This is a genomic window from Anaerophaga thermohalophila str. Valhall, from assembly GCF_000250735.1.
In the GTDB taxonomy this organism is placed as follows: domain Bacteria; phylum Bacteroidota; class Bacteroidia; order Bacteroidales; family Marinilabiliaceae; genus Anaerophaga; species Anaerophaga thermohalophila_A.
The window spans coordinates 1-45,091 of record NZ_AHZV01000168.1 but is presented as its reverse complement, the minus strand read 5'-3'; the positions used below and the strand labels follow the sequence as shown (position 1 = coordinate 45,091).

General features: G+C 40.9%; 31 protein-coding genes and 3 tRNA genes. 23 read left to right on the top strand and 11 right to left on the bottom strand.

Features of this window, described 5'->3' with window-relative positions; genetic code table 11:
- A partial coding sequence (locus tag OQ5_RS22465) for an ATP-binding protein (protein WP_304362430.1) occupies positions 1 to 145 on the bottom strand: 145 nt, incomplete at its 3' end.
- Positions 146 to 407: 262 nt separating this feature from the next.
- Here OQ5_RS22465 and OQ5_RS0109080 point away from each other — a divergent pair.
- Both OQ5_RS0109080 and OQ5_RS0109075 read left to right on the top strand, forming a co-directional pair.
- Positions 408 to 716, top strand: coding sequence for a hypothetical protein (locus tag OQ5_RS0109080; protein ID WP_016777186.1), 309 nt, complete (start codon positions 408 to 410; stop codon positions 714 to 716).
- Positions 717 to 849: 133 nt separating this feature from the next.
- Entirely contained in the window at positions 850 to 1,491 is a 642-nt protein-coding gene (locus OQ5_RS0109075) for a hypothetical protein (RefSeq protein ID WP_016777185.1), read from the top strand.
- Positions 1,492 to 1,973: 482 nt separating this feature from the next.
- On the opposite strand, the gene OQ5_RS0109070 is transcribed toward OQ5_RS0109075, so the two are convergent.
- A tRNA-Met gene (locus OQ5_RS0109070) sits at positions 1,974 to 2,050 on the bottom strand.
- A 214-nt stretch (positions 2,051 to 2,264) separates the two neighbouring features.
- On the bottom strand, positions 2,265 to 3,245 hold the full coding sequence (locus OQ5_RS0109065; RefSeq protein ID WP_016777184.1) for a J domain-containing protein: 981 nt from the start codon (positions 3,243 to 3,245) through the stop codon (positions 2,265 to 2,267).
- Between the two features lie 229 nt (positions 3,246 to 3,474).
- On the opposite strand from OQ5_RS0109065, the gene OQ5_RS0109060 reads away from it, so the two are divergent.
- Positions 3,475 to 5,946 (top strand): ATP-binding protein, encoded by a 2,472-nt coding sequence (locus OQ5_RS0109060; RefSeq protein ID WP_016777183.1) that lies wholly within the window; start codon positions 3,475 to 3,477, stop codon positions 5,944 to 5,946.
- 110 nt (positions 5,947 to 6,056) lie between these two features.
- Here the strand turns inward: OQ5_RS0109060 and OQ5_RS0109055 are convergent, their stop codons facing one another.
- Both OQ5_RS0109055 and OQ5_RS0109050 read right to left on the bottom strand, forming a co-directional pair.
- Positions 6,057 to 7,373 (bottom strand): sigma-54-dependent transcriptional regulator, encoded by a 1,317-nt coding sequence (locus tag OQ5_RS0109055; RefSeq protein WP_016777182.1) that lies wholly within the window; start codon positions 7,371 to 7,373, stop codon positions 6,057 to 6,059.
- 258 nt (positions 7,374 to 7,631) lie between these two features.
- On the bottom strand, positions 7,632 to 7,958 hold the full coding sequence (locus OQ5_RS0109050; protein ID WP_016777181.1) for a hypothetical protein: 327 nt from the start codon (positions 7,956 to 7,958) through the stop codon (positions 7,632 to 7,634).
- A 649-nt stretch (positions 7,959 to 8,607) separates the two neighbouring features.
- Here OQ5_RS0109050 and OQ5_RS0109045 point away from each other — a divergent pair.
- Both OQ5_RS0109045 and OQ5_RS0109040 read left to right on the top strand, forming a co-directional pair.
- On the top strand, positions 8,608 to 9,087 hold the full coding sequence (locus OQ5_RS0109045; protein WP_016777180.1) for a low molecular weight protein-tyrosine-phosphatase: 480 nt from the start codon (positions 8,608 to 8,610) through the stop codon (positions 9,085 to 9,087).
- A gap of 62 nt (positions 9,088 to 9,149) precedes the next feature.
- The gene (locus OQ5_RS0109040; RefSeq protein ID WP_016777179.1) at positions 9,150 to 10,004 is read left to right on the top strand and encodes a fructosamine kinase family protein; all 855 of its coding nucleotides are present in this window, start codon (positions 9,150 to 9,152) and stop codon (positions 10,002 to 10,004) included.
- Positions 10,005 to 10,077: 73 nt separating this feature from the next.
- Here the strand turns inward: OQ5_RS0109040 and OQ5_RS0109035 are convergent, their stop codons facing one another.
- A complete protein-coding gene (locus OQ5_RS0109035; protein ID WP_016777178.1) occupies positions 10,078 to 10,785 on the bottom strand; it encodes an AAA family ATPase in 708 nt (235 codons plus the stop codon).
- A 631-nt stretch (positions 10,786 to 11,416) separates the two neighbouring features.
- Here OQ5_RS0109035 and OQ5_RS0109030 point away from each other — a divergent pair.
- The gene (locus OQ5_RS0109030; RefSeq protein ID WP_016777177.1) at positions 11,417 to 11,614 is read left to right on the top strand and encodes a hypothetical protein; all 198 of its coding nucleotides are present in this window, start codon (positions 11,417 to 11,419) and stop codon (positions 11,612 to 11,614) included.
- A 750-nt stretch (positions 11,615 to 12,364) separates the two neighbouring features.
- Here OQ5_RS0109030 and OQ5_RS0109025 read toward each other — a convergent pair.
- Positions 12,365 to 12,724: a DUF6249 domain-containing protein gene (locus tag OQ5_RS0109025; protein ID WP_016777176.1), complete on the bottom strand. Its 360-nt coding sequence runs from the start codon at positions 12,722 to 12,724 to the stop codon at positions 12,365 to 12,367.
- Between the two features lie 326 nt (positions 12,725 to 13,050).
- Between OQ5_RS0109025 and OQ5_RS0109015 the strand changes: the two genes are divergently transcribed.
- The 5 genes from OQ5_RS0109015 to OQ5_RS0108995 all read left to right on the top strand — a co-directional run bounded on the left by OQ5_RS0109015 (position 13,051) and on the right by OQ5_RS0108995 (position 25,019).
- A complete protein-coding gene (locus tag OQ5_RS0109015) occupies positions 13,051 to 13,629 on the top strand; it encodes an RNA polymerase sigma factor (protein ID WP_016777174.1) in 579 nt (192 codons plus the stop codon).
- Between the two features lie 13 nt (positions 13,630 to 13,642).
- Positions 13,643 to 14,050 (top strand): hypothetical protein, encoded by a 408-nt coding sequence (locus OQ5_RS0109010; RefSeq protein ID WP_026055195.1) that lies wholly within the window; start codon positions 13,643 to 13,645, stop codon positions 14,048 to 14,050.
- A gap of 139 nt (positions 14,051 to 14,189) precedes the next feature.
- Positions 14,190 to 16,856: an endonuclease MutS2 gene (locus OQ5_RS0109005; RefSeq protein WP_016777172.1), complete on the top strand. Its 2,667-nt coding sequence runs from the start codon at positions 14,190 to 14,192 to the stop codon at positions 16,854 to 16,856.
- A gap of 97 nt (positions 16,857 to 16,953) precedes the next feature.
- Complete coding sequence (locus tag OQ5_RS0109000; protein WP_141638866.1) at positions 16,954 to 20,421, top strand: sensor histidine kinase; 3,468 nt, start codon at positions 16,954 to 16,956, stop codon at positions 20,419 to 20,421.
- Positions 20,422 to 20,606: 185 nt separating this feature from the next.
- Entirely contained in the window at positions 20,607 to 25,019 is a 4,413-nt protein-coding gene (locus OQ5_RS0108995; RefSeq protein WP_016777170.1) for a M6 family metalloprotease domain-containing protein, read from the top strand.
- A gap of 78 nt (positions 25,020 to 25,097) precedes the next feature.
- On the opposite strand, the gene OQ5_RS0108990 is transcribed toward OQ5_RS0108995, so the two are convergent.
- The 3 genes from OQ5_RS0108990 to OQ5_RS0108980 form a co-directional block, all read right to left on the bottom strand.
- A tRNA-Thr gene (locus OQ5_RS0108990) sits at positions 25,098 to 25,169 on the bottom strand.
- 63 nt (positions 25,170 to 25,232) lie between these two features.
- A tRNA-Gly gene (locus tag OQ5_RS0108985) sits at positions 25,233 to 25,305 on the bottom strand.
- A 195-nt stretch (positions 25,306 to 25,500) separates the two neighbouring features.
- Positions 25,501 to 26,763 carry a DUF6051 family protein gene (locus tag OQ5_RS0108980; RefSeq protein WP_255297458.1) on the bottom strand — a complete coding sequence of 421 codons (1,263 nt, stop codon included), beginning with the start codon at positions 26,761 to 26,763 and terminating at the stop codon, positions 25,501 to 25,503.
- 908 nt (positions 26,764 to 27,671) lie between these two features.
- On the opposite strand from OQ5_RS0108980, the gene OQ5_RS0108975 reads away from it, so the two are divergent.
- The 12 genes from OQ5_RS0108975 (at position 27,672) to fmt (ending at position 44,305) form a co-directional block, all read left to right on the top strand.
- Positions 27,672 to 28,547, top strand: coding sequence for a LytTR family DNA-binding domain-containing protein (locus OQ5_RS0108975; protein WP_255297457.1), 876 nt, complete (start codon positions 27,672 to 27,674; stop codon positions 28,545 to 28,547).
- 498 nt (positions 28,548 to 29,045) lie between these two features.
- Positions 29,046 to 29,786 (top strand): LytR/AlgR family response regulator transcription factor, encoded by a 741-nt coding sequence (locus OQ5_RS0108965; RefSeq protein ID WP_016777166.1) that lies wholly within the window; start codon positions 29,046 to 29,048, stop codon positions 29,784 to 29,786.
- Between the two features lie 1,593 nt (positions 29,787 to 31,379).
- Positions 31,380 to 32,390 carry a glutamate--cysteine ligase gene (locus tag OQ5_RS0108955; protein WP_016777164.1) on the top strand — a complete coding sequence of 337 codons (1,011 nt, stop codon included), beginning with the start codon at positions 31,380 to 31,382 and terminating at the stop codon, positions 32,388 to 32,390.
- 209 nt (positions 32,391 to 32,599) lie between these two features.
- On the top strand, positions 32,600 to 33,958 hold the full coding sequence (locus OQ5_RS0108950) for a glutamate--cysteine ligase (RefSeq protein ID WP_016777163.1): 1,359 nt from the start codon (positions 32,600 to 32,602) through the stop codon (positions 33,956 to 33,958).
- Between the two features lie 235 nt (positions 33,959 to 34,193).
- Entirely contained in the window at positions 34,194 to 35,933 is a 1,740-nt protein-coding gene (locus OQ5_RS0108945) for an ABC transporter ATP-binding protein (RefSeq protein WP_016777162.1), read from the top strand.
- Between the two features lie 249 nt (positions 35,934 to 36,182).
- Positions 36,183 to 37,958, top strand: coding sequence for an ABC transporter ATP-binding protein (locus OQ5_RS0108940; protein ID WP_016777161.1), 1,776 nt, complete (start codon positions 36,183 to 36,185; stop codon positions 37,956 to 37,958).
- A gap of 461 nt (positions 37,959 to 38,419) precedes the next feature.
- The gene (locus tag OQ5_RS0108935; protein ID WP_016777160.1) at positions 38,420 to 38,824 is read left to right on the top strand and encodes a nucleotidyltransferase substrate binding protein; all 405 of its coding nucleotides are present in this window, start codon (positions 38,420 to 38,422) and stop codon (positions 38,822 to 38,824) included.
- On the top strand, positions 38,821 to 39,129 hold the full coding sequence (locus tag OQ5_RS0108930) for a nucleotidyltransferase domain-containing protein (protein ID WP_016777159.1): 309 nt from the start codon (positions 38,821 to 38,823) through the stop codon (positions 39,127 to 39,129). The genes OQ5_RS0108935 and OQ5_RS0108930 overlap by 4 nt, the downstream gene beginning before the upstream one ends.
- 374 nt (positions 39,130 to 39,503) lie before the next feature.
- Positions 39,504 to 39,893 (top strand): START-like domain-containing protein, encoded by a 390-nt coding sequence (locus OQ5_RS0108920; protein WP_016777157.1) that lies wholly within the window; start codon positions 39,504 to 39,506, stop codon positions 39,891 to 39,893.
- Positions 39,894 to 40,024: 131 nt separating this feature from the next.
- Positions 40,025 to 41,500, top strand: coding sequence for an LptF/LptG family permease (locus OQ5_RS0108915; protein WP_016777156.1), 1,476 nt, complete (start codon positions 40,025 to 40,027; stop codon positions 41,498 to 41,500).
- Positions 41,501 to 41,580: 80 nt separating this feature from the next.
- Positions 41,581 to 42,843 carry a bifunctional 3,4-dihydroxy-2-butanone-4-phosphate synthase/GTP cyclohydrolase II gene (locus OQ5_RS0108910; RefSeq protein ID WP_016777155.1) on the top strand — a complete coding sequence of 421 codons (1,263 nt, stop codon included), beginning with the start codon at positions 41,581 to 41,583 and terminating at the stop codon, positions 42,841 to 42,843.
- Between the two features lie 508 nt (positions 42,844 to 43,351).
- Complete coding sequence (gene fmt / locus OQ5_RS0108905; protein WP_016777154.1) at positions 43,352 to 44,305, top strand: methionyl-tRNA formyltransferase; 954 nt, start codon at positions 43,352 to 43,354, stop codon at positions 44,303 to 44,305.
- A gap of 48 nt (positions 44,306 to 44,353) precedes the next feature.
- On the opposite strand, the gene OQ5_RS0108900 is transcribed toward fmt, so the two are convergent.
- A complete protein-coding gene (locus OQ5_RS0108900; RefSeq protein ID WP_100221905.1) occupies positions 44,354 to 44,767 on the bottom strand; it encodes a PAS domain-containing protein in 414 nt (137 codons plus the stop codon).
- Between the last annotated feature and the right edge of the window lie 324 nt (positions 44,768 to 45,091).

Sequence of the window (45,091 nt, the reverse complement as noted above, 5' to 3'; positions counted from 1 at the left end):
TTAAACTTTCACCTCTCAATTCGATTCTATAAGAAGTATGGACTAATCTATCTAAAATAGCATCCGCAATCGTCTCTTCACCAATGATATCGTACCAATTTTCAATAGGTAATTTCCGTGTTCTTAACTTGAAGGGGGTCAGCATCCGCCGGAATCACATGCTTTTTGTCTTTAAAAAATGGCGGATTTTTTTGCCGGATTAGGGGGGGCAGCTTACTCCGGATTATCCAGATGCCATAACGTGGAACGCCCTCTTTTTTCTTTTCGTACAAAAATCGTATGCCCTTTTTGCCCTTACATTTGGATTGCCCTTTTACATAACAAACTACCTCACAAAAAGAAACAAAAAACCTGCTTATTCGTATCTGTTTTAAAATCCGAAGAATAAATTCAAAAATTTTGTTACCATGATGCCTTTCAGACCAATCCCCGCAAAACAACCTAATTTTTTTCAACATCTTTTCAATCTTCAGTCAAAAGAGAATGTTATTATCGAAGTCAACAATCTCCTGGCGAAGGCTGAAAACATCAGCGATATCGAAACCGATCAGATTATCGGCATAGCAGATGGCTATAAAATCAACCTCGAAAAACAATTTACAGAAGAACGTAAAGATATGTTTCGCAAGCTGGTTCGACATGTAATTAACGATGATAACATTAGCAACGAAGAAGCCATGCAACTGAACCATCTGAGAGATCTTCTTTTTCTTTAAACAACAGGAGGTTGAAAAAATCCTTAAAGAGGAAACACAAAGAAGATATGGCGAACATATCGATGAAGCCCTGCAAGACAACAGGGTTTCAAAAGCAGAGAAAGAGAGACTCGAACAACTTCGAAAGAACCTGATGATTGACGAAGCAGTTGCCAAACAGCTTTATGCAGGACGGGCCAAAGCCAATCTTCAGAAATTTATTGAAGATGCTGTCTCGGATGAACGGTTGTCACCCGACGAAGAAAAAGAAATGAATGAAATAGCAAAAAGCCTTGGTATTGAACTCAGCTTTGACGATAACTCACAAAAAGCCCTGGAACGATTTCGACTGTACTGGCAAATTGAAAATGGCGACCTTCCCGAATTAAAACCCGACATCAACCTCTTCAAAGGGGAAAAATTACACTTCAAAACGGCTGCCGATTGGGTTGAACACAATCAGGTGACGCGTCGCATTAACTATGGTGGCCCCACTGCACGAATCAGGCTTGCCAAAGGCATCTATTACAAAGCGGGCAGCATGGGTGTGAACCGCACCACGGAAGATGTTTGGCAACGTCTTGATTCCGGATTGATTTATTTAACCGATCGCCGGATTATTTTCATGGGAAGCAGGGGCAATAAAAACATCCGGCTTAACAAAATTCTCACATTCGAACCTTACAACAACGGTGTGGACATACAAAAATCGGCCGGTAAAAGCCCGTTTCTCGAATTTTCCGTCAATGTGGATATCTTTTCAATGATATTGGGAAGACTGCTGTTTGTGGAGTAAGCAAGTTTGATAGTATTTCTGAGATGCAACATTATTTACTAATGAAATGAGCATAGCAAGGTTTGCTATATTAGATTATTATTAGATAATTAGATCAAGGGAAAAGTTGAAACTGATGTTTGCATCATTGAATCAGAAACATTTCAATAAGGTAATAAGGTTTTCATTCAGGGTAATTTTCTGCTAGTTACTAAGGTTGGGAGAAGAAAAATAAGGTTTTGGGAAAATAAATTTACTACGACTTATGAATGATTTGGAACGAAAAAAACCTTATTTTCATTCCTTACCTTAGTAACAAGGCGTTTTTAAATGTTTGTACCAGAGTTAACTCATTGTTAATGAGGATGCAAAAATTTAAAACAACACAAAGTTTGCCAGTAAAGATGCTTTTTAGACCGGGCTCAAGGATGTAAAACAAAATATAGCATAGATTTGGATATAAAAAAAACAGGATTAACCTTTTAAAAGTTTAACCCTGTTACTGGTAGCGAGAGGCGGGCTTGAACCGCCGACCTCATGATTATGAATCATGCGCTCTAACCAACTGAGCTACCTCGCCATTAATACCTTCTCTGGCACTTAACATCCCGATTGTAATTTGAACGTTTCAAAATTTTCAAATTTTCGGAAATCACAGTGTCAGCCTGTTAACAATTTCATTTTTGCGGTTGCAAATGTAGGCGTTTTGAAGGTATTCTCCAATTTTATGAGGCAGAAAAATAGCACTTTTTTCACTTCTGCTATGTAATCTACTAAATTTCCGACGCTTGAAATTACTGTCTCCCCTCATTCATTTCCTTCAACTCTTTAAATAATTTTTCCTCTTTAGCCGACAGATTTTCAGGGATACTAACTTTCAGGCGAAGCAGCAAATCTCCATATTTGCCGGGTTGATTATGCCAGGGCATACCTTTGCCGCGGAGTCTTAACATTTTGCCGGGTTGTGTTCCTTTAGGAACCGTAACGTTGATTACCCCACTCAGAGTATTTACCCGTATCTTACCACCCAGAACGGCCGTATAGAGGTCTACCGCCACTTCCTTAATGATATCATGTCCTTCGATCTGATATTCCTGATCGGGCCGAACCTTTATTTTCAGATAAATATCACCACTGGGGCCACCCCCCGAACCTTTACCACCTTTGCCTTTAATACGCAGTTCCTGACCATCGTAAGCGCCAGGTTTAGTATTTATTCTCAACTTTTGTCCATCAACATTCAGTATCCTTGAGGTGCCGTGATAGGCTTCATATACCGAAAGTTCAATTTCAGCCTGCAGGTCTTGTCCTTTGGAGGCCCGGCGACTATGGCTGTCAAAACCCTGAGCGGCAGAACTGCCCATTCCTCCCATTCCGCCAAAAAACATATTAAAGAAATCGGAGAAACCACTTCCCGTCTCACCAAAAAGGTCATCCATGTCACCTTCAAAATGATAGGTACGACCGCTTCCCGGCCGGCCACCAAACTGCGACCAGTCGAAACCACCAAATCCGGAGCCCTGACCGCCGCTGAAACCGGCATTCTCATACTGTTTCCAGTTGGCCCCTAACTGATCATATTTTTTCCGCTTCTCAGGATCCTTGAGCACTTCATAAGCCTCGTTTATATCCTTGAACCGGTTCTCTTTCTCTTTGTCGTTAGGGTTTTTATCGGGATGGTACTTCACGGCCAGCTTGCGGTAGGCTTTCTTAATTTCGTCCTGACTGGCGTTTTTCGAAACCCCCAATATTTTATAGTAATCTTTATATTGCATCGCTGACTTGATTTTTCTTTGATAAAATACAAAGTACAGACCAAAACCATATTGAAGTATCACTGACGACAAAATGACTTAAACAACACATAAACAGTTGTTTTTAATTGTCAATTTGACACCACTCTCTCAGCAGCAGATGACATCGGGAAAAATTCATATCCTGTATCGGCAATAAAAGAACGGGAGAAATGTTATTAACAAAAGCAGTTAGTCAGCTACCCCGACGATGGAAACAAATTTGCCGGAAAAATATATAAACACAAAGGTAACAGCAGGCTTTTTCCTGCTGTTAATAGTAGCCGTCCTTGCTTTCGGCTTTAATTATTTCAGTGTCGTCAAACATTTAATAAATCAGCCTTCGGACGACCCGTTAGGGGTACGCCTCGTTCTTTTGAATGAACTTGTATTCAAAATTCAGGAGGCCGACAGAGCTGCACGAATTTACACACTTACGGGTCTGCAAAGCGACTACAGAAAGCATGAGGCTTACAACGATTCTATCAACACCATTTTTAACCGTCTTGAAGATGTCTTCTCCGACAGTCTCTTCATAAAAAAGATTGATACCCTGAGAGTGCTGTATGATCAAAAAAAGCAACAGACCCGTCAACTTTTTGATTTAAGTGAAATTAACCGGTATCGTCAGCGTTATGGGGAGGTATTGTCCATTTTGCCGGACAGCCTGAATTATCAGATCAGCCAGATTACCTATTCAAGGCTCAATATTGATTCGATAAGCAACACAGATTCTCCGGAAACCGATAACCAGCTTACGTTTTTCGGCCGCATAGCACGGTTCCTCACTGGTTCAGGAACTAAAGAAGAAGCGCCTGAAGTAACCCCAAAATCACCCAGAATATCACAAATTATTGATTCATCACTCATTACAAGAAAAAGAAAAGACCCTGCACTCGAAAAAATAAGAGAACAGCTAAAGGTCATTGAAGAGCAGGACAAGCGCTTTTTCAACCTTTTGCTTGCAAGAGAGCAAAGCCTGATCAGTCTTGGCGATAAACTCACCGGAACCATCCGTCAGATAATTCTTCAGCTTCAGGAAGAAGCCGTAATTGAATCGTCTCGTTACCAGAAAAGTTTAATCGGCATGCGCCACGATCTGATCAACAAACTGGTGTTTCTCGGTTTATCGGCTCTCATCATAATTACCGTCTTCGTGTTGTGGATAAACCGTGATCTGCGAAAAAGCCGGAGACTTAAAGAGCAGCTGGTTCAGTCAAGAGAAAAGATAGAATCCCTTATGAAAGTAAAAGAGCGTTTCCTGGCCGATATGAGTCATGAAATCAGAACGCCGCTTACCTCTATAATAGGATTTTCGGAATTGCTAAAGCCGGATAGTCACTCCGCGCAAATCATTCACTCATCGGCGCATCATTTGTTGACGCTTGTCAATGACATACTCGACATGTCCCGGCTGAACGAGGGCAAGCTTAACCTTCATAATGAATCCATTATCCCGGAGCATCTCATTCGGGAAGTATGGGAGAGTTTTAAACAAAAGGCCAACCAAAAGGGATTGACCTTCACCTATGCCGTAGACGAAAACGTGCCGGTTTTTATGGGCGACAAAACCCGGTTGCGACAAATTCTTTTCAACCTTGTCGGAAATGCCGTCAAATTTACCGAAGAAGGAAAAGTATGCATTTCACTCGAGAAAGATAATGATGAGATTCTATGTAAAGTAACAGACACTGGGCCAGGTATTTCAGACACCAACCCGGCAACAATATTTGAAGAGTTTTCGCGCCTTGAACCCGCCTCACAAAAGGAAACATCAGGTACCGGTTTAGGTCTGGCCATCAGCAAAAAGCTTGTTGAAGCCATGAACGGAACCATTGATTTCAGAAATAACCAGGATAAAGGATGCACCTTTTGGTTTCGGATACCATTGATTCCTGCACAAAACACCGGTAAAAACACAGAAACGGAGCATATTGTTCCACGCCAAAGCATCAACATTCTGGTGGTTGACGACGATCCGCTCATTGTGCAGTTGTTGCAGGGATTTATGCAGGACAGTGCTCAGATAAAAGGGGCCGACAACCCGGAAAAAGCCCTCAAAATCATAGAAAAAGACAAGTTCGACCTCATCATCACCGATTACAGAATGCCGACTGCCAACGGTATTGAATTCATTAAAGAAATACGAAAGAAATCCGCTGTTCCCGTTATATTGCTCTCGGCGGCTGCCAACCAACAGGTTATTGACGAAACCGGCCGGTTTGAAAATGTCACATTCCTGCCAAAACCATTTTCAAGAAACGATCTTTTAAACTCGATAGAAAATCTGAAAAAAACAGAAATAACAGCTCCGAAAAATACCGGCCCCAGAATCGATCCGGCCCCTTCCCTTTTTGACCTGACAGAGATTCGGAGCTTTACCGGCGACGACAAAGATTTTTTTTCATCTGTGGTGTCTACCTTTTTAAACGACACCAACAAAAACATCAAAATCCTCACCGCTCTGATCAGAAAAAAGGAATACGGAAATATTTCGGAGCATGCCCACAAAATGCTCACAGGCTTTCGTCAGTTTGGAATAAAGGAAGGGATAACCATCCTGAAAGGCATTGAGATCATGGGAAAGAAGCAAGGTTATGCATCCCAGCTCAAAATAGCACTGAAAAGATTGAAAAAACTTTGGAGACAGGTTGAGCATCAAATGAAGGAACTTCAAGAATGAGTCCACTCTTAATTGTCTTATTTTGCCAATCTCTATGCTACTGAAAATTATTAAATATTGACTAACAATTGGTTAGCAGCATATTGGAAAAGTTTAACAGACTATATACCTCAATAATCAATTTTAAATTTTTGAAGCTTGTTATACAGCGTTTTTCTGTCGATGCCGAGCAACCAGGCAGCCTTAGTCTTATTGTTTTTTACTTTGCGCAGAGCTTCCTCTATCATTTGTTTTTCTGCCATGTCTTTAGCCTCGGAAAAACGATTCACATTGTCCGTGTTTTTACTCTGCTCAATTATTTCGGGTGGTATCACGCTGCTTTCTATAATATTGTTTTTGCTCAACAATACAGCACGTCGGATGACATTTCTTAATTCCCGCAAATTTCCGGGCCAGTCATAATACTCGAAAATTTTGAGGACTTCATCAGAGAAACCGTTGATTTGTTTTTCAAATTCATGCGCTGCCTGTTGACAAAAATGGTTCGCAAAAACGATCAACTCATCGCTTCTTTCACGCAGAGGAGGAACCGAAACAGTAAATTCGTTAAGCCTGTGATACAAATCTTCCCTGAATTCCCCATTCATTGCTTTTTGCCTTAAATCATCGTTCGAGGCGGCTATAATACGCGCTTCGATCGCAAACGGGGAATTCCCGCCTACCTTGTGTGCACGGCGCTCCTGTAGTGCTCTGAGTAACTTCATCTGAACATCGTAGCTCAGATTCCCCACCTCATCAAGAAAAATGGTTCCTTTCCCAACACTTTCAAAATGGCCCGTTTTATCTTCAAAAGCCCCGGTAAAACTGCCTTTAACATGGCCAAACAATTCACTGGAAGCAATCTCGGGCGTAAGGGCGCCGCAATCGACAGCAACAAACGGGCCATTTTTATGCCTGCTGAGTTCGTGGATACGACGCGCCACATATTCTTTGCCTGTCCCGCTTTCACCCTGGATGAGAACCGCCACTTCGGTGGGAGCAACCAACTGAATGTGTTCGTTCATTTCCCTGGTATTTTCACCATCTCCGACAATATAGTCATGAGATAAGCTACTCCTGTGGTCGCCGCTCTTTAAGGCCCCCTGAATAACATGGATCAATTCCCTGGCATTTACAGGTTTGGTAATATATTCACAGGCACCTTCTTTAATCGCATTTACTGCAACTCGTATATCGGAATAAGCGGTAATCAGGACTACCGGAACAAAAAAAGATTTGTTTTTCGCATACCTCAGAACTTCCAGTCCGTTTCCGTCCGGCAAACGGTAGTCCGACAAAATTAAATCGTAATCCTCTTTTGAAATAACCGTCCTGGCTTTGCTGAATGATCCAACCAACGTGGTTTCCATATCATTTTTTTTCAGGTAACCACTCACCATTAAGCCAAAAGAAGTATCGTCATCAATGATCAGTACTTTTTTCTTCATGCCCTGTGAATATTTTGGTCGGATAAATATAGCAATAGATGGTTAGATTTTTAGTCTGTTCTATTCATAATCGTCCGTTAAAAAAAGCCTAAATGCTGAGATACTGTGACACTGTGACGCAAAGTTTTTATAATGAGAGGTTCAAACATCACGAAATACAAGTGTCCTCAATAAATGGCACTTTATGGACAGACACGAAATAAAAAAGGACTGCCAAAACCTGGCAGTCCCGCTCAAAAGGATGAGGAAGTTAACAATTCAGGAATTAGGCGTATAGTTTGATCCGTCGCTGTTGTAAAGGGCGATTACTTCTTCCCCATCTGCATTTTTCAAAACAAGTTTGTAAATTTTCTCGCCGGCCACTGTTGCTTCCCTGGCTTCTGTAATTTCAGTGTCGGGGTGTTCTTTCTTTGCGGCCTTAAGGACAGCCTCTGGCACATCCTTGACCTCAATTTCATTGAAAGTCAATTCATCCTGGCTGGTCATCACTGTCTCAGATTTTTCGTCATTAACAGCATAACTCAGGGGCATGGCAGCAATAAAAAGCACCAATGCGGTCAATACAAACAAAAATTTCCGTTTCATAGCAGTACATTTTAGGTTAAACATATATTTATTAGATTGTTAAATTTTAGATTATTAGATTTTTAGATATTATTTTATGGTTATTACCTGTCAACAATATTTCTAAAATTTTCTGCTGTAAATCTGCCTGCCGACCAGCGGCAGACAGATTTAAGAACCTCAACACCTCTATTTTTCATGGCCCTCCTGGAACTGCGTCAGAAAACCGAAGTTCCTAATTAGTGTCTGTCCAGAAAGTGCCATTTCCCCGTTACGCTCGTCCGAAAATTACTCATTTACGATGAGTAAACTCCGTATTTTCGGAATTCGCAAGCCTTGTAAATGACACTTTCTGAACAGACACATGATAAGCAAAGAACTATTTCAACTTTACAGACAGGCACCAATTAGTGTCTTTCCATAATTGCCATTTTCTTCTGAAAAGAACATGCCAGTCTTTTAACAGGTGGTCTTAATAAAGTCACATTTATTTGATTATCAGTCTAAAACAAAATTTATTCAAGGCATTCAAAAACTTTTCTGCACGACTAATTGTGTAATGTTCGCCACACATTGTGGAAAAATCACCAGTTCCATTCACAATCCCTTCAATTTTTCCGGTCACTCCGGTTAAACTCTTATATTTGCACCAAAATATGGAAAAGAGAACATGGAGAAAAAAAAGATACTATTTGTCTGCCTCGGAAATATTTGCCGCTCCCCGAGTGCCGAGGCTGTTTTCAGGGGAATGGTCGAAAAGGAAGGACTGACCGACCGGATTGAGATTGATTCGGCCGGATTGACCGATTATCATGCAGGAGAACCGGCCGATGAAAGAATGCAAAAACATGCTCAGAAACGAGGTTATCATCTTACCAGCATAAGTCGCCCGGTCGATCCTGACGTGGATTTTGATCACTACGACATGATAATCGCCATGGACAATCAAAACATACGAGACCTTGAACGTTTGGCTGAAGGGACACCTGCTGTTAACAGAATCTTCAAGATGACCGACTTTTGCAGCGAATGTCAGTACGACGAAGTCCCCGATCCATATTATGGCGGCGATGAAGGCTTTGAACTGGTACTCGATCTGTTGGAGCAGGCATGTGGCGGACTCATCAACTTTTTAAAGGAACAGGTCTGAGTTTTTGCAGTCGAGACTGTCAGAAATAACCCGAAAAATATCAAATTAAAAAGTCGTGCGATATGAACAAACAACAACTGGAACAATTACTGGGAGAAGACCTTACCGGAATGTCATCTGTTGGTGGAGGTTGCATCGCCGACTCACAAGTGATAACCACAAGGTCGGGCAGAAAATTTTTCCTGAAACAGGGATTCTCGAACGGAATGTTCAGAAAAGAGGCCAACGGACTTAAAGAACTGGCAAGACCTGGCGTAATAAAAGTGCCGGATGTCATCGATTGTGGTGATGATTACCTGATATTGGAACACATCGAACAAGGCTCAAAAAAGAAAGATTTCTTCGAGGATTTAGGGCATAAATTGGCGCTCCTTCATCGGTTCGAAGGAGAGCATTTCGGCTTTTTTGAAGATAATTTTATCGGTTCAACCCCCCAGGAAAACATTCCCTCGGAGGACGAAGCTCATAACTGGCCTTTGTTTTACTGGAACAAACGTTTGATGTTCCAGTTCAGGCTGGCCGAAAAAAACGGATATGCCGACAATACCATGCAGCATTTATTTGCATTACTTGAGAAAGTCTATGAAAAAATTCTTGAAGGCAGCGAAGAAGCGCCTTCACTGATGCATGGAGACCTTTGGGGAGGCAATTACATGTCCGACATCAAAGGCAATCCTGTTTTGATTGACCCGGCCGTTTATTACGGACACCGTGAGGCCGACCTTGCAATGACTAAGCTTTTTGGAGGTTTTTCGGCCGCATTCTACCGGGCCTATGAAGAAACATGGCCGTTACAGGAAGGAGCTTCCGAACGGGAATCAATATACCTTCTTTATCACGTAATGAACCACCTGAATCTTTTTGGAACAGGTTACTATTCTCAGGCAATAAGATTACTCGAAAAGCTCATTCGATAAAAAGGAAGAAAATACAAATTGCCGCACCGGCATTGCAGGAAGCGCGAATTAAAATTACTGAAGCACTCAATTGTCAAACAACAAACCCTCTCGACTCGGCGAGTATAACGATACTTTCAATTATTTCTTCGTCGGAAAGCGTCGCGCAATTATAAAAAATATCAAAATAGTCGATGTCCGGACGCTCTTTCTCGAAATAATTCCTGAATGCAGCTCGCCTGTGATCCATTTCCAGTGCTTCACGGCGGGCTTCCTGGATGGTCATCCCCTGAGCATCGGCCACTTTGCGAGCCCGCCATTCAAGAGGTGCTTTCAGTTTAATATGCAGTGAATTGACAAAATTTTTGGTAATGGCTTCCGCAGCACGTCCTACAATGACCACATTCCCCTCAACAGAAGCATTGTAGATAAATTTGGCAATGGTGTTTTTAATTTTTACATCGCTGGGATAATATTCATCAGAAAAAAAGAGGGCAAGATTTTCAAAGAAACTACGCTCCTTGTATTCCGAAAGGTCTTGCATTAAAGATGGCGACAATTTCAATTCACGGGCCGACTCTTCTATGATCTCTTTACTGATCCACCTCCACTCCCGGTTATTACCACGGGCTTTGTTTTTTTGGGTTAGTGTTTCAGCCAGCTGTCTGGCGATCCTCCTGCCCGGACATCCATATTCTCTGGAAATAGTAATAACAGGCCCCGGCGATTCAAATGTCGGTCCTTCCGGACTTTTTTTACGCCCGGTGCGTTCACGCATATATTTCAGAAAAAGATTGTCCATATTTATGTTTATTAAAAACAACTGATAATCAATTTGCAAACGAAATAACGATATATTTATTCTGTTCAGGCCGGGCTGGAGCAGCTTCGTGAATTACTAAATCTGAGAAAGTTGATTCATTTAACTGCTAAAGTGGTACTATTCTGAAGTTAGGTATGTGTTAAAAATACGATTTTTTCTACAAATACAAAATAAAAAAGGGCAGAAAACTCTGCCCTTTCCCTTTAAATCAGCATTTGCTAACCAAATCCAAGTCTATGAAAAAAATCTACACTGCAAAGATGCGGAATTTTCTTTTTAAGAAGACTAAAACTGGCTTAAAGCTTGTTAATTAGGATCTGCTGAATAACGCTTAAATAATTAATAATAAATTATTTACATCGCATAATTCCATTTAAGGTGCAAGGTTATTCATGCAAATTTTTAAAAATGTTTGCACCTGTAAATCAATAGATCGTGAGATTTTTAGATATAAGATGTAAGATGATTTTTACAACATTAATATACTGCATTTAAATAAACAAACCTCTTTAGGCTCAAACAATTGACCTACAGCATATTACAAAATTTAACGAAGTGTTGTGTAAATGTTAATTGTCAACATATCACTATTCAAAAGAATGTCGTAATAATGAACGACTTTATCTATTTAAAAGGCGCGGTGGCCTGTCCGCTTTCCGGGCCGGCGGATGGCGGGAAGCCAAAATGGGCGACGTTCATGGCCTTGCGCAATGGCCGGAAATTTTGGCTTTCGCGGGGAGCCAGGTTTAAGCGGACCAGACCTTTTTGGTTCTTTTTGGGGCAATGCCAAAAAGAACATTTGAAATAGATTGCTGACTTTTTCAGAAGCCTCTAATTAGTGTTCGTCTATAAACTTGAAAAAATTTTCACAATATGCGTGTCTGTTCAGAAAGCGCCAGTTGCAAGGCTTGCGAAGTCCGAAAATACGGAGTTTACTCATCGTAAATGAGTAATTTTCGGACGAGCGTAACACAGCAAATGGTACTTTATGGACAGACACTAATTAGTGTCAGTCCAAACAGTTAATAGATCAGTTAAAAATAACCTAAACGCAGAGACGCAATGACGCAAAGTTATTATTATGAGAGAGTTGTGGTTCGTGTCATTAATTGTACAAACAATTAATGACCAGACGTTTGTAAAAGTTTAACGCGGTATTGTAAAATAATAGTTGTTGCGTTAGCCTTGTAAATGGAACTTTATGGACAGACACTCCACCTAAAAACACAAAAAAAGGACAGTTACTTTTTAGTACTGCCCTTTTCCCTTAAATCAGCTTTGTTAACCAAATCCAAATCTATGAAAAAAAATCTGTTACAAATATAGGTTGATTATCAATTAAAAAGACGTAACACTGGTTAAATCTGGTTAAAACAACTGGAAAAAAGAACCCGGACCGTTAAATCCTGAAGTTCCTTTAACCAGTCATTTTTAAATCCAAGTTTTATGAAAAAATCCCAAGTACAAATATGACTAATAAAGTGTAAAAATGACAACTCTGTAAGTTAATAATTGTTAATGTTTTGGATAAGAAAATAATTTTCCGCTCATCGGATTGCTATTCTCCCGATCCGGAAATATTCTTGTTCTTTCTTGCCAGAAGATAAAACACCAGCAAAGCCAATCCGCCAAACAATAACACCATAGCAATATAGGCAATGCCTTCACTCATAACAGCCCTGACAGCCAATGCATCACCCACTATAAAACCAATGGCAATGCCGACCAGGAATATGCCGTACTTCAGCGAATTAATCCAGCTCTTTTTATCCTCCTCTTTGAAAATAGATGCATCTTTCCCGGATGCTATAAGGGCTGTGCGTTCCATTCGCTTGTTTCGGTAATAACTAACTAAAACAACAATTCCGAAAATCATTCCGAAAAACGCGACCGGTACAATTACTTCTACGTGATTCATAACTATTTATTTTAAATTATTAAAACTTGTCGTGATCGTTTCTCTGTTTGTTTGCCCGTTGGACGCTTATTTTTTTTTCGGGTTACAAAAACTTCCATAAAATTAAAAATGATATTAACTTGTAACCATAAAACACCATCGTGCGTCATATCTTTAGTGTCTGTCCATAAAGTACCATTTGCTGTGTTACGCTCGCCGCCAAAATCCTCATTTACGATTAGTAAACTCCGGTTTTGGCGGCTTCGCAAGCCTTGCAACTGGTACTTTCTGAACAGACACACATATTGCAAAAATTTTTGCGAGTTTATGGACACGCACTCTTTAGAATGGTAAAAGAAGACGATAAACACATTATAAAGCAGGTACGCAAAGGTGACGTTGCCGCCTATTCGATGCTTATAGAGAAGTATCGTCACATGGTTTTTACCCTTGCTCTGCAATTGACAAAGAATGAAGCCGATGCCGAAGAGGTTGCACAGGATGCATTCCTGAAAGCATTCAGGGCACTGGATTCCTTCGAAGGCAGATCAGCATTCTCAACATGGATTTATCGCATCACTTACCATCAGGCCATCTCAAAAATGAGGGGAAACAAAAGGAAGCAAACCGATTATGATGAAGATACCTTCAGCAACGACGATAACCTTACCGTGGGAAATCTTTCATCGGAAATATTGGAAAGTGAGGACAGAACACGCTATCTCAAAGAGGCTCTGGCACGCTTGAAAGGAGAAGAATCTACTGTTTTGACCTTATATTATTTTGAAGAGTTTAAAGTAGATGAGATTTCGGAAATTACGGGACTCTCGGAATCAAATGTGAAAGTAAAACTGCTCAGGGGGCGACGGAACCTTCTCCGTGAATTGAAAGCAATACTCAAATCGGAAGCAGGTTCTCTTTTATAAATTGGAAGGCATTATGGCAAAACACGAGATAAACAATGAAGATTTGATGCTGAAACAATTTTTTAAAAACAGTTTTCAGCCCGATGAAACACCATCTCCCGATTTCAACAAAAAGGTGATGGACCAGGTGTTAAACGAATGGGTGTCGCAATCGAACTATTATGAAAACCTTGTAGACACCCGAAACCGCTGGTGGATCATCCCGGGGGTTTTACTACTTTTCCTGGCCGGCTTTTTGTTTGATGTTGGTCAGCTTAGCCGGAATGCTGAAGAATACTCGTGGCTAAAAGACCTCTCCGGTGCTTTTCAATCGCTTTACTCCTGGATAGAGCCCATCCATATGCTGGTGATCGGCGCTTCTTTGGCCATCGGTCTCCTGCTCGCACTGGACCATTTTTTTAAGAAACTTTCCAACATATGAGCTGATGAGCTGATGAGCTGATGAGCTGATGAGCTGATGAGCTGATGAGTTCTGAACCTGTCGCCTGTTACCATTTTACTCTTTCACCACTTCCGGTATCGACGACCACTAAAAGGCTTCATCCCGTGCTGCACGCCCCATGCCCTATGCTTCACATCGTTTTACCTCTCTACCCTTTCACCCTCCAGGCCTGCATAAGCCACCTGAAAGGTTTTATTCCGGGCCAAAGTTTGAGGAGTATGAGAAACCGCAACTCCATACTCTTTTCACCAATCTTTTGGTTAATTTTGACAAAAAAAAGAAAGTGATATACCCGGAAACATTCGAAACCAAGCTATATTTTCATAAAATCAGGGAATACATCAGCGAAGGCTGCTTAAGCCCTATGGGCAAAGAGCGGGCAATGCAAATGTCATTTTCCACCCAATTTAACAGTGTAGTGACCTGGCTTAGGCAAACTCACGAAATGCTTCATATAGGAGATGATGGTCAGGATATGCCGGCAGCGAACTTTTTTGATCTTCGAGACCCGCTTAAAAAGCTAAGGGTGGAAGGTCTTTTCATGGAGGCCCATGAATTATTTGACCTTAGACGCGCACTCGGGAGTATTCGGGATATTGTCAGATTCATCCGGTCGAAAGATGAATCACAATATCCTGCCCTGCATGAACTGGCAGCCCCGGTAAAAGTCTTTCCTGCAGTGCTCGATAAAATCGATACCATCATCAACAAACAGGGTGAAATAAAAGACAATGCAAGCCATGAGCTAATGCGAATAAGACGTGAGATGCGGGCAAAACAAAGCAGTATTTCGGGGCGGATGTCAGCCATAATGAAAAAAGCACGGCAAGCCGGAATAGTTGACGCTGATGCCACCGTTTCTATTCGCGACGGCAGAGCGGTTATTCCGGTAAGCTCGGCCAACAAAAGAAAAATTCCGGGCATTGTTCAGGATGAGTCGGCAACAGGGAAAACCGCCTATATCGAACCCGCCGAAATTGTTGAAATAAACAATGAAATAAGAGAACTCGGCTATGCCGAAAGAAGAGAAATTTCCAAAATTCTCCTTGAATTGTCGGCTTTTTTGCGCCCGTATCTTGAAGATATGCTATTTGCCTTCCGGTTTTTGGGTATCATCGATTTCATAAGGGCAAAAGCACGATTTGCAAAAAGAATAAACGGCATAGTTCCGACAATACGCAATGAGACAGATTTTCACTGGGAAAAAGCTGTTCACCCTCTGCTTTTTCTTCAACATCAGGCTTCCGGGAAAAACGTTGTTCCCCTCGACATAGAACTTAACCGGCAAAACAGAATATTGCTAATATCGGGCCCCAATGCAGGTGGCAAATCGGTATGCCTGCAAACAGTGGGACTACTACAATATATGCTGCAATGCGGAATCCCGGTCCCTGTAGGTCATAATTCGCAGATGGGCTTTTTCGACCATATCTTCATGGACATTGGAGATGAACAATCCATTGAAAACGACCTGAGTACTTACAGCTCCCACCTGGTAAATATGAAGTTTTTTCTTCGTCACTGTAACAACCGGTCGTTACTGCTTATCGACGAATTCGGCACAGGAACCGAGCCCATGCTTGGAGGCGCCATCGCCGAAGCCGTCCTGGAGCAATTAAACAAACAGGAAGTTTACGGAGTCATCACAACCCACTATACCAATCTCAAACACTTTGCATCGGAACACGTAGGCATTATAAACGGGGCTATGCTTTTTGATACCCATAAAATTGAACCGCTTTTTAAACTGGAAACGGGACAACCAGGAAGTTCTTTTGCTTTTGAAATAGCCCGAAAAACCGGGCTCCCCGAAGAAATACTTCAAAAAGCCAGAAACCGGCTTGGCGAAGGCCACATAAACTTTGACAAGCATTTGCGTGAAATCATCCGAGACAAACGTTACTGGGAGAAAAAAAGGGAATCGGTGCGTGAGCAGGACAAAAAGATGGAACGTACCATCGAAAAATATGAAACAGAGCTCGAAAAACTAAAAAATGAAAGAGCCCGGATTATTGAATCGGCTCGTCAGGAAGCCAATAATCTGTTGGCGTCGGTAAACAAAAAAATTGAAAACACAATTCGTGAAATAAAAGAGGCTCAAGCCGAAAAGGAGAAAACACGGTCGTTACGCAAAGATATTGAACAACTCAAAGAAGAAATCAACCGACCGGCATATGACGAAAAATTCCAGAAACAACTGGAAAAGAAGATCAAAAAACTGCAGGAAAAGCAGGAGAAAAAGAAAAATAAAAAGTCAGATCAGACTCCGAATCTTCAAAAAACAGAAACATCAGAAAATAATGAAGACAAAAACCGCCCGCTTGAACCCGGCGATGCAGTTCAACTCGAAGGTCAGGATGTGCCCGGCGAAATCATCGAAATTAATGACAAATCGGCTGTTGTTGCTTTCGGACAGTTGATTACGACTGTAAAAACCGTTCGACTAACCCGAATCAGCAAAAACGAATACAAAAAAGCATTTCGTCAAAAAAACACCGTCAGCAGCAATTTTGCAGATCGTGTTCGCAGTAAAAAATTATCGTTCACGCCCGACATCGACGTTCGGGGTATGAGAGCTGATGAAGCCATCTCCAAAGTACTGGAACACCTGGATGAAGCACTTCTCTGCGGAGCCAGTACCATTAAAATTCTACACGGCAAAGGAAACGGCATTCTACGGGAACAGATTCGTCAACATCTTGCAACCTTACCCTATGTATCACGTTATCACGATGAACACGTTCAATATGGAGGAGCAGGCATTACTGTTGTTGAAATGGACTAAAATATTTCCATAAACCTTATTTTTTTGTAACTTAAAAATCCGTGACAGACTTTTTAACCTGTTTTATTAATGAACTGTTTTTCTAAGCTGGTTACTCTTGGATATATTTAACTACACCCGGATTAAGATAATCTTTATCAGAGGCTTGAACCTTGGGCTCTTGCTGTGCTTTGCATCATCCTCCCTCAGCGCACAGAACAACCGGCACTATTCTATTCAGTTCAACAACTTCAGCCGCGGAAACGGACTTATACAATCCAACATCAGGGCTGTTGAAAAAGACAAAAAAGGGTTTATCTGGCTTGGTTCATCAGATGGTTTATACAAATGGGACGGTCAGTCACTATCGGTTTACCAACATTCGCCGGATGACTCCCTCTCTCTCAGCGATAATAATATCAGTGCCTTGTATCATGACCCGTCAAATAACCTGCTGTGGGTGGGCACTGTTTTCGGGGGGCTTAATTATCTTGACCTGTCAACAGGAGATTTCAGACATTGGCTACCTAAGCTGAAAAGTCGACAGGGTGAACGCTATTTAAACAATATAAAAAGTATATGCCGGGTTAACGACAGCACCATGCTGGTAGGAACAAATTCACAGGGCCTTCTTAAAATGATTTTTAAGGGAAAAAATCCGGCTTCTTCCAAACGAATTGACGATGCAACAGGAAACCATGATTACAGAGTCTTCAATATAAAAAAAATCGATAACAGAATTTATGCAGGAACCTCCAGCGGATTGTTCGTTTTTTCGGAAAACGGAGAAGCTTTGCATCAATTGAATAAGTCGTTAAACAAAACACTGAGGAACGACGTGGTAATTGACGCAACAGTAATCCCAGGTGGAAACATTATTCTTGCATCGATTAACGGTTTATGGAAGTTGAAACCGGATCAAAACAATGCTGTTCCGGTATTTCAGGATATCAATATTCGGGAAATTACCGATATAACATACGATCAGGACGGAAACTTATGGACAGGGACATTAAACAACGGACTTTTTACGATCAATCTCGAAACCGGGCATTATAGCCATTTTCGTACACATTTTCGTACACATAACCGGAAAACAAACAACGAAAGCCTGATAAACAACCAGATAAACGACCTTCTTTTTTATCAACACCAACCCATCCTTATTGCTGCTACTCCCGAGGGTATTTCTGTTATTGACCTTAAGGGAAAATTATTCGAAGGGTTTGACGTTGGTACATGGCCGGAAACAGGAAACTCATCTGTTTTCTTCGTTATGAAAGATTCTTTGAAAAGATACTGGTTCTGGACACTGGACGGATTATATAAACAAAAGGGTTTTGACCAGACTTTTGAAAAAATCCTGTCGTCCGAATTAGGAAAAAGGAAAAACGTGATAAAAGATGGTCTTCAAAAAAACGGTAGCTTATGGCTTGCGGCTTCCAACGGAATGCTCGAAATTGATCTTAATGATGATGACCAAAAAAAGTGGCACACCTTTGACCATCCTGACATTTCCCATTCTGTAATCAACGATTTCAGCGCGATTAAATCAGATACAGGAAATCAGTTGTGGCTTGCATCAAGAGGAGGAATTGTTGTTTTCAACATCCATGACAAAAAGTATGTGGTCTATCCTTTCCCGTTAAACGAGTGGAAAAAGTTATCGGTTCCGGTTACCGACATCTTACTAACCGACAGCAATAATTGCTGGATAGGTACAAAAGAATCAACCTTAATACATTTCAACTCCGCGACCAAATCGTTTAACCGCATTTCTACCGTCCAGCAAAACGGCAAAAATAATCTCAGACCGGAAAACTATATCCTTTCTATGACGAACAGCCCAAACGGCAGGCTTTGGCTGGCTACATTCGGTAATGGTTTGCTTTATCTCGACAAGAGGACAATGACCATACATGAGGATTATGCCAGGAGAACACTGAGCGGAAACACGTATGCAGCAGAATATGCTAAAGACAATAATTTATGGGTATCCACCGATTACGGCATTTGTCGCGTAAATCCGGAAAACGGAGAAATTTATGAATTCGGTTTGGATGACGGTACATTCTGCCAGGAATTCAATGAAAAATCCATATATCAGACCCCCGAAGGAGAAATAATAATGGGCGGTACCAACGGTTTCGTCTCCTTTTTCCCCGAAAACATCAGTATTAACCATTACATTCCTCCCGTATATTTATCCACTTATTACATTGGTTATCAAAACATCCCTGTGGGAGACCAGAATTTAAGGGATGCGAATGAAATTCTTGGCAAAGAAGTAACAATCGACTATGGTCGCAATGTGATTTCCTTTGAGGTTTCGGTGCTTAACTTCAGCGATCCGCATAAGAACCGGATTGCCTGGAAACTGGAAGGATTCGACAAAAAATGGTCAAAATCCTGGTCCGATCATATCATTACTTATTCCAACCTTCCTCCAGGCAAATACCGTTTAAAAGTTAAAGGCGCCAACAATCACAATATCTGGAATGAAGCGGGCGATTTCATCGACATCGCGGTAAAAGCCCCGGTATATCAGAAACCATGGTTTTCGTGGGCACTTGGCGGCTTTGTCATTATTCTTATCTTTTTGATTTTCTGGTTGCGCACAAGACTTTTAAACCGACAGAAGTTTCTATTATCAAAAATGGTTAGAGAACGAACCAGAGACCTCAGAAAAGCATATCAGGAACTCAAAGAAAGTCAGATAAAGATCATCTCGCAAAACAAAGAACTGGAATTACACAGGCACGATCTGGAAAAACTTGTAAAAGAAAGAACTGAAGACCTTGAAAAAGCCAAGAGAAAAGCAGAAGAATCAGACAAGCTTAAAACTGCTTTTCTGGCCAATTTATCTCACGAAATCCGAACACCAATGAATGCCATCGTAGGCTTTTCCACTTTGCTGAGCACTATGGATTTATCGGATGAAGAAAAAGCCGACTTTATTAAAATGATTCAAAAATCGGGTGACAATCTCCTTGCGCTTATTAATGATATAATTGACATCAGCCGGATTGAGACCGGGCAAATGGTGCTACATCCGGGATTTTTCAAAACAGGACCTTTCCTTGAGAACATTATTAAAACACTTTCGTTTGATCCGCACAAGTCAGGCAACGTGGAGATTCGCCTGGATGTACCGCCAGACCTTTGGAATTTCACAATTTTTACTGATGAACACAGACTCAGGCAAGTCATCACCAACCTGCTGGGAAATGCGCTGAAATTTACATCCGAAGGATACGTCAAATTATCGGTCGAACGCTTTTCCGGGCAGGATATGCTTAACTTCATACCCTGGTTTGAAGTACGGGATGTCCCTGAAAAAACGGTTGTTTTCATTGTGGAAGATACCGGCATCGGCATACCGGAAAAATACAGACAAAAGATTTTTGAACCGTTCAGAAAAATAGAGACACAGGGAAATTCAATATATGCCGGCATGGGGCTTGGACTAAGTATTGTTAAAAACCTGCTTCACGTTCTTGAAGGAGATATTACGCTCAAATCATATCCGGGTCAGGGAACTACCTTTTATTTCTATATTCCTGAAAAGTGCACCGGAAGAGAATAATCTGCCCCATTGTTAATGCCCTTCAATGCCGTTACCTAACAGAGAAATACTTACCACACTAAGGAAAAATTTTTGAAAACTTTTTTTGCCCTGTTTCGTTTACAAAGGTATATCTTTGCCATTTGTGAATCCGAACCATAACTTCCAACTTATCACTCCCCAGGGAACGAAACAAATTAACAACTATGAGTGATTTTACCTCGCACAGAAAAAAACACTGGACAACCTTATTTTGGAGTTTGGTTTTTGTTATAGTCTCGCTGCAACCGGCAAGCGCGGTTGGCGCATTTCCTTATCCGCAAAAGATGATCCAGCCCGACGGCTCGATGATCACCATTCGTATTCACGGCGACGAATGGTACAATTGGACCACCACTGTGGACGGATACCGGATATTAAAAAACAAAGACGGCTTTTTTGAATATGCCACACAACTTAAATCAGGTGAGATTTCCGGGTCAGGCATCATAGCATCCGATCCCGGGCAACGTACTGTAGCGGAAGAGAATTTTTTATCATCAACGCCCAAAAGCATAGGGATTTCTAAAAAAGATTTTCTCGAAAAACGCCGGGAAAAATATACCGATTTGTTGAAAAGCTCTTTGATGACCACCTACTTTCCTTCGGAAGGAGAAGCATCGTTGCTGGTTATCCTCGCCAATTTTCAGGATACAGACCCCACGTATCCGACCTCGGATTTTGAAGCTTTCATGAATCAAAAAGATTACAACAGCACCGGAAGCTTCAGAGACTACTACCAGGAAGTAAGTGGTGGTTTGCTGACCATAAACTCAAGCGTTACACAATGGCTTTCAGTACCGGCCGATCATGATTATTACGGACCCGAAAGTAAATGGAAAGAATTTGCCCTTCACGCGGTTCAGGCTGCAGCCGATGCCGGGGTAGACTTTTCGGCTTTCGACAATGACGGAGACGGAGTTGTGGAGGGCGTGGCCATCATTCACCAGGGTGCAGGTCAGGAAGTCACCTCCGATCCTGACGACATCTGGTCGCATTCCTATTCCTTCTCTTCATGGGGCGTACCCGAATCTGAAAGAACTTTTAACGGGGTTGTGGTAGATCAATATACCATTCAGCCTGAGTGGCGAAGTTCTGCCGGCGATATGAACACTATAGGGGTAATTTCCCACGAATTCGGTCATAACCTCGGGCTTCCCGATTTTTATGATGTCGATGAAGAAGAAAACGGCCAATTTTACGGAACAGGTGACTGGGACATCATGGCCAGCGGAACCTACAACGGCTCACCAAGCGGTTCGTCCCCAGCTCACCATAATCCTTTCTCCAAAGCCGAACTCGGATGGGTAGATGTTTCGATTATTGACCAACCCGATTTAATATCTCTTGATCCGGTTTATTCTTCGAAACAGGTACTTCGTATCAACAGTCCGGTAGAAAACGAATATTTGTTGCTTGAAAACAGGCAAAGAACCGGATTTGACGCATTTATCCCGGGAAACGGCCTCGTGGTTTATCACACCGATGGAAATCTCATAGAGGAACGACGTTCGTCTAATACCATCAACATCGATAGTCATCAGGGTTTTTATCCCCTTGCTGCCAACGACACCATTAACGATCCCTCCTGCCCTTTCCCGGGAACAAAAAATGTTACAGAACTTACTGATACCAGCTCGCCTGCCATGCAGACCTGGGATGGTCAGGGGTTTAACCGCAGCATGACAGATATTACCCTTGCCGATACCACCATAACCTTCGATTATATGTTTCTGCAGGACGGCACACCACTCGATTTTGATGCCGTTACCATTGACGAACAATCGGTAGAACTGAGCTGGACGCCTTCATCAGATGACTATCCCGTGTTGGTTGCATGGAGTCCGGACGGTGTTTTCGGCGACCCTGTTGACAAACATATTTACGCTCCCGGTGAGACCATTGACGGCGGAGGAACCGTTTTATATTACGGCGATGCGGACACTACAAGCACACACTCCGGCCTCTCCCCTTCCACAAAATATTATTACTCTGCCTGGAGTGATAAAGGAGATATGTACTCTCAAAACCTGAAAGATGAAGCCATTACACGGCCCTCGCCCATTGCGGAATTCCCATGGGCTGACGGGTTCGAAGATCAATTGAATGTCTGGGTAGAAGAATATGTTTCAGGGGAAACATCGTGGTCAACACAGAAACTGTATGTCAATGAAACTCTGGTGGAGCCATGGTCAGGTTCTGAGTATGCAACTTTCTTTGCACAAACTTATTCGGTACCGGTAACACGACTTGTCTCACCCAAACTGGAATTGAAAAGCAGCAAAACTTATCACCTCAGGTTTCGGCATATTCAGCCCGAATGGGAAGGCGACCAGGACGAATTAAAAGTATTGGTTAGAACAGAATCAGCTGGTAACTGGGAAGAAATAACCCGCTATGAGACTCATACGCCCGAATGGACGGAACGACTAATTGAGATACCTTATTCCGAGCCACTTGAAATAGCTTTTGAAGCGACCGGCAATTACGGTTATGGAATCGGGATTGACAGTGTAGAGGTTTATGTTACTTCAGCGTGCGAGGTAAAACCCGACATTTCAGCTTCCGGATTTTCGGCCACCAATATAACAAAAACATCCATGGATTTGTCGTGGGGCCGTGGCAATGGCGATGCCCTTCTCATATTGGCCAGAAAAGACCAGGCTATTACTGAAATACCTGAAAATGGAGTTTCGTACACCGCCGACAGTAATTTTGGCAGTGGCGATGCTCTCCCCAACAACACATACGTTGTTTACAATGGCACCGGCACATCAATGACTCTTTCAGGCCTGGAGCACACCTCGGAATACCATCTGGCCTTTTTCGAATATTACAATACCAACATTTGTTACGAAACAGAAGGTGCTGCCGCATCATTTAGCACCGAACCCAATATTTATGACATAACGGTTGCAGTTACCGATACTGACGGCAATCCGCTAGAAAACGCCATGGTGCGGTTTAAAGAAGACACGCTATATACCGATGCTGCAGGTGAAGCCACTTTCCAGACCATACACAGTGACGATCAGTATGAACATTTTGATGTGTCAAAAGATACCTATTCGGCAGGCTCCGATCGGTTTGTACCTAAATCATCGAAAACCATCAATATTTCGTTATGGAATTTTGATCCTCTTCCACCTCACAATCTTACAGGCAACAAAGATTACAAAACCATTGAACTGGAATGGAGCCCGGTGATCAATGAAAATTTCGACCACTATGTTACCTATTCCACAGAGATTGAAGGATGGACATTTCTTGACAAAGACGGCGCAGACACTTATGGCATCAGAACGATAACCTGGCCGGGAGAAAACGATCCCATGGCCTACATGGTATTCGATGTTTATGCCGATGAAGTGCTTCAGATGGAATACCCCATTTCGGCGTGGTCGGGTGACAAAGTTTTGATTTCTTTTGCAGCACAGGATGTGCAGAGCAACGATTGGATAATCTCACCTTCGACCAACATTAAAGAAGGCGATTTCTTCTCATTTATGGCCCGCTCATTGGATGACACCTGGGGAAAAGAAGTGCTCAATGTGAAAGTACGTCCGGAAGGAGAAGTTGAATGGACTACTTTGTGGCAGGGAGTTGAAGTTCCTGAAGCCTGGACCAGGTACGAATTTCAGCTGGACACCGCCTATCTCGGACAAAACGTGGAAGTTGCCGTACAACACGTTAGCGACCAAACATTTGCCCTCCTTCTTGACGATATCAGGATAGGTCCGGAATTAGGTCCGGTAAGTTCAGAACCTTTATTCCCGTCGCCCAAATCAAACCTCAAAACAGCAAAGAGGGAAAGCCGGACATCACCTGGACTGGTTAAACCGGCCGGAAAAGAGCATCTAAGTCCCTCAAGAAGCGCCCCGTCTCTTTATGCCGGAAATGTAGAATATGCAATTTACAGAGACGGCACAGAAATATACCGGAATTACGGCTTTTCAGGTAATACATTTACCGATGATGTGTCGGATTGCAACGAATATCAGTACACCGTAAAAGCTGTGTATGCTGATGTAAATATGGAATCGTCACCAGCCGAATCTTTACTTGTGGAATCGTGTTACACTGTTCTTTTCACAATCACGGATTCAGAGAATACGCCCATAGAAGGGGCGGAGATAACCTTTAACAATGAAGTTAAAATAACGGACAGCAATGGTGAGGCTGTCTTCACCACTGTTGATTCGGGAAGCAGTCAGGAGTATTCCGTTACTGCCGAAGGATACAGTGACTTACAGGATGATGCAAATATCAATGCCGATACTTCAATCGATGTGGCAATGCAGTTGGCTAATACAAGCATTAGTACGAATTGGAACAACAGGGTTTCATTTATTCCAAATCCCGTCGAGACCAAAGCAACAATCGAAGGGCTTCCCCCCGGAACCTTCAGGGTTGTGCTTTACGACATCACCGGCAAGCAGGTAAACGAGAAAAATATAACCGGCGGTCATACTGTAACAATGGATTTTTCATCGATGCGACCAGGCATATATATGCTGCTGATCGAAGCAGATAAAGGAGAAACTCACCGGCTTAAAATCATCAAAAGGAAGAGTCTTTAGAGTTTTCGGAGTACCGTCCCAAGACTGGGGAATCAGGAATTAAAAAAAGGCTCTGAAAATAATCAGAGCCTTTGGGTGAGCCAATGACGGGAGTTGAACCCGTGACCTCTTCCTTACCAAGGAAGCGCTCTACCACTGAGCTACATCGGCAATTTAAAAACGAAAAAATGTAAATTTCGAGGGATTGAGATTAAATTAATTGTCTTTTCTCAGAGCGGAAAACGGGACTCGAACCCGCGACCCCGACCTTGGCAAGGTCGTGCTCTACCAACTGAGCTATTTCCGCATAAATCTGCTTGCCATCTATTAAGAGGCTTTACATCTGACAAGCGCTGCAAAAGTATAAAAAAAATGGTTTCGACAAAACCCTTTTTGTCAAATTTCACCTGAAAACGGAAAAGCCGCTGCAAACGTTTTTGCAACGACTTTTGCCTATGGAGAGCAGAAATAATGATTAACAAGAAATTATGAATAAAGCAGATTAAAGTGCTTCAGGCCTTTTACTGCTGCCAGGAGATAAAAATTCTGATGCCTCCCTGAAAAGGCTTTTAAAAGCGCTGTCGACCTTCTCCTGAACTGAGGAATCGGATAAAGGGAAAGGCGCTTCGTGACTATATTTAAAATCAAAGTCAGTAACCCTGACATTCTGATTACCGCCAATGCATAGCGTTTTACATATTGCATCGCCCGGAATTACATGATCCACTTTTAATCCCACTGCCTTAATTTTCTTTATCATCTCCAATGTATTATTCTGCATTTTCCTGAATTGATCGATCGAAATAAGAGAAGTAAAAACCTCCCAGACACGGTTACTAAAAGGAATCAGACAATCAGGAAATTTCCATCGGTCTGTGGATGTTTCCCGTTCGCTGATGAACCGCCGTAAAGTTTCAAAAGCCCTGTTATCCAATATACTCCTTGATCGTCCATCCATCTGGTCAAAAGTTGAACCACCGCAAAAGAAAAACGCCTTACTGGAAGAAAACAAATCAAAAGGATTTGACAGTAGCAATATTTCAGTAACAAAAGCACCTATTGAATAAGCGAAAAAGTCTACCGAAGCACCGGTTTTAAACAACGGATGATATCCTGATTTAATATGCCGGGTAAGTTCCACAATGTCGGCAATACTCTGAATCCCAGACGAAATAAAGACGCCGGGCGATAAATCGATTCTCTGACTAAGAGCAGCATTGGCAAAAGAGCTGTTCCCGATTTTTCCATAACTTTTTTCACGACTTCCAACCACTTTATTCATTTGCCTCGGAAAACTCCATGCAGAAGGAGACCTGTTTATATGGTTGGCCAAAGGAAACAGAATGACAGGTACCCCTGTATTCAATGCAAGAACATAGGCCCATGACAGATACTTTTCCCAGGAACGTTCATTCAAACCATGTAACAAAATGATGGCTTTTCGCTGTTCGGCTCTATTCACCGGTTCAAAAACGGCATACCGGAAAAACCTGTTTTTCTCATTGCTTTCGGAAAGTATGTTATCAACCGACTTTTCATGGTTACCGCCTGGAGACGTTATGCCCAATTCCCGGATAACACATGATTCGAAAGAAAATGTATGCATCGAAACCCAATCATCCAACTGATGATAAGGTCGTTCCAAATCAAACTGCTGTTTAAGCCGGTTCTGTAATTCTTTAAGGAAAGTCATATTTCCAAGAGGGTTAATATTTTTATCTGCTAATAATTCGTCCAGATTACCCGGAACTTGTTTCAATTGCAAAGAAGCAATAATTCAGTGAAACAATCAGCTTAAATGTAGAGTATAGCAATAATTTGGGACGAATGAATATGTCGTTGGGACGAATGAAATTATTATGGGGTGAATGAAATTGCAAGGAATTTTGTAATATTGAGTGCGGCATACAAAGGATATTTTTGTCAAACTCATGGCATTTTAAATTTTTGCGCCGGATTTAAATCGTTGTTAATGAGGATGCAAAAAATCAAAGTAACAATGAGTTTGGCAACAAAGATGATTTTTAAACGAGGTTCAATATTGAATCTGCTTTTACGAGAGGTGCTTTTGTCAAGGTGAAAGTATAGGGTATTTTTGAAACATAGTTAACGACCAATTGATGAGAACAGAAAAAGCAAGACCTCCCAAAACAGACTTTCAGACTTGAACTTAATACCGAATGGAAATCGACACAAAGGTTGGTGTAATAAACACAATTTGATTATTGGTTTCTGACAATTATCATTATTTTTGAACTCAACAATTATCCTGATTTGTACATAAATTATTAGTAATGAGAATTTAAAATATTAAGCAATACAGGCAACCCCAAATAGAACCGGAGAAATAGATAAGTTGACCGTTTTCGAATCGGTTTTATCGAACAATAGTCTGTTAAACTTTTGCAAGATGTTGCAACCTAACTGCTGGTGATTACAAGGCTTTGTTTGTTAAAATAAAATATATCAATATTATAGGAATCATCTAAAATCTTATATCTAAAAATCTAACGATCTATTAATTGAACAGACCAGGTTAACCTGCATTATTCATAAATTATCTATTACGATGCTCAACTATCGGAAAAACACAAGCGTCCTCATCAAATTTGTCTGCGGTTGCTTGCGTTTTTTGATATTTGAACATCTCATGACGAAAACTTATGAATAAAGATGGTTAAATCAACATCGCAATATATATCAATGGGAAAAGCGAGGCGACAAATACCGGATTATTTTGTGACAAAGAAAAATACGATACTGCAGGTCGTATTTGCAACCTTGTTTGCTTATATTTTTATTAATATTTACCGGCCGTTTGGATCGGGAGAGTGGTATAATGTAACATGGTGGGAATTTTCATTTTACTCAGGATTGCTTGTCATTGCGGGGATGCTTATCGTTTTCATCAGTCGCATTTTCCTGATGTTTCTGATAAAAAAGGAGCAGCCCGTCACCATAAGATACTACGTACTGATGGTTTTAGGCGAGATATTGTTCATGGCAGCAATGTTTGCTTTCCTTCAGAAAACGGTAATGGATGACAGACGTAATTTCTTGTATCTCCAATATCTGGCCCTCCACAATACGGCTCTTATCCTGCTCATTCCTTATGTGATCAGTCTGCTTTTCTTTGCATGGAAAGCCAAATCGATCAGTTTTAACAATCTGCTGCAGCAAATAAGAAGCAGCTCCAGCTTTATCTCATTTCATGATGAAAAGGGTATATTAAGAATATCTCTGAAAACAAACGACTTACTCTATCTGGAATCTTCAGATAATTATGTATCCATAAAATATCTTCAGAATAACCGCCCTAAATCGGTACTGATTCGTAACACGTTAAAGAACCTGGAAAAAGAATTCGAAAATTCGTTCCTGCTCAGATGCCATCGTTCATATATGGTAAATGTAAACAAAGCAAGCATGGTAAAAAGAGAAGGAAACAACATGAAATTGCAAATTGAAAGCCCGGACAATATTTTTATACCTGTATCGAGGGGATATGCTCCCGTTGTAAAAAAATTTTTTGAAGGAGGAATGAATTAATACAGCCAATGACCATTATATTATCATTGACATAGTAGCAAGCAAAATAGACTGTTAGATTAATTGCAAACAATAGGTTTACAATATATTGAAGGTACTACCCTTATTTAGTGGTTAAATATTTGTTGAAATATAGTTATAAATGTGGTTTAAATATTGTTGAAAAAAATAAAATACAACATATAAGCTACGTTAAACTATATTTTAACTACATAATGCTTGTCTATAAACTTGCAAAAATTTTCACAATATGTGTGTCTGTTCAGAAAATACCAGTTGCAAGGCTTGCGAAGCCGCCAAAACCGGAGTTTACTAATCGTAAATGAGGATTTTGGAGGCGAGCGTAACACAGCAAGTGGTACTTTATGACCAGACACTACATATAAACAAATTGCAAGTTGTTATTAAATTCGTGGTAGAACCATATTTTGCAAAAGTTTAACGGACTATTGAAGCACAAAAAGAAAAAAATATCGCATTACATAAAATCGTTCAGAAATGTACAGAGTTGTTATAGTAGACGATGAGCCCGGTGCTCTCTCGGTCCTAAGCAAAATGCTCAACAACTATTTTGATTTCGAAGTAGTTGGAACATTTTCAACCACCGATAATCTCATCGAAAATATTGCCGGTATCAGGCCACACGTTCTTTTTCTGGACATTCATCTTGGAGAAAAATCCGGTCTCGACATTGCACGTGAATTATACCATAACCGCTGTAATACTAAGATAGTATTTGTATCAGCATTTGATAAATATGCCATTCAGGCATTTGAATACAATATTATTGACTACATGCTCAAGCCGGTTAGTAATGAAAGGCTTCGTAAATGCATTCAAAAAATTGAAGCAAGTCTTTCATCTGAAAACAAAAGCCCCATACAGCAAGCTCAGAAATCCGGGGTTTCAGACTCTTCACAGATAAGATTCAATACGCAGAACGGATTCATTCTCATCGATCCGTCAGAAATTGTTTACATGGAAGCAGACCATGTATATACCAAAATAGCAATGACACATCAAACTTCGCATTATGTTGCCCAAAACATTGGCAAAATCCTTCCCCTGATCGACAGTGTCAATTTCCTGCGAATTTCAAGATCTGTCGTCATTAACGCCAAATATTTGAGAGAAGTTAATCGTACCCAAAGACAATGCACAATTTTCGACGGAGACAAAGAATTTGTACTGGAAATTACTAAGCCGGGGCTTAAAATGTTAGACGATCACTTTAATTAGTGCCTTTCCATAAAGTGCCATTTACTGTGTTACACTCCTCCGAAAATTGCTCATTTACAATTAGTAAACTCCGTATTTTCGGACTTCGCAAGCCTGGTAAATGACACTTTCTGAACAGACACACATATTCTAAAAATTTTTTGCGAGTTTATAGACAGGCACTAATTAGTTTCTGTTGGTAAACTCAGCAGCCGGTTTAAAAATACTAAACGCAATGACGCAAAGCTTTCAATGTGAGAAAGTTGTTGTTTATCCCCTGAATTTTACAAACGGTTGATTACCATTTGTTTGTAAAAGTACAATGAAGTATTGTAAAGTCCCGTTTGTTGCGTTACGATAGCAATTGGTACTTTATGGACAGTAATTAATTATTTATAAAATCAGAAGAAATAATCATACCTCTCTCATAATAAAAATCTTGCATCTTAGCGCCTTTGCGTTTAGATTTTGTTTAACGATCTATTGGCATAAAAATCCGTTTTAAAATTACAAAACTCCCTTTCGTTAACTGAAGTCCATGATTCAGAAAATGAAGTCCACGTTTCAGAAAACCATCTGTTTTTTACTTTTTCCATTCAATTTAATCTTGCATCTTTGAAACGTGTAATAACAAACCCAACCTTTGGAAATTCGGGCAATCAACTCCTTTTTTCTATCCGCATCCTAATGAGGATTTTTGGGGAACATGGTCTTAAAGGGAGAAAAGTTGCCCGAATTTTTTTTGCTGCTATGTCCTCCCAATCAACAGATCGTCAAAATTAATTAGTGTCTGTCCATAAAGCGCCATTAACTGTGTTACGCGCACCGCCAAAATACCATTTACGAAAAGTAAACTCCGTTTTTGGCGGCTTCCTAAGCCTTACAACTGGCACTTTCTGAGCAGACACACATATTGTGAAAAATTTTGCAAATTTATAGACACACACAAACTACAGGACAAAACAATTTTTGAAAAACTGTTTTGAAAAAATTCGCTTCGTTGTCTGAAGTGCACGATTCAGAAAAAAACTCCCGCGGTTCAGAAAACCATTCAAAAAATACTTTTTTTCAAAACTGATTAATGCCATCTTTGAACCATTGTGTAATGCGAAGCCTAACCCTTTGCAATGCCGGGTAATCTTTTGTGATTCTCTCCTCCTCAATAAATTAGCACATGGTCTTAAAGGAAAACACAAAAGATTCCCGGCTTTTCTTTTCCCGCTTTATCAACACCATCAACAAAATCCAATACCTTTGCATCAAAAAGACATTAAGTAGTGTCTGTCCATAAAGTGCCATTTACTACGTTACGCTCGTCCGAAAATTACTCATTTACGATGAGTAAACTCCGTATTTTCGGACTTCGCAAGCCTGGTAAATGACACTTTCTGAACAGACACATGATAAGTAGGAATCTTTTCCTACTTTATAGACGAGCACTAAGTAGTGTCTGTCCATAAAGTACCATTTGCTGTGTTACGCTCGCCGCCAAAATACTCATTTACGAAAAGTAAACTGCGTTTTTGCCGGCTTCGCAAGCCTTGCAACTGGCACTTTCTGAACAGACACATAACAAGAAACAACTTTTGCGTAATTTATAGACGGACATTAAGTATGGCTGCATCTCCTCTTTCCTCCTATCAGTTTAAGCCCTTACAAGGTTACGAGCATTTCGAGGCAACCACGCAAATCATTATTGCCGAAATACTCAAAAGAAACCTGCCTTTTGAGATCATCGACGCCAAAAATAATCTGATAGCCGTTACCTGTAACAACAAAGAATTCATCATACACGAAGGTACTATTTCCGATGCCAATAGCCTGATCGCATATTGGATATCCAATGACAAGTGGATGACCAAACAATTTCTTTCCCGGAAAGGGATCAATCACGCTAAAGGAATGTTACTTACCGGTAATTTTAGCAAAAATGACCTCAACAATATATCGTTTCCTGTTGTTGTAAAGCCAGTGGATACCGATCATGGTATCGCTGTCAGTACCAATATAACCGGAAAAGCCGATCTTCTCAATGCCATTCAAAACGCATTCAAACACGCCGATAAGGTTATTGTCGAAGAATATCACGAAGGCAGAGAATACCGCTTTCTGGTGGTTGATGACCAGGTTCGTGCCATTGCCTACCGGGAACCAGCTAACATTACAGGTGATGGCAAACATACCATAGAACAGTTAATTGAAGAAAAAAACAAAAACCGTGGCGATGATTACACACACCCTCTTTTAAAAATCAAGATTGATGATGAAGTAAAAAGACATCTCAGTGCGCATTCCTTCTCCCTTCAAACCGTTTTAAAAAATGGAGAAAAGGTGTTTCTGAGAAAAAACTCTAACCTTAGTACGGGTGGCGATAGTATTGATGTAACCGATGATATGCCAGATTTTTACAAGAAAGTTGCAGTTGAAGCAGCAAGAGCTTCCGGACTTAAAATTGCAGGAATAGATATCATAATAAAAACCCTGAAAACATCACCCACTCATGATAATTACATTGTAGTCGAACTAAATGCACCCGCTATGTTGTCGATGCACGATTTTCCCTATATTGGCAAAAACCGGCACGTTGAAAAATATGTGCTGGATTGTATTCTTAATTCTAAATAGTTTAAATAGTTTAGAGACAAGTACTAAATAGAGCTTATCTATAAACTCGCAAAAAATTTTTACAATATGTGTGTCTGTTCAGAAAGTGCCAGTTGTAAGGCTTAGGAAGCCGCCAAAAACGGAGTTTACTTTTCGTAAATGAGTATTTTGGCAGCAAGCGTAACACAACAAATGGTACTTTATGAACAGACACTAAATAGTGCCTCGAAATGACTCATACAGATAACCTCACTGAATTACAACACAAATCACAGCTAATCGAATACTTCGAAAAAGGAAACAAGCCCCCTGAAAAATGGGGCATAGGAACAGAACACGAAAAATTTCTTTACCGCAAAGACAATTTGCAGCGGTTGGGACATAGCACCACTCCGGGCATAAGCCAAATATTGCAACGAATGGTCGAAAGTGGATGGGATCCAATTGTTGAAAAAGAAAACATCATCGGTCTGACCCGCGATGGTGCATCCATTACGATTGAACCGGGTGGACAGTTTGAATTATCCGGGAAAAATTTCAAAAATATTCATCAAACTTTCGAAGAAACAAGAAAACACTTTGAAGACTTGAGAAATATCTGCAAAGAACTTGATGTCATCACCCTGGCCCTGGGCTTCGACCCGATTTGCAGCCCCGGGCAAATGCCATGGATGCCCAAGGAACGGTATCGCATAATGAAGGCCTATATGCCAACGAAGGGCAAACTGGGACATGACATGATGACACGCACGGCAACCATACAGGTAAATCTTGATTACAGTAATGAAACCGATATGATCCGGAAAATGCGTGTTGCCCAGGCACTACAACCGGTTGTAACGGCCTTGTTTGCCAACTCCCCTTTCAGTGAAGGAAAACCCAACGGGTATTTGAGCTACAGAGCTCATGTCTGGGATGACACAGACCCCGACAGATGCGGCTTTCTGCCTTTTCTTTTTGAAGATAATTTTGGGTTTGAAAAATGGGTAGATTATTTACTCGACATCCCCATGTATTTCATTATTCGAAACGGGAAGTTTATTGACAGCCACAACATTACTTTCCGTTCATTCCTTACCGGGAAACATGAGCTAAAGCCTACTCTGGAGGACTGGGACAACCACGTCTCGACAGTTTTTCCCGATGTCAGACTGAAAAGATTCATTGAAATGAGGGGTGCCGATGCCAGTTGCGTTTCACACATTGCCGCATTATCGGCATTTTGGGTAGGACTGTTATACAATCAGGATGCTCTTGACGAAGCTTATTCAATCATTAGAAAATGGGATTTTTCAGACCTGCAAGCGTTGCGTGCCAATGTACCAAAACATGCTCTGCACGCAACTTCAGGCCGACTTAACGCACAAGAAATTGCCCGGAAAATGCTAAAAATATCGGCTAAAGGACTTTCCGAACGTTCCAAACAATTAGGAATTGAAGATGAAGGACAATACCTTTGGCCCGTCATCGAAATAGCAAAATCAGGAATAACACAGGCCGAAAAGCATCTGCACAAATACCATACAGAATGGCAGGGCGATATCACAAAACTTATGCAATGCTGGCCACAGGCGGAGCCGATCAGGTAAGGTTTCAGGCAGAAGAAGGGCCAGAGGGCATGGAGCAGAAAGTAAGAAATTAACCTTGTAGAACGGGCAATCCCCCCTTTCAGTGCACTTAACCCTGGAAGTAGGTAACAGTTAACCGACAGGCAGGAGGTTGACAGGCAGAAGGCAGAAGTAATAAATTTTTTGGAATATCTTAGCCTGTTAAAAATCAAACAATCTGTTGTCCGGAAATAGTAGTTTTTGTTAAAAGAACAGCATGCTTTCGAAACTCAGGTTTTTATTACGATACACACACAGGTACAGATGGTGGTACACCGGTGGATTCATCTTTCTGGGGCTTACCATCTGGACATCTGTAACCATTCCCGAATATATCCAAAAAAGTATTGACACCATATCGCAAGGAGTTCCTGAAGCCAGAAATGAGTTTTACGATTTCATTCTTATTATTCTCGGCCTTGCCATCGTTCTTATCATTGTTCGCACGTTTTCCCGAATTTTGATATTCGTCCCGGGCCGTTTGATTGAAAAACAGCTTAAAGGTGAAATGTTCAGAAAATTATCAACCTTTGGTAAAGATTATTATGACCAGAACAGTTCGGGCTCCATTATTTCAAGAATCAATAACGACATAAACGGTGTCAGGATGATTACCGGTTTCGGACTTTTACAAACCGGTAATATTCTCTTTTCGCTGTCGGTTACTCCTTATAAAATGTGGAACCTCTCTCCAACTCTTACTTTATACTGCATCATCCCTATGGTGGTCATTTTCATCATTGTCAGGGTCGGACTGGTGATTATGGTCAAAAACACGCACAGCCGGATGGATGCCTTGCAAAAATTGTCCGGAAAAACCATTTCATTCCTATCGGGCAACAGTGTAATAAAAAGTTACAATATACATGCATGGGCCGAAAACGAAGTTGAAAAAGAGAATGTAAATCTTTTTAACTATACACTGAAAATTACCTGGGTACGGTCGTTCATCATACCATTGCTGGCCAACCTGGAACAGGTTCTGAAAATAGTGATTCTTTTTGCCGGCGGCTTATATGTCATTGAAGGAGACTTTACCCTTGGCCAGCTTACAGAATACATAGCTTATTCGGCGCTCCTGACACAACCTGTAATGGGACTGGGGTGGGTGCTGACTATTTTTCAGCAGGGATTTGTTGGCATTTCGAGCCTGCAAACAATAATGGGCCGAAAAGGTATTGACGATGATAAAAAATCATTGCCCCCTGAAAAACAGAAAAATCTTTTCGACAAAGGAATTTCCCTGAAAAATCTTACATATACCTATCATAACGGCAACCGACCAATCTTGAAAAACATCTCATTTTCGATTAAACCGGGAAAGATTATAGGTATCACCGGGAAAGTGGGTTCCGGAAAAACCACACTTATCAATATTCTGAACGGTTATTTACGTCCTTCCCCAGGACAGGTGTTTTTTGGGGAGAAAGATGCTGCCAGGCTGACCGGTAACGATATTCGAACGGTTGTTAAAACTGTTACCCAGGAAGTTTTCCTGTTTTCCGATACCATTGAGAACAACATTCGTTTTGGTGCGCAAAGAGCCAGGGTAACAAATTCGGTCGACGATGTCATTTACAAAAGTGCATTTTCAGAAGAAGTGGCACGATTCCCAAAACAGGAACAGACCCTTGTCGGGGAAAAAGGAATTATGCTCTCGGGTGGCCAAAAACAACGTATCAGTCTGGCTCGTGCTCTTTATACACCCTGCAGATTGTTAATACTTGACGATGTTTTCTCGGCTGTTGATACTGATACAGAGCGTTTTCTGATAAAACAGATATACGAAAACCATCCGGCCGAAAGCATGATCATTGTTTCAAACCGTATCAGTGTACTGGAAAAAACAGATTTTACTGTGGTATTGGATAACGGCTCTATTGAAGCTATGGGTACGCATGAAGAATTATTGAGAAAATCAGAATTCTACAGGGAAACATGGGAGCTTCAGAAGTAAACGCCGGAGGCTGAGGTTGAGGTTGAGAATACACCATATAAGACATATTAGAACACAAAAGATAAAGTTGCATCATAGATGACACAGATTAGCATAATTTGAAAAAGCATTTCAAAATTATAGGTCCCCTGGGGGATTAGGGGGCCCGGAACTCAAAACACGGAACACCAAATACGACATCAAAGCAAATTGAGGCTGAGGCTGAAGCTGGAGTAAAACGTTTTTTTAAGGAATATTTGGAAGACATATATGCCCAAACTACTGACAAATAAAGATTGGACGCTGATAAAAAGGTTCGGACGCTACTTCATTCCGCACAAGAAGTGGCTCATCATAAGCTTATCGTCAATCCCTGTTACTACAACAGCAGGAATAGCCTTTTTATGGCTGGTGGAACGCATCATCGACGATTACATTGTTCCCGGTGATGTTACGGGATTAAAGTGGCATGCCGTCTTTCTGGCAGGTGTGCTGTTACTGAATCTGTTGTTCGACGGGCTTTACAGCTATTCCTTTTCAAAAGCAGGCGGGCTGGCCATTGTTGATATGCGGCGCGAATTATTTGGTAAAACAATTCGTTTTCCAATGAGCTATTATGACAAACATCCCATAGGCGTAACATTGAGTCGTCTCACCAGTGACATGGAGTCCATCAGTGAATCTTTTGCTGCAGGTATATTAGGTCTTCTTTCAGAAAGTATTAAAACCACAGCGTTGGTGGGATACCTTTTTTATCTGAACTGGCGACTCACGCTGGTACTTCTTTTGGTGGTTCCGTTAATAATCGTTGTAATGCGTTATCTGAGGCGAAAAATAAGGGCTGCTTACAATGATTCAAGAACTTCACTGGCTAAGTCTGCAGCTTACCTTCAGGAGTCGTTGAACGGAATGAAAACCATACAACTATACAATGCTGAGGATGAAGCCTGGGACAAATACAACCGGCTCAATAAAGAATACTGTAACGCTCAGAACCGCTCCAATGTTTACGATTCGGCACTTTATTCAATTGTCGAGGGCATAACATCAATAGCCACGGCACTTGTTTTATGGTATGGCGCCATACAAATATGGGATTACGGTTATACCATGGGAGTATTGGTTGTTTTTGTAACTACCCTGGGCCGTTTATTCATCCCGGTGCGGCAGTTTGCACAGCAAATCTCCACCATACAGCGGGCTTTATCGGCACTGGAGCATATCAGTCATCTTTTCGGACAGGATACAGAAGAGGAGGAACAGATCGAAGACACCCCCTCCAAAAAGCACTTTTCGCTCAGAGATATAGAATTCAACAACGTCTCGTTTCGCTATACACCCGATGGTCAGGATGTTCTGAAAGATGTCTCGTTTCGCTTAAAAAAAGGAGACAGGATTGCACTGGTGGGCACCACAGGTTCGGGAAAATCGACTATCATCCGGTTATTGACCAAAACTTACACTGGTTATCGTGGTTCTATAAAAATAAATGGTCAGGAGCTTCGTGATATCCCATTGTCGGCCATTAGGGAAACGATGTCGCTCATGCAGCAGGATATATTCATGTTTAACGATACCATCCGGTTCAATATTTCACTCGGAAGAAAAGGCATCTCCGATAAAGATGTTGAAAAAGCTGCCAATTTTGTTTATGCCGACCGATTCATTGAACAATTGCCCGGGAAATACGATTACGTGGTGCAGGACAACGGCGACAACCTTTCAAAAGGTCAGGCTCAGCTAATTTCTTTTGCCAGAGCCATCAGCGGAAACAGCGAGCTCATTATCCTCGACGAGGCAACCAGCGCTGTTGATTCGCTTACGGAACAATACATACAGAAAGCCATCGAAAATATTTTCTCGGCGCGTACCGTTATTGCAGTGGCACACCGCTTAAGCACCATTAAACATTCTGATCTTATTCTTGTGCTGGAAAACGGAAAAATTATTGAACGCGGAAATCATGACGAACTGGTAAGACAAGAAGGGAAATATGCACACCTTGTAGAAGCCTGGGAAGAAAAAGCAGAAGAGAAAAAGCAATGAGTCGGCTCCCAAAAGAGTTATTTTTGTCAGGCTTAAGGCGTTTAGGATGTGTAATAAATGAGTGCGATCTTTGTTGTTTTAAACTTTTGCATCCTCTTTAACACAATAGATCGTCAGATTTTTAGATACAAGATGTAAGATAATTCATCAGTATAAATTATATATAAGTTATTGGTCTGATGGAACTCGCATGCAAGCATTTATACATATTCTTGTTGGGAAACCGTGCCATGCTCGTTTCGTAAAATATTGATACACTGCATCTTAATAAACAAACATTGATAGACATAAACAATTGGTTTGCAGTGTATTGTAAAAGTTTAACGCAGTATTGTATCAATGAGTTAAAATTTTAACACAAAATGAGATTGGCAAAAAGAGACTTTTAGCAGTGAGCTCAGCAATAGATTTTTTATATTAGCGGTATTTCAAAGAAATAAGATAAATTTCAGCATAAAGTAATGGAAAAAGAGATTCGTTGGAAACAGCGCTTCGATAATTTCAGAAAAGCGCTTTCTAAGCTAATCGAAGCTACTGAAGAATTTGGACCGGATTCTTCCGACATTGTAAAAGAAGGCATTATTCAACGATTTGAATTTACTCATGAGTTGGCCTGGAAGGTAATGAAAGACTATTTGGAGTACGAAGGTTTTCAAAACATAACCGGATCAAGGAGTGCTACAAGAGAAGCATTTAATAAAGGACTGATCGATAACGGACAAGCATGGATGAACATGATAGAAAGCAGAAATACTACAGTACATACATACGACGAAGATGTATTGGAAGAGGAATTCATTAAAATTCAAAACTTATATACTCCTCTATTTAAAGATTTTTACAAGAAAATGGAAGCGCTCTTATGATGTTTGGTCTGAATAAAGAAACCATTGAGAAGATAAACGCTGTTTTTCAGAAGCATCCCGAAGTTGAAGAAGTAATCATCTATGGTTCGCGGGCAAAGGGAAACCATCGTGCAGGTTCCGATATTGACATAACACTTAAGGGAAAATATCTTGATGAGAAAATCCGTTCCACCATTAGTCTTGAAATAGACGATTTAAATACCCCCTATCTGTTTGATATCTCTATTCTTGAAAAAATCAACAACCCCGAACTCCTCTCACACATAAAACAATATGGTCGAATCTTTTTCAAAAAGCAACATTAACATTTGTGAGTGCGGTCTAAAAAGTGCTCGTCTATAAAGTCGCAAAAGATTTTTACAATATGTGTGTCTGTTCAGAAAGTACCAGTTGCAAGGCTTGCGAAGCCGCCAAAACCGGAGTTTACTTTTCGTAAATGAGGATTTTGGCGGCGAGCGTAACACAGCAAATGGTACTTTATGGACAGACACTAAAAAGCATCTTTATTGCCAAACTCTTTGTTGTTTTAAACTTTTGCATCCTTATTAACAACGGTAAATTACTCTAAATTAACTCATTACACTTCAACTCAAAGATTTCGACAAGTCAGATAAACTGAAATTTTTTTTTATGGATAAATCCACTATATTGTAACCCGAAAACAAAAATGGAATATGCAATGGCAGACAATTTAGAAAAAATTGAGCTTGAGTATCTACTCAACACCTCGCCGGCCATCCTTTTCAACAGGCTGGCGACGCCCAGTGGCCTTTCAGAGTGGTTTGCCGATAATGTAAATGTTAAAGGAAATATTTACACATTTATCTGGGAAGGAAGTGAACAACAAGCCGAACAAACCCAACGCAAAGAAAACAAAATGGTTCGCTACCAGTGGCTCGATGAAGGAATGGAGGATGCATGGTTTCAGTTCGAGATTAATGTTGACGAACTGACTGGCGATGTAGCCCTTTTCATTACCGATCATGTCGACCCCGACGAAAAAGAGGACACTATAGAATTGTGGGACCAGCAGGTTGAAGTACTAAAACACGGGCTGGGTTCCTCCTGATTTTTTTTGAAGGTTTATAACAACGTTTAACTACCTTTGCATTCAAAATGTGGTACATATTTTGAATGCTTTTTTTATGCCTTTTTGATTCTGATCTGGCCAAACATTAAGGCAATACCAATCTGTTTTCAATGAAGAAAGTCCATATATTCATATTAAAAAGTTATGTGGGACCGTTGCTGATGACCTTTTTCATCTCCATGTTCATCCTTGTTATGCAATTCTTGTGGCGCTATGTTGATGATTTGGTGGGAAAAGGTCTTGAATGGCACGTTCTTTCAGAATTACTGTTTTATGCGTCACTTCAGGTTGTTCCGATGGCCCTTCCTTTGGCTATTTTGCTTGCCAGTTTGATGACCTTCGGGAATCTTGGAGAAAACTATGAGCTTACAGCACTGAAATCGGCCGGGATTTCGCTGCCCAAGATAATGATGCCCCTGATTATTTTGACGATATTAACTTCAATCGGAGCTTACAAATTTTCAAACAATGTACTTCCTGTGGCCAATCTTAAGCTGGTATCTATATTGCATGGCATAAAGGAAACCAGGCTGGAACTCGATATCAAAGAAAACGTTTTTTATCAGGGAGTCGATGATTTCAGCATCAAGGTGAAAGAAAAAGACCCCGATAAAAATATGCTTTACGATGTAATGATTTATGACCATCGCGACCGTTATGCACGAAACAGCAATGTAACCCTTGCAGACTCAGGAAAGCTGATGATGTCGGAAGACAAGAAATTTCTGCAGCTCACGCTCTATAACGGCATTCGGTACGACGAAAAAATCGGAATGGAAAGTCAGCGCAGGAACAATGAAGAACACATGTTCCGTACCGATCATTTCAAAAAGCAAACCGCCATTATTCCTCTAAAAGGATTTGATTTTTCGAAGACCGATGAAAACCTGTTTAAGCATAGCGACCGGATGAAAAATCTCGACCAGATTCAACACGATCTGGACTCACTCAATGGTGAAAAAACAAAATTTGTTGACAATCTGAGAGACCGTTCTAAATCTTTTTTCTTTTCCAAAATCAATTACAACAGAAGAAGAAGCACCAATGTCCAGAAAAATCAACAAAATATCTATCAGATAGATTCGAGTAGGATTGTAAATACAGACAGTATTTTTAATACCATGTCCAACACACAAAAACAAATGGTCCTGGATATGGCTATGCGACAGGCCCGCAACACCAAACAAACCATTGATGAGCGCCTGAAATTTATAGAACAAAAGGACGGTGTTATCCGGCGTCATAAAATGGAGATGCACCGAAAATTCACGCTCCCGTTTGCCTGCCTTATCTTCTTTTTCATCGGTGCCCCGCTGGGTGCCATCATCCGGAAAGGCGGTCTGGGTATGCCGGTGGTTATCTCAGTGCTTTTTTTCGTAGCTTATTACATTATCGATACCATGGGGGCAAAAATGGCTCGTGAGGGGGTATGGCTGGTATACCAGGGAATATGGTTATCCTCAGCCATTTTACTACCGCTGGGAATATTCCTCACTTACAAATCGGCCACCGATTCGGCCATTATGAATGCAGATGCCTATACTATTTTCATAGAAAAATTACTTTCTAAATTCAAAAAAAGGTAAAAAAATTACAGAACATCAGTCATTGCTACTGAATATTATTTGTGTAATTTTGCAATCTTTAAATGACAATCATATAGATCATGGGCAGCAACTCCGATTTTCAATTAAATACAATAGATGAAGCCATTGAAGCCTTCCGCAAAGGAGAACTTGTTATAGTTGTTGATGATGAAGATCGCGAAAATGAAGGCGATTTTATTACTTCAGCGGAATTGATCACTCCCGAGAAAGTCAATTTTATGACCAAATACGGCCGGGGACTTATCTGTGCACCTCTGGTTGAAGAACGCTGCGATGAGTTGGAACTGGACCTGATGGTAGGCAAAAATACATCACTTCATGCCACTCCATTTACTGTATCGGTTGATTTACTGGGACACGGTTGTACAACAGGAATTTCTGCATCCGACCGGGCCAAGACCATAAAAGCCCTGAGCGATCCGGCCACAAAACCTGAAGATTTAGGACGTCCGGGGCACATATTTCCGCTTAAAGCCAAAGAAAAGGGTGTTTTACGACGCGCAGGTCACACCGAAGCTACTGTTGATCTGGCAAGACTGGCAGGTCAACAGCCGGCAGGCGTTCTTGTTGAAATCATGAACGACGACGGGTCCATGGCGCGTCTGCCGCACTTAATGGAAATTGCCCGAAAATTTAATCTTAAAATCATCTCAATAAAAGACCTGATTGCTTACCGTTTGCAAAAAGAAAGCTTAATTATAAAAGGTGTACAGGTACATTTGCCCACAGCCTACGGTGATTTTCAGTTTATCCCTTTCAAACAGAAATCGAATGGTCTTGAGCACATGGCTCTTATCAAAGGAACCTGGGAGAAAGACGAACCCATATTGGTCAGAGTACATTCATCCTGTGCAACCGGCGATATTTTCGGTTCTTTACGCTGCGAGTGTGGTGAACAACTGCACAAGGCAATGGAAACCATTGAAAAAGAAGGAAAAGGAGTAATCGTTTATATGAACCAGGAGGGACGCGGGATTGGTCTGATGAACAAAATCAAAGCTTACAAACTCCAGGAAGAAGGACGTGACACCGTTGATGCCAATACTGATCTCGGTTTCGAAGCCGATGAACGCGATTACGGCGTAGGCGCCCAAATATTACGTGAACTTGGCGTTACAAAAATGCGATTGATGACCAATAATCCCATTAAACGCATAGGCCTGGAAGGTTACGGTCTTAAAATCGTTGAAAACGTGCCCATCGAAGTAGAACCAAATCCTTACAACGAGTTCTACATGCATACCAAGAAAGAAAGAATGGGGCATAACCTGAAATTCTTCAAATACATGGACACTCCGGCAAATTTTAAGAAAGAAGACTAATTTCTTCAATAGATCGTTAGATTTTTAGATGCAAGATGTAAGATAATTCGTAAGGTACTGACACATTGCATCTTAGCAAACAAACATTGATGGGTATAAACAATTGGTTTGCAGTGCCTTGCAAAAGTTTAGCGGAGTATTGATCTTATATCTAACAAAAAACACAAATCGCTCAAAACATGTTATTTATGCACTTTTGTTAGCTTCTTTAATATGTCAGTACCTCTAAAACATTGCTACTGACTATTGACTATTGACTATTGACTATTGACTATTGACTACTGACTATTGACTATTGACTATTGACTACTGACTATTGACTAAAACTACTGACTAAATTACTTATATCTAAAAATCTAACGATCTACTGATTTGATATATTTCAGCTTCTGCAGTAAAGCAATTCTGTAAGAAAAGGAAAACACCCCGATAGCAAAAGCGTTGTTCCATAACGTCCCGAAGTTTTAATAGCATCATTTTTCTTATATTTGTTAAAAACAAAACTGCTATGCAAGACCTGAAGATCGTTTTCATGGGTACCCCGGAATTTGCTGTAGAAAGCTTAAAAGCCCTTATTGAAGCAGGAACCAATATAGTTGGTGTTGTAACAACGCCAGATAAACCAGCAGGAAGAGGCAGAAAACTCACGCCCTCTCCGGTAAAAAAATACGCCTCGGAAAAAAGTCTGAAAGTCTTGCAACCGGAAAAACTAAAAGACCCTGAATTTCTCAGGCAGCTGGAATCGTTGCAGGCAGATATTCAGGTAGTAGTTGCATTCAGAATGCTGCCCGAAGTTGTCTGGAATATGCCTCCCCGGGGCACCTTTAATCTTCATGCTTCCCTCCTTCCGGAGTACCGCGGAGCGGCTCCAATCAACTGGGCCATTATCAACGGTGAAGAAAAAACCGGAGTAACGACCTTCTTTCTTAAACATGAAATTGATACCGGAGACATCATTTTCCAGGAAGAAATTCCCATTCTCCCCGATGATAATGCCGGAAGCGTTCACGACAAGCTAATGGTACTCGGTGCAAAACTGGTTGTTAAAACTGTTAATGCAATTGCAAATCAAAATATCTCACCAAAACCTCAACCACACAAACAAGGTAAACCGGCCCCAAAAATCTTTAAAGAAGACTGCAAAATTGACTGGTACAGAGATTGCGAGACCGTTCACAATAAAATCAGAGGACTAAGTCCTTATCCCGCAGCATGGACAGAGCTCTCTGCTCCCGATGAAGAAGAAAACAAAATTCTGAAAATTTTCAAAACTGAAAAGTCCGGATCTTCGGGATTAAACCCGGGGGACATATATTGTGACGGGAAAAAAATAATTCTTGCCGGCACCCGTGATGGTGATTTGAAAATAAAAGAGCTTCAACTGGCCGGAAAAAAAAGGATGACTACAGAAGAATTTCTGAAAGGGCATAATATACCTGATGGATCTTATTTTATTTCATAATTTGGGGAAGGCATGTTGATTATTCAACACACCTTCCTTCAATAAAAATTATTCATCGTCGTGATAGACGAAAGTTACTTTGTGTCCCTTCCCCCTATTGTTACATATATTGTTGAAAAAAGCTGCTGCAGCTTGTATTTTTATGGTTTCTCCCTTCTTATTTACTACATCCCAATATCTTACTATTTCATACTCATTCTTTATAAACATGTCATGCGCTGTTTGTAAACGCTGATGCATCTCTTTAGGAACAACAGTAGTAAAGTGTTTGCCGGTAAGTTCGCCCGGATCGTACCCGTATATCTGATTATACCTGTTGTTCACATGTACATAGTATCCATTTTCGTCAGTTACACAGATGCCTAGTTCCTTTTCTGCATCAATAATCTCTTTAGCCTTTGACGGATTGTCAGCTATTTCCTTTTTGATTTCTTTGGTTCTGAAAATGTTGATTCTTCCCATGGTAAAAAAATTAAACATTAATTAGTGTCTGTCCATAAAGTGCCATTTACTGTGTTACGCTCGTCCGAAAATTACTCATTTACGATGAGTAAACTCCGTATTTTCGGACTTCGCAAGCCTTGTAAATGACATTTTCTGAACAGACACACATATTGTAAAAATCTTTTCGAGTTTATATACACCCACTATTTAATGAGCTTACTGATTTATATACCAAAGAAACCAAAAAACCCAAATTTTGTTCAATCTTTATGATTTATTAGTTAAACAAAATTTATTTAAACATTCTTTTCCCGCTCAAATTTCAGAGACCAATCTAACCTG

What these genes read in the sequence shown, in the direction of transcription:
- OQ5_RS0109080 (WP_016777186.1), top strand. Translation starts at nt 408, where the DNA reads ATGATGCCTTTCAGACCAATCCCCGCAAAACAACCTAATTTTTTTCAA.
- OQ5_RS0109075 (WP_016777185.1), top strand. Translation starts at nt 850, where the DNA reads ATGATTGACGAAGCAGTTGCCAAACAGCTTTATGCAGGACGGGCCAAA.
- OQ5_RS0109065 (WP_016777184.1), bottom strand. Translation starts at nt 3,245, where the DNA reads ATGCAATATAAAGATTACTATAAAATATTGGGGGTTTCGAAAAACGCC.
- OQ5_RS0109060 (WP_016777183.1), top strand. Translation starts at nt 3,475, where the DNA reads ATGGAAACAAATTTGCCGGAAAAATATATAAACACAAAGGTAACAGCA.
- OQ5_RS0109055 (WP_016777182.1), bottom strand. Translation starts at nt 7,373, where the DNA reads ATGAAGAAAAAAGTACTGATCATTGATGACGATACTTCTTTTGGCTTA.
- OQ5_RS0109050 (WP_016777181.1), bottom strand. Translation starts at nt 7,958, where the DNA reads ATGAAACGGAAATTTTTGTTTGTATTGACCGCATTGGTGCTTTTTATT.
- OQ5_RS0109045 (WP_016777180.1), top strand. Translation starts at nt 8,608, where the DNA reads ATGGAGAAAAAAAAGATACTATTTGTCTGCCTCGGAAATATTTGCCGC.
- OQ5_RS0109040 (WP_016777179.1), top strand. Translation starts at nt 9,150, where the DNA reads ATGAACAAACAACAACTGGAACAATTACTGGGAGAAGACCTTACCGGA.
- OQ5_RS0109035 (WP_016777178.1), bottom strand. Translation starts at nt 10,785, where the DNA reads ATGGACAATCTTTTTCTGAAATATATGCGTGAACGCACCGGGCGTAAA.
- OQ5_RS0109030 (WP_016777177.1), top strand. Translation starts at nt 11,417, where the DNA reads ATGAACGACTTTATCTATTTAAAAGGCGCGGTGGCCTGTCCGCTTTCC.
- OQ5_RS0109025 (WP_016777176.1), bottom strand. Translation starts at nt 12,724, where the DNA reads ATGAATCACGTAGAAGTAATTGTACCGGTCGCGTTTTTCGGAATGATT.
- OQ5_RS0109015 (WP_016777174.1), top strand. Translation starts at nt 13,051, where the DNA reads ATGGTAAAAGAAGACGATAAACACATTATAAAGCAGGTACGCAAAGGT.
- OQ5_RS0109010 (WP_026055195.1), top strand. Translation starts at nt 13,643, where the DNA reads ATGGCAAAACACGAGATAAACAATGAAGATTTGATGCTGAAACAATTT.
- OQ5_RS0109005 (WP_016777172.1), top strand. Translation starts at nt 14,190, where the DNA reads ATGCCCTATGCTTCACATCGTTTTACCTCTCTACCCTTTCACCCTCCA.
- OQ5_RS0108995 (WP_016777170.1), top strand. Translation starts at nt 20,607, where the DNA reads ATGAGTGATTTTACCTCGCACAGAAAAAAACACTGGACAACCTTATTT.
- OQ5_RS0108975 (WP_255297457.1), top strand. Translation starts at nt 27,672, where the DNA reads ATGGTTAAATCAACATCGCAATATATATCAATGGGAAAAGCGAGGCGA.
- OQ5_RS0108965 (WP_016777166.1), top strand. Translation starts at nt 29,046, where the DNA reads ATGTACAGAGTTGTTATAGTAGACGATGAGCCCGGTGCTCTCTCGGTC.
- OQ5_RS0108955 (WP_016777164.1), top strand. Translation starts at nt 31,380, where the DNA reads ATGGCTGCATCTCCTCTTTCCTCCTATCAGTTTAAGCCCTTACAAGGT.
- OQ5_RS0108950 (WP_016777163.1), top strand. Translation starts at nt 32,600, where the DNA reads ATGACTCATACAGATAACCTCACTGAATTACAACACAAATCACAGCTA.
- OQ5_RS0108945 (WP_016777162.1), top strand. Translation starts at nt 34,194, where the DNA reads ATGCTTTCGAAACTCAGGTTTTTATTACGATACACACACAGGTACAGA.
- OQ5_RS0108940 (WP_016777161.1), top strand. Translation starts at nt 36,183, where the DNA reads ATGCCCAAACTACTGACAAATAAAGATTGGACGCTGATAAAAAGGTTC.
- OQ5_RS0108935 (WP_016777160.1), top strand. Translation starts at nt 38,420, where the DNA reads ATGGAAAAAGAGATTCGTTGGAAACAGCGCTTCGATAATTTCAGAAAA.
- OQ5_RS0108930 (WP_016777159.1), top strand. Translation starts at nt 38,821, where the DNA reads ATGATGTTTGGTCTGAATAAAGAAACCATTGAGAAGATAAACGCTGTT.
- OQ5_RS0108920 (WP_016777157.1), top strand. Translation starts at nt 39,504, where the DNA reads ATGGCAGACAATTTAGAAAAAATTGAGCTTGAGTATCTACTCAACACC.
- OQ5_RS0108915 (WP_016777156.1), top strand. Translation starts at nt 40,025, where the DNA reads ATGAAGAAAGTCCATATATTCATATTAAAAAGTTATGTGGGACCGTTG.
- OQ5_RS0108910 (WP_016777155.1), top strand. Translation starts at nt 41,581, where the DNA reads ATGGGCAGCAACTCCGATTTTCAATTAAATACAATAGATGAAGCCATT.
- fmt (WP_016777154.1), top strand. Translation starts at nt 43,352, where the DNA reads ATGCAAGACCTGAAGATCGTTTTCATGGGTACCCCGGAATTTGCTGTA.
- OQ5_RS0108900 (WP_100221905.1), bottom strand. Translation starts at nt 44,767, where the DNA reads ATGGGAAGAATCAACATTTTCAGAACCAAAGAAATCAAAAAGGAAATA.